Here is a 40,545-nt window from a genome sequence, read left to right on the forward strand (position 1 = left end):
TTCTCCCCATACAAAAACTCCTCTCTAAGTAAACAAGCTTTAATTATTTGCTTGTCTACCCATAGAGGAGTATAGCCATCCAATCTTTTTGTTTGGCCATATTTTGAACTAATTGTCAAAGTACACGCTGGAATAAAACGGTTAAATTGCTTAAACACGATAACAAATATGTGACGATAAAATAGTATTAAACTTTATTTTATACAATTTAAATCCAAACAAAACGCTTTCCTGGGGTGTTAATTTATATTTAAACAAATAATTTTATAAAATAAAGTGCAATTAGTTGATACCTGCTACATGGTTAGGTATATTCATTGTATAGTTTGGCAACTAGGTGACCAAACACCAAGTTGTTTTTTGCTGTGGCGGGTAGCTGAGTAATTAATCAGGACAAGGCTCCACACAAACTTACACCATCAGAATATTGGTAGAGGAGTTGGTGGTGATGCACAAGAAAACGATGGTTATGATCTTAGGTGCTGGTGCGTTATTTGCGTGGGGCTGTTGGTTGAACAGTACCGTGCAAGCGGCTAATCGGACTGATAGTCAAGCAACGGTGCGCTTTTATCGGTCCAAAACGTCCGCCACAACGACGACTCACGCCGGTGACCAACTGCATGTTAAGGCAACGTCCAAATCAACTCAGACCACTAAAAAGTCACGCGTCATTAGTAAAGTGATTGCGCCGACTAATTCGACCACCACCACGCAACCTGCAGGGATAACCGGCTGGCTGCCACAGACTAGTGAGCAATGGACGATGTGGTTAGTTGGGTTAGGCGTGATGATTTTAATACTGTTAATCAACTTTAAACTTAGGAAAAGGGGAACACAATCATGAAAAAAACACTCTTAGGACTTATGCTCTCAGTCTCATTACTTGCCGGGGCGGCAGTGACCGCTAACGCCGCAGAGGATGCCCCACAAACCTCCAATGGCGAAGTGACTTTCCAAGGGGGCTCGATCACGATTGATAATGGAGATACGTCAACTGGGACGAGCGCGGCTGACTTGAATTTTGGGACGCATGATATTTCGACGAGTGATACGGGGACTTATGATAATACCAATGCTAGTGCCAAAGTTTCCGTCGAAGATTTACGAGGGACTGCCGCTGGTTGGTCCTTAGCCGTGTCACAAGGGACGCAATTCACGAGTGCCACTAGTAAGAAAGAATTGACTGGCGCCGTGATTACCTTGAACGGGGTCTTGGATACCACTAATTCTTCAACGGGCGCGGATGCGAAAGTGAATACCGGCGTAGCTTTAACACCGGGCACAACTGCGACTGGGACGACGACCCCGATTATGACGGCCGCTAGCGGAACCGGTAACGGGACATCAGTTGACAATATTTCAGCGTCAACATTAGCGGTGCCAACCAGTACTGCTAAAGTATCGGAAGCCTACAATACGACATTGACTTGGGAATTAGCAGCAACGCCAAGCAATAGCTAGACAAAAATTTAAGGAAAATAACGCGTGCCCACAAACGGCCGATTTTCCGAATTAAGGGGAGGAATTGGCATGGCCAAACGATGGCAATGGTTAGGATTAGGTTTATTGATCGGCTTACTAGGATTAGGGACGGGCTTACACGCTTCGGCGAATACGGTCGGCTTTGAAGTTGCGCCGGTCGCCTCAAAAGCGCAAGTTGATCAATCGGTCGCGTACTTTGACTTGAAGTTGAAGCCGAAACAGACGCAGACGTTGGCGGTCAAGGTGACGAACACGAGTAAAACGGCCATTACGATTTACCCGTCGATTGCTAAAGCCACGACGAACTTGAATGCGGCGGTCGAATATAAGCATATTCCGGCCGATAAAAGTATCGATCTACCGGCGCACTTTGAGCAAGTAGTGACGACTAAGACAACGCAATTGAAGCTTAAAAAAGGCGCTAGTAAGGTCGTTCACTTCAAAGTGCAGATGCCTCAAACAGCCTATAACGGCGTGTTAGTTGGTGGCTTGACCTTCTTGAAGAAGGCCGATAAATCACAGAATAAGTCTTCGGTCGCGATTAAAAACCAATATTCGTATACCATTGCGGTCGTTTTGCATGGCAAAAAAGACCTCACGAAAAACAAGTTGACGTTGGGGGCGATTAAAGGCAGTCAGAGTAATCACTATAACCAGATTACACTGGCGCTGGAAAATCATACCGCCGCGTTCTTGAATCAATTAAAGACTAGCGTGAAGATTTATCATCAGGCTGGCAGTAAAGTCGTATACCAACAAAAGAATGAACATGGTCAGATGGCGCCAAGTTCGGTCTACGAGTTGCCATTGAAGTTAGGCAAGCAAGCGTTAAAGCCGGGTAAATATACGGCTAAAGTCAGTGTGGCTTCGAAGAAGCAACACTGGACGTTCACTAAAGACTTTACAATTACGGGTGATCAGGCGAAGAACTTGAATCAGACCGCCGTAATTGATCAGCAGACGAATTGGTGGCTATGGATTGTGATTGGGGTGTTGATTCTCTTATTACTCTTGTTGATTATTTGGTATATCTACCGAAAACAACGCAAGATTAAGGATTTGGAACAACAATTGCAGGAACAAAAAGACCAGCACAAGGATTAAGCAGTGTTGAAAATTAGAATTTTTGGAAAGTCGTTAACGATTTGGCATTTTTAGCCAATCGTTAGCGACTTTTTTGTTGTCGATTAGGTTAATGGTCAAATAGCCTGACTGGGGTTAAGTCAATCGAGAAAGCTGTTGTAAAAATCTAACTGGGTCTGAAATAATGACTGGCTTAATATTGGTCGTACTTAAGTATTGAGTTAGAGCACTGTTTTTTCGTTGAGCTAAAATACTAGTCTAAACCGGTTTATAGCAAGATTCTTAACATGATGTTCGTGATCAGTAAAAAAACATGAGCGTATCTTTTGTCAGCTGAATATCAATTTGTTAAGTTTATTACACGACATAAAGTTATCAAGTCAATTAGATTTAAGTTATTTCATTCTGATGACTAATGTGAACAGGAGGCGATAAGACACTAAATTAAATGGTGATCAAGATAAGTGCTACTGAAAAAACGACCAGAAAAATGACGACTGTAACGCTGGACAACCCCCAATGAGGAGGCAGCCCTGATGAAAAGACAGCTAATCATTGCCGCGCTAAGTGCGATTACATTGTCGGTAGCGCCCGTGACTGAGCGAGTGAAAACACCACGAGTCGAAGCAACGACTAGTGTGCAAGCACAGGCAGATGCCGAGGCACGAGTAGCGGCCGAAAAGGAAGAGCAGGAACGCAAAGAACAAGAAGAAAAGGCCAAAAAGGAAAGAGAAGAGCAAGAACGAAAAGAGCGCGAAGAAAAAGAACGACAGGAGAAAGAAGAGCAAGAACGCAAGGAACAGGAAGCGCAAGCCCAAAAGGAAAAAGAAGCGCAGGAACGAAAAGAGCGTGAAGAACAGGAACGCAAGGCTGAAGAAGAAAAGAAGCAGAAAGAAGAAGCTGAGCGACTGGCGGAAGAAAAGAAACAAGCTGAAGAACAAGCTAAGGCTGAAAGCAAGGCCAAGGCTGAGGAAGAAGCTCAAGTGGTAGCTGATAAAGCTAAAGATGAAAGCGCAATCAAGAAAAAGGAAGCCGAAGAAAACGCTAAGAACGAGAGTGAGGATAAAGCGAAAGAAGCCCAAGCAGAGAATGAAGCTAAGGCCGAAGAAGACGCTGAGACTCAGAAGACAGACGCAACCAAATCTGACGATGAAAAGACGGAAGACGAGGACGTAGATAAAACTAAAGCTGAGGACGACAAAGACAAAGCGGATAAGAAAGATTCCGATGGCAAGTTAGCTTTAGTTAGTGTACCAAGTGTCAGTTTTGGGACCGTTGCCGCTGGTCAAAGTCATAACGCCAAGGCTACTGGTAGCTTAAAGGTTGTTAACAGTCAAAAGAAAGCTGGCTGGATGGTCACGGTTAGTGCCAATGGGTTTAAGGATGCTAAAGGGCAAACCTTAGATGGTGCCATATTAAATCTAAATGCGAGCGGTCAAACTGTCAGCGGTGGTGATAATAGTAAGCTTCCGGTAGCGCAATCGGTTGGTAATCTAGTTAAAGGTGGGACGGCATTAAAAGCAGGTGTTGGGACGACCGGGACGTTTACAGTAAATTATGCGGCTGACGCATTTGGTATCAAGTTACGAGGCTTGGCACCAACAGGTGAGTATAATTCCCAGTTAACTTGGGAGTTGAAAATGAGACCTTGAATTTTTATTTGATCGATATGGACAAATGCATAATAAGCACATATTAAAGGTGGTGATGATCGGTGTTATTTTAATTAGAAATGCTAATTAAGAAGAATTGAAATCAGTCGCTTAGAAATGGGAGGATAAGACTATGAAAAAACAATTGAGTTTAATAACGCTTGGTATGTCAGCAATGTTGTTTATGCCAGTTATTAGTCAGGCTAAATTGGAAGATAGTAGTGAGGCAGTTATTAATGTTACAGGAAGTAGTAGTAATGAGTTGTCTTTAAAAGAAGTTCCCAAAATTGAATTCAATACGGTTGAATCCAGTGACGGTCTGACAACTGCTGATGGTAAAATGCCTGGACAACTACATGTTCTTAATACTAAAGAGGATCATTATTGGGAGGTTACTATGAAAGTCACAGATTTTAAAAGTGACAGAGGTATGATTTCAGCTAATACACTGAAATTTGAGCCAGGGGAGTCAAACAGCAGCAGTCAGATCAGCGATCTGTCTTCGGTATTGCGTCCATTAAATTGGGAAGCCACAGGGGGTAGAGTTTTGTTTAAAAGTATAGGAACGAGTGACAGTCCTAAGTATGCAGCGGGGGATTTTTATCAAACATATAAAAACCCTAAAATTACAATTCAACCGTGGACACCTTCAGGAAAATATACATCTACATTAACTTGGAATTTAAGTCGCTGATATTTGTTTTAGATTGGTTGAAAAATTTGAGTTGGCTCAGAAATGTGATATTACAGAATTAAAAGGAGGTAATTTATGATTAAAAAGTCAGGTTGGATTTTAGGATTACTCGTCGGGCTGAGTTGTTTAAGTCTCACAGCTTCGGCTAATGCAGAAAAAAATGAATTTTTTGTACAACCTGAGTTACCAACTAATCAGGTTAAAAATAATACTAGCTACTTTGACCTTAAAATGAAATCTGGTCAGAAACAAGTTATATATATTAAGATTAATAATGGTGATAAAGTTAGAAGAAAATATGATGTTAATGTAAATCTTGCAACTACTAGTAATGGTGGAAACATTGACTATACCAATGAAAATCCAGAAATTGATACGTCACTGGGTTTTAATATTCAGGAATCAACAAGTAATAAAAAAAAGGTTTCAGTAGCAGCTAAAACAAGTAAACGTATCCCAATCAAGGTAGAAATGCCAACCGGGTTGCTTAAAGGTACTGCTTTAGGGGGTATTGTGATTAAGCAACATGTAATCGATGACAAAGATAATACTAAGAAAGGTGTAGTTGTTAGAAACCAATTTGCTTATAGCATCCCGTTGCAATTGCGTGAACAAACCAAGCAGACAGTCAAACCAACCATGAATTTACTGTCAGTTGGACCGCAAAAAATTGACAATTATAACTACATTACTGCCCAACTTCAGAATCCGCGGGCCGTTATCATGAATGACTTAAAAGTGACCAGCTACCTTACCAAAGCTGGTAGCAATAAAAAGTTGTTAAAGACGACTCGAAAGGATATGCGGATGGCACCTAACAGTAATTTCCACTTTGCATTAGGCGATGGGACCAAAAAGTTGGCGGCCGGTAAGTATACGATGCATGTCAAAGCTGATTCGGAACAAGGCAAGTATAAGTGGAACTTTAAGAAGAACTTCACGATTACCCCCGCCAAGGCTGAGTCATTGACGAAGACGGTGCTTGAAGCAGATACTGCTGAAACAACTAACTGGTGGTTAATTGGTAGCTTAATCGCCGCAATTGCTGCTTTAGCCAGTGCGTTATTCTGGATGATTTATCGTAACCGACGTGCAGCTAAATAAGACTTAAAATGAGATAAAAGAAGGCTTGAATTGAATGAGAAGCAGTAAGAGATTCATCACCACATAATTGCGATACTGAGGATTTACTTAGTATCGCTTTTTTGCTGCAAAAAGCCTGCCAAATTCAGAGATGTGAATTCAGTGGGTTCTAATCATATTTCAGCTAATCCTTAATAACCCCAAGCACTCATCCCTTGCACCTCATACAAACTGACGGCGGCATCCACTTGTGCTTCTACCGAGCCACTACTAATATGCATATTCTGGAATAGGCCATAAGCACCGCTAGAACTATTTACAACATAAGGTTCCCAGTTAGATTCGCGGGTAATAATGGTATTCCAAGTAGCTTCCGAAACGCCAGTCCGTGAAGCCATTTGACTTAACACATAGCTTTTTAGGTTTGTGCCGGTGTAACTTGATGATGAACCGGTACTACTGTTTGAACTTGTACTAATTGTGGCCGTTGTTGATGTCGCTGTCGCATAACTAGTTGTTGGTGCTTGACGATAACCATACCGCTGAGATTGATGTGCCGTATAAGTTGGTTGGCTAGGGGCAGTCGTGGTATCGGCGTTAGCGGATAGCCCACTGACAACAACTAAGCCGGTGGCGATGGCGGACGTGGTTAAGAGATTGCGTAATAATTTTTTCAATGGTAGAACTCCTATTCTATGATTCTGTGTCTGAGTTAATTGCACTCGAGTTTTTAGTTAATCGATTGGGACTGAGTTTAGCGTGGCTAAGTTACAACTGTGTGTCAAACGCGTTAAAAAGTTCCGGTCTAGATGGCAGCTTGATGATGAGTTGAGATTTGTCGCTATTGTTGGCGGTGACCGGGGAGTTGTGGAAACGTGCTGTTGGATAATGGTGTCGATGAAAGTATTGGGTGATGGAAATATGACAAAACTAGCTAAGCTGTACATTTGAAAGTGGGGTTAAGAAAGGGTAAGGTCGTTTGTATGCCAGCCGTAAAAGCCGTAAACTTAGGCTATTAAGCAAGTCATAGGGGGGCTAAATCGTGGGCATAAAGATTGGGCTAATTCTCGTCGTACTGGTTGGACTGGTATTGGCATGGCGGTTTGCGCGATTGAAGCAACAAATTATTAGTGATCGGCAACACTATCACCGCACAATGTTGCCACAACAAATTCGGGCTAGTCGGCGCTTCTTTTATCGGACCGAAATTAAGCAGTCACCGCGGTTACGCTGGCTGATGCGGTTGGAACGAGTCGGCTTAATTGTGGTCATAATTAGTATCGGGTTGCCGTGGATCGTGACGCCTGCGCCAACGCCGGTAGTGATTGTGGGCATGGTTGGACTACTAATCGGTAGTGTCGTTTTTGTCAGTTGCAACATGTTGTTGAATCGACAGCTTTTGGCAACGACAGTGGTCCCGGATCAACCGGCAACCGCATCTTTATCCGTTACGCCAAAACATTTTGCGGATCAAGAATTGCGATACTTTAAAGTCTTGAATGGTTTGTTTTTGATTGCGGCGATTCTTGGGGCCCTCTTAATGTTGGGCCTGGTTCAGAATAATGAGGCGGTTCAACGAACGAAAGTCGTCACGAAAGTTTCTGCGGCTAATCAAAATGTACGGCAGATTCAACGCTTGGCGGTGGGGTCGCAACGGCTATCATCGCGGGCGAAGATGACGCTTTTTTCAATGTATTATAACGATATCACTAACAAGGATTTGGATACGGGTAGTCGCTACACATATCATGTGATTCACGATCAGACGGTGACGTGGTACGTGTTGATGCAGGATTCTGAGGATGATGGCGTTAGCTTTTACTACTTAGTCAAGGAAGATGGCCAACATCAGATCCAACTCTATCGGTTCAACGATCCGACTGGTGATAAGACCGCTTTGCATGGCTTGGTGCCGGCCTATACGCCGTATTACCAGACCAAAGTGAAGCTCGGTCAGTTGACGACTGCTTTTATGACGCAGAGAGGCTATCAATATATGATTAAAAAGATGCACCCGGGAAAAGCTTGGAGCTTCTGAGCTAATTAGTTGACCTTTTTAACTAAAACCCGTATGTTGAAAGTAACACTATAAATAAATTTATTAATCAGGGGGTTTGTCAGATGGCAGCAGTAACGATTTTCGGTAAAGGTAACATGGGTCAAGCAATTGGTGATGTCTTCAAGCAGGGTGGCAATCAAGTGACTTATTTAGGTCACAGCGATGCCGTCACTGATCTTGGCGACATTGTAGTACTAGCGGTTCCTTATCCCGCCGCAATTAGCATTGCCAAAGCCAACCAAGCCGCGTTAGCGCACAAAGTCGTCGTGGATATTACCAATCCATTGAACTTTGACACTTGGGATGCCTTAGTGGTGCCAGCTGATAGTTCAGCCGCCGCTGAAATTGCCGCTTTATTACCAGAGTCAAAAGTGGTTAAGGCGTTTAACACGACTTTTGCCGCAACCTTACAAAGTCGTAAGGTTGGCGATGCGCAAACGACAGTGATGGCCGCTAGTGATGCGGACGATGCTAAGGCAGTTTTAGCCGATGCTTTAACCGATAGTGGCGTGGCCTTTGTTGATGCCGGTTCATTGAAACGGGCACGTGAATTGGAAAGTTTAGGTTTCTTACAGATGACATTGGCTGCTAAAGAAAAGATTGGCTGGACTGGCGGCTTTGGTGTTATGAAGTAAATTAGTTTTTAAGCAATACCGATTGCAGTGGGCAACTCATGGCGATCGGTATTTTTTTGACGACAAATAATGTCGTTTGGGGGCTAGTAATTTTTGCACGGTAAATTTATAATAAACTCATTAGACAGGTATATTAGTTTTGGGGAAAGCTGTTTAATAAAAAATACTTTGGGGGAGAGAATTGTGTTAAAGGTAAGTTGTTTTAGAGATACTGGTGTTATGTATAATGCTGATAAGAAATGGTTGATGTTGGGTGTGCTTTCGTCAGCGTTAGTGTTTGGCGGGTGGACGTATCAAGCGCAAGCGGCAACGACAGTTGGGAAATCTGTGGCAGTAGTCGCAGAAACAGTTAAGCCCGCTGAAGCCACGTCGATGTCAATGGCTGGGACGAGTCAAGTGCTGCCATCAAACCAACTGGTTCCAGAAGTAGACACGCCGACTAGTGCGACAGCAGTCACTGTGGAGTCAGCTGAATCGGCAACATCCGCGACGAGTGCTGGCGCGTCTGCAGATTCGGAACAGTCAATGGCTACATCGGCGGACGACACGATGTCCGCAACCGCCGGGACGCAGGTATCGTCGGCGGTAACTAGTCAGGCGACATCCAGTTCAAGTGTTGCGGAATCCGCGGCAACTTCGGTAGCACCTACGAAGTCGGTAGTACCAGTTGTAAAAGCGAAAGCGGTGACGCCGGCCGAATCCATTGATGCTTGGATGCCGAATAAACAGCTACAACAAATCGTGTTAGTTAATTTAGCCGTCGCCTTTCCAGATGAAAACTGGCATCAAGTCAGTGATATCACGAAGGAAAGTTTGGCAAGATTAACAACGTTTGATACGAATAATTGGACGACGATTGATGGCAAAAAGTGGGAATTTGGTACGCATATTGATGGTCAACAGTCCTTTTCCTTGGCTGGCTTAGAGTACGCTACCAACCTAACGAATTTGCATTTAGGTAATAATCTTAACTTTAATCCGGGGTCAGTGTATGGGGACATTACCGATATTACGCCACTCCAAGGCTTGACCAAGCTAACCGATTTGGGCTTAGAGTTGAACCGGATTAGTGATATTACCCCGATTACGGGACTGACTCAAATCAAGAATCTAGACATTCGTTATAACCAGATTGTTGATTTATCGACTTTAAAGCTAGGTCAATATGCAGATCTGAAGTATGAAGGCCAAATCATAGAGAATCCAATGGCCTATATTCCGATTAATCATGAATATACCATGCATAATCCAATTAAAGCGCCTCAAGGGGTAACTTTAGGTAATGTGGAAGCCGGACAATATCATGAGTTTTTTAATATGGTCGGTTTTACAGCTAAAGGGGAACCAATCTACAAATACTATACGGCTTCTGGTGGCGGTTATACATTGAACGGCGATCAAATCACTTTCCATAAAATCGATGATCAAATCTTCCTTGATGGCGATGAAGACGAAGGTGAAACGACCTATCCGCGAAAGTTCTATATGTATTTAGTCGCGACATTTTTTGATGCCCATGGCGAAATCGACGAAGATGGTGAGGGGACGCCATTAGTCACTATCTATACACCGTACTATAACTTAGGCGCGCCGGTTACGGTGAACTATGTCGATGAAGCTGGGCATGCCATTGCGGATGCTGAGAAATTGAGTGGCGTGATTGATGATGACTATCAGGTGGCCGCTAAAGAATTCGTTGGTTATCAGCTGGTTGGACCAGATAGTGTTGTGAAAGGGACGTATGGCGAAGACGCCCAAACAATCACCTTCACGTATCGGGCGGTAATGGGCACTTTAACAGTCCGTTATCAAGATACCGAAGGACGTGAGTTACACCAACCTGATGAGTTTACCGGTCAGGTTGGTCATCAATTTAAGTTAACTGCGCCAGAAATTGCTGGCTATACGTATCAAGTAGTGCCGGGTCAATTAACGGGCACATATGCGGAACAAACGATGACTGTGATTCTCACGTATCGGCAGAATCCGACTAAAGTTACGATTAATTATGTGGATGATGATACCAATAAAACGCTGAAAACTGATACATTGAGCGGATTACCAGCCAATACTAGCGATTATCAGATTCAAACGATTGTTCAGCAACAACATAAACAAGGTTACCAATTAGTCGGGACGTATCCAACTGGCCAACTCCAATTCGGCAAGAACAATCAAGTTGTGACAATCCACTTTAAACATCAACGGGTGCAAACGTCGCAACAACATGTCTTTACCCAAACGATTCATTATCGTTATGCCACTGGCAAGCAAGCTGCGGCCGATGTAGTGACGCAACTGACTTTCCAGCGCCAGGGTCGGCAGGACTTAGTGACGAAGCAAGTGAGTTGGGGCGCCTGGACACCAGCAACTATTAACTTGCCGGCTAAAGTGTCGCCAATGATTGCAGGTTATCAAGCTGACCAACTTAAAGTGGCGGCGCAGACGGGAATCACGCCAACGACGCGTAATCGTGAATTGACCGTGACTTACCATCCGTTGGCCGTGGGACCGATTCGCGTGATTTATCGTGATATGACGGCGGATAAAATCTTACAAACCGTTAATTTAACCGGCAAGTTTGGTAGTACTAGTAATTATCAATTAGCTGCACAGCTGGACAAATATAAGCAACAGGGTTATCGCATTGTCAGCAGTACCTATCCAACTAATGATGTCACGTTCGGGACTGAGCCCCAAACGTATTTAGTGCAACTAGCCCACCGTCACAATTCAGTGACTGACACTAAAACCGTGACGCAAACGATTCATTATACCTATACCAATGGGGCCGTGGCCGCACCGCTGCGGCAGACCACGTTAAGTTTTCAACGTACCGGACGACAAGATTTGGTCACGGGGAATACAACTTGGCAAGCTTGGACCGGAACTGAAACCACGTTCCCAGCCCAAGTCTCACCAATGATTAAGGGTTACAAAGCGCAACAGCCGGTCGTGGCGGCTGAAACCGGGATTACTGCCGAGCAAGCGGATCGTGACCTAACCGTTATTTATATGCCAGTTGATAATGGGTCTGCAGTGACTGATTCAGAAGGTGATCATTTGACGACGGGGACCGATGAACGGCCAGCACATGGCACCCATCGACCAGCTGTTAAGCCGACTGCCACCGCACCCATTGAAACGGCAATGGTGGGACAAGGTGACCAGTTACAACCTAGTCAGCCAGTCCTGCGACCGTTAGTCACGCATCCAGCATCGCAGCTGCCCCAGACGGATGAGTCTAGGACAGGTCATTGGTTACCACTAATTGGTCTGTGGTTATCAGCGCTAGTCGGTGGCTTTGTGTATCGCCGGCGTCATTAATAACTAGTCAGTGTCCATCTGCGGGTGGGCACTTTTAATTTGGGTTGAATCTTATCGTTGACAAATGTAAACGATAAGACTAAACTGGTTTTTGAGGTTTACAAGTGTAATCATAAAAATAAACAGGCTAAAGAGAGAGGTTGGTTTCAAATGACAAAAATTTTAGTGTTGATTGGTGGGTTGGCGATTATCGGGTTCATTCTTTGGTGGTTCTTCGGCAAACATGCCGTAGCTAGTGTCGACGCGACTGTGACCGATCATCAACAAAGTGTCGATATCGAAGTCAGCGGGGGTTATTCACCAGAAAATGTTGTTTTAAAACAAGGGGTGCCCGCAGTTCTGAACTTTACGCGTAAAGATGCGTCCAGTTGTTTGGATCACGTGGTCTTCAGTGATTTTGGGATTAACCGAGCATTACCGCAGAATCAAGCGGAAACAGTTCAGATTGATACGAGCAAGCCCGGCGAATACGAATGGGCTTGTGGCATGGATATGTTTCACGGCAAGTTAATCATTAAGTAAAACGGAGGCTATTATTATGACAAATACACAACAAAAACAAACGATTACGGTGGCTGGTGGCTATGATCCCGCTGTCGTAACTTTAAAACAAGGTGTTCCGGCCCAGTTAACATTCGACCGTACCAGTTCGCAAGGCTGTTTGGACGTGGTACAGTCAACGGATTTGAAGTTTACTAGTGACCTACCGTTGAACCAACCCCAGACGGTGACGATTCCCACCGACACTGCTGGTGAATTCACCTATAGTTGCGGGATGGATATGTTTCAAGGAAAAGTGGTGATTAAGTGATGACGATTACGAAACGGTTTTGGATCTCGCTGATTTTCTCATTACCGATGTTAGCGAATATGATCCTTATGCCATTTGGTTGGATGTTGCCCGGTGGGGACTGGACACAGTTAGCGTTGACGACCGTTATCATGTTAGTTGCCACGGGGCCGTTTGTGCAGAGTGCTTGGTCGTCATTTAAGAAGCATCATTCGAATATGGATACCTTGGTGGCAATCGGGACGGCAACTGCGTATCTTTATAGTATTTATGCGATGGCAACGCAGCAACCAGTCTTCTTTGAAAGTGCTGCCTTTGTTACGACCTTCGTCTTATTAGGCCAAGTTTTCGAGGAACGGATGCGCAACAATGCGTCTAACGCGGTTGAAAAGTTAGTTAATTTGCAAGCAAAGGACGCCGAAGTTTTACGGGGCAACGAGTTCGTTAAAGTGCCCTTAGCCGAAGTTGAACTAAACGATGTGATTCGGGTTAAACCCGGGCAAAAAGTCCCGGTTGATGGGGTCATCGTAAAAGGCAGTTCGACTTTAGATGAATCAATGGTTACTGGTGAAAGTATGCCCGTCGAAAAAAGTGTCGATGATGCCGTGATTGGGTCCACGATGAACAGTACCGGGACATTCTTGTTTAAAGCTAACAAGATTGGTGACCAGACGATGTTGTCCCAAATCGTCGACCTCGTGAAGAAGGCCCAAAATAGTCATGCGCCGATTCAAAAGTTGACCGACAAAGTTTCGGACATTTTTGTTCCGGTTGTGTTGATTTTAGCGATTTTAACGTTCTTAACGTGGTATGTCTTCCTCGATGCCAGTATCGCTCGCGCCTTGATCTTTGCGGTTTCGGTCGTTGTGATTGCTTGTCCATGTGCGCTCGGGTTGGCCACACCAACTGCATTAATGGTCGGAACGGGCCGGGGCGCTAAGATGGGAATCTTGATTAAGAACGGTGAAGTCTTAGAAGCCGTAAACGATGTGAAGACGGTGGTCTTTGATAAGACTGGGACGATTACGGTTGGCAAGCCCCAAGTCACGGATATCGTGGGTGACCAGCAACAAGTCTTGCAAGTGGCAGCCAGCTTAGAAGAATCATCAGAGCATCCCTTAGCCGCCGCAATTTTAGCGCGTGCCAAAACGGCGACCATTGCAGCTTTACCAGTCGATGATTTCAAAGCGATTGAAGGTAAAGGGGTGTCGGCCACGATTGATGGCCAGACTGGCTTTGTCGGTAACACTAAGTTATTAACGACGGCCAAGCTCAGCGATGAACTCGAACAACAGGCGGTTAAGTTGCAAAATGAAGCGAAAACGGTCGTTGTTGTGGGTGTTGCTGATGAAATCATCGGTTTGATTGCGATTCAAGATATGCCGAAGCCAACCTCCAAGGCAGCGATTGCGGCTTTGAAGTCGCGGGGCTTAAAGACCGTCATGTTGACCGGTGACAATCAACGCGTGGCGCAAGCTGTAGCGGATCAAGTCGGGATTGACGATGTGATTGCGGATGTCTTGCCAGGTGATAAAGCCGAACAGGTGCAAGCCTTGCAAGCAACCGGTAAAGTGGCCTTTGTTGGTGACGGGATTAACGATGCGCCAGCCTTGACGACTGCTGATGTCGGGATTGCAATGGGTTCCGGTACAGATATCGCGATTGATGCCGGTGGGATTGTACTCGTTAAGAATGACTTGCGGGATGTGGATCGGGCCTTAGCGTTGAGCAAGAAGACCTTTAACCGTATCAAGTTGAACTTATTCTGGGCCTTTATCTACAATGTCTTAGGTATCCCAGTTGCCGCCGGAATTTTCTTCGCCATTGGCTTGACGCTTAGTCCTGAATTGGCTGGGTTGGCCATGGCGTTTAGTTCATTGTCCGTGGTGACAAGTTCAGTCTTGTTGAATAAAGCGAAGATTACGTCGAAAGTTCAGCCAGCATAACCAATCTAGATTTTAATCATAAAAGCTCGTTAGTCGTTGGTGATTAACGAGCTTTTTCGTGTCAAAAAATAAATATGACAACCGGTTGACATAAAAATGAAACGTGGCTATAATAGAAAACGTTTTCAAGGATATACTAACCGGTTAGCATACCGACGATTAATTTCCTGGGAGGGTTTTAAATTGAGCAAGAAATTTGATTTTAAATTATTAAAAAATGGGTCTTATATTCAAAATTCCGTGACGTTATTGCTATTCTTCGCATCTTGGGGTGTTTGGTGGTCCTTCTTCCAACTTTGGTTGACTTCAACTAAGAACGGCTTGGGTTTATCCGGTAGTGCGGTTGGGACAATCTATTCCGCGAATTCGGCAGTGACCTTAGTGTTGATGTTTGTTTACGGGGCGTTACAAGATAAGTTAGTTTTAAAGCGGACGTTGCTAGTGACCTGTGCCACATTGGCAACGTTAGTGGGACCGTTCTTTACTTGGGTCTACGCACCATTGTTAAAACACCAATTTGTAATCGGTATCATTGTAGGCTCAATCGTCCTTTCAGCTGGATTCTTAGCAGCTTCACCAGTGCTAGAAGCCTTTGCGGAAAAGGCTAGTCGTCAATTTGATTTTGAATATGGTCAAGCTCGGGCCTGGGGATCATTTGGTTATGCGTTAGTGGCCTTGTTAGCTGGGTTCCTATTCGTGATTAATCCGCAATTAAACTTCTGGTTTGGTTCAGGTTTTGGCTTGTTACTATTACTAGATTTGCTTTTCTGGCATCCAGCCGCTGAACGCCGAGTAGATCTAGCTCAGGTCGCAGCTGGGACCGAAGCTAAGTCCCCCTCACTAAAAGAAATGTTTAGTGTTTTAAAGATGCGGGAACTCTGGGAAATGATTATTTTCATCATGTTTACTTGGACTTTTTATACCGTCTTTGACCAACAAATGTTCCCAGAATTCTATACCAATTTATTCGCCACCCCAGCATTGGGACAACATATGTATGGCACCTTAAACTCTATTCAAGTCTTCTTTGAAGCCATTATGATGGGGGTTGTACCCTTGATTATGCGTAAGATTGGGGTTCGCAAGACCTTATTACTCGGAATGGTTGTGATGTGTATTCGAATTGGCGCGTGTGGATTTGCGACCGATCCTGTCACAGTCTCACTAATCAAGATGTTGCATTCATTGGAAGTGCCGTTATTCTGCTTGCCAGTCTTCCGTTACTTTACGTTGCATTTTGATACAAAATTATCCGCCACGTTATATATGGTCGGTTTTCAAGTCGCCGCTCAAGTGGGGCAAGTGATCTTATCAACGCCACTCGGAGCGTTCCGCGATCACTTTGGGTACAGTGTCACTTTCCGGGTCATTTCTGGAATCGTCTTGTTAGCTGGAATATACGCCTTCTTTATTCTGAAGAAGGATGATCAAGATGTGAACGGGGATCCATTTATTAAGCGCGAAAAGAAATCAACAACGCAACTTACAGAAGGGAATAACTAAACATGCCAACTAAAATTGAAGTTACGAATAATCGCTACCGCCTCGGCTACCATCTGATGACCCCTGGTGGTTGGATGAATGATCCGAATGGCTTTTGCTATTTTCAAGGTTACTATCATGTGTTTTATCAGTACTATCCCTATTCGGCAGCATGGGGTCCCATGCATTGGGGTCATGCCCGCAGTAAAGATTTAGTCAGTTGGGAAACGTTGCCGACCGCACTAACACCCGGTGATTCCGAAGATGAGGATGGCTGCTTTTCTGGGAGTGCCGTGGTTAAAGATGATAAATTATTTTTGATTTACACCGGTCATCATTATTATGGTGACAATGATCCTGATCACTTCTGGCAAAATCAAAATTTGGCTTACAGTACCGACGGCATTCACTTTACCAAGTATGCGCATAATCCAATTATTGCTAAGGCGCCCGTTGATAATACGCAGCATTTTCGGGACCCAAAAGTTTGGCAAGCTGATGACCATTATTACCTGGTTCTAGGCAGTCAAGATCAACAGGGCTTAGGGCGCGTGCTATTGTATCGGTCAGATGACTTAATGGATTGGACGTATTTAGGCCCAATCGCTGGTGCCAAAGATGTCCAACATGAAGGCTTTATGTGGGAATGTCCGGATTTGTTTAACTTAAATGGTCAACAAGTCCTATTGACATCGCCACAAGGGATTAAGGCTACTGACAAACAGTATTTGAACTTGTTCCAAACGGGGTACTTTATTGGGCAACTCGATTATCAACAGCCACAACTTCAACATCGGACTGACTTTCAGGAATTAGACCACGGCCATGATTTTTATGCGACCCAAACGGTGTTAACCCCGGATGGCCGGCGCGTGGTGTTAGGTTGGATGGCAATGTGGGAAAGTCAGATGCCAGAACAAGCTGATGGTTGGGCTGGCGCGTTGACGTTACCACGAGAACTGACGCTAAAAGGTCACCAGTTAGTGATGCAGCCAGTCCGTGAAGTAGCGGCATTACGCACGCAGACCTTACTGAATCAGCAAGCCACGGTCAACGGCACAGCTGACTTTGGTAACAATCTGGAACAGGCCGAATTCAAGGCCAGTTTAGATTTAACGGCGACACAACAGTTAAAGAGTACGATTAGTCTGATGAATGCGAGTCAACAGGCGGTTGTTAGTCTGACCTTTGATCAAGCAACGGGGGATTTGGTCTTGCACCGCGCTGATCGACCAGATGCCCGCTATGCGGTGACTGCAACTGACCGGGACTCATTGGAGTTGGATCTCTTTATTGATACGAGTTCGATAGAGCTCTTTATCAATGGTGGGACGGTTGTCTTTACGGAGCGCTTTTATGACGACACCGCTAAGTCACTGCAATTGCAAACGGATCAAGCCGTAACGGTGACGGCCAAGTTGTTTGCCTTAAACGGTCAAGCAAATCAGTATTAATTGGGAGGAATGACGATGTTATTAGGAAGTATTGAAGCGGGTGGCACTAAGTTTGTCTGCGCGGTGGGTGATGGGGATTATCGCATTAAAAATCAAACGGTCATTCCAACCACGACTCCAGCTGAAACGTTGACGGCGACGATTAATTATTTTAAACAATTTAAGTTAGATGCCATTGGAATTGCCTCATTTGGGCCGATCGAGATACGCCGGCATGCTGATGACTATGGCTTTATTACCAAAACACCGAAACCCGGGTGGTCACAGACTGATTTTGTGGGGCCGATTCGTCAGGCTTTAGATTGTCCGGTGGCTTGGACAACTGATGTTAATGGTTCGGCGTATGGTGAATATGTGATGGCCGGATTAACGAATGCGCAATTGGACTCACTCGTTTATTATACGATTGGGACGGGTGTCGGGGCTGGTGCCGTGATTAACGGTCAATTCTTGGGCGCAGTCGGTCATCCTGAGATGGGTCATGTCTTAGTCAAACGGCATCCGGATGATTTAGCTTTTAAAGGTATTTGCCCATTCCATGGTGACTGCTTGGAAGGCTTAGTGGCCGGGCCAACGTTTGAAGCCCGGACGGGGCGGCCCGGTTCTGAAGTCCCCTTAACTGATCCAGTTTGGGACATTATGAGTTATTATGTTGCACAAGCGGCTTTACAGACGACGTTGACGATTCGACCGGACAAGATTGTCTTTGGTGGCGGCGTGGTTAGCGAAGGCTTTCTGCAGAAAGTTCGGCGTGATTTTAAGACGTTATTGAATGGATATGTAACTGTACCAGCATTAGCAGACTATTTGACGGTGCCCTTAATGGCTAATAATGGTTCGGCAACATTAGGTGATTTTGCGTTAGCGGCACAAGAATTAAAACGAGCATAGCGGCATTAGCGGAGCGGGTAACCGTTCCGTTTTTTCGTCCGAAGCCTTTTTACGGTATAATACTAAAAGCTAGATGAAATTTACCAGAAAGGCGGTGACCACTGGATGGCACCTAAACTTGACGATGTGGCTAAGTTAGCCCAAGTGTCAAAGACGACAGTTTCGCGGGTGTTGAATAAGCGGGGCTATTTAAGTCAAGCGACGATTGATAAGGTGTATGCCGCGATTAAAGAATTGGACTACCATCCAAATGTGGTGGCACGCCAGCTTTATAAAAATAAGACCAATTTGATTGGGATTTTATTACCGACCGTCGCGAATCCCTTTTTCGGTGAACTGACAGCGGCGTTGGAGATGAAGTTATACCAACAAGGCTTCAAAGTATTGATTGGTAATTCAATGAATGATCCGGCTAAGGAAACGGCCTACTTGAATGAGTTACTCACCAAGCAAGTTGATGGCCTAGTTGTCGGGACTCATAATCAAGGCATCAAGCAATATGAACATCGAGACTTACCGATTGTCGCAATTGATCGGATTATGAACCAAGATATTCCAATTGTAGAATCCGATAATTATCGCGGTGGCGTCGTCGCGACAACGCGCTTGATTGATCAAGGCGCACAGCATATTATCCATATCAATGGGCCGCGTGAATTGGCGACGCCTGCCAGACGTCGGCGGGATGCCTATGAAGCAGTGATGCGGGAACATGGGCTAACACCGAGCACGTATGAGATTGATTTTAATTTACCAGAAGGACGAAAAAAGCAGCTTTTCCGGCAATTGTTAATTGATCATCCAGAGATAGAGGGAATCTTTTCGTCGAACGACACCGATGCGGCGTTGATTATGCAATTAGCGCATGAACTTGGTCGTAAGATTCCGGATGAGTTGTTGTTGATTGGCTATGATGGGACTAAAACCGTCCGGGAGCTATTACCGTCGTTAACGACCATCGTTCAACCAATCGATGACTTAGCCACCACTGCGATTCAAGTTTTAAATGACCGCATGCAGGGTATCACCACTAAGAAAGAATATATCTTACCAATTAAGTTATGGCAGGGTGATACGGCCTAGCATGTTGGTTTTTGCGCCCATGCTATGGCTTTAGATACGTTTGGAACTAGTTTGATTAAGTTGTCACTCTGGTTGGGTCAGCATCGGCTGGAACGTGGTGGCCACGTTTATGAGCCGAAGGGCGGTCTCATAAGCCGGGCTTTGACTAAGCCGAGCAGGTCACTCAGCTAAGTCAAACGACACCACTGAGCCAATGCTGACCCGCCCGGCGTTAATTGATCGGTAAGTTATTAACCGTTTGAGCTGCCGTTTTAGCCGAGAGGTTGGGTTCTAAAATGCTCAGCCGTGTCGTTGGCCTTAGTGCGAGTGGTTTGCTCGGACTTAGGCCAAGGTCAGTTTTGAAGACCGGGCTTTGGCTTCAAAATGGCCCATGGCGTTCCAGCATTTTAGAACCCAACCGGTAGGCGGCATGCTTAACTAGTTCCAACTGAATTTAGATAGATAAAAATGGCACTCAAACCGATCATAGTTTGAGTGCCATTTTCAATTGGTTAGTTATTGGGGGATGGTGAGGTTAAAGCGCCCAAGCAGCCATACCTTGGGCGTGATACAAGGCTACGGCAGCATCGACTTGGGCTTCAACGGAACCGCTATGGATGTGCATGTTCTGGAATAACCCATAAGCACCGCTGGAACTGTTACGGACGTATGGTTGCCAGTTGGATTCACGCGTGATAATCATATTCCAAGTGGCAGCGGAAACGCCTGTCCGGCTAGCCATCTGACTTAATACATAGGCTTGCAAGTTGCTGCCAGTGTAAGTCATTGCACTAGGCTTAGCTGATTGGGCTGGTGCTGTGGTTGGTGCTTGGCCAGTACCCGGAATCGTTAATTCTTGGCCAGGTAAGATTAAGTGGTTTTGAATATGGTTAGTGGCTTCTAATTTAGCAACCGTGGTTTGGTGGTTCTTAGCAATTGCCCAGGCTGAGTCGCCAGCTTTAACCGTGTAAGTGGTTGCCGCATTAGCGGAAACGGCACCGGCCATGATGAAGCCAGCGACAACGGCAGTAGTAGATAAGATGGTACGAATTAGTTTTTTCAAAATAGTTCTCCTTCTCGTGTCAATCGATTAGTTACGGACAAAGACTTAAACAATCGTGATGCTCAAGCTGATGACCAGAGTGTACGCCGGGAATGTTACGGGTAAATGTCAGTCGCGTTAAGAAATTGAGGCAAAAAGATAGTGAATAAGGGGTCTTTGTCATACTTGTCATCTAAAAAAATTATAGGGGCCGGCTGGAAATAGACTGATGTGGAGGCTAGCTGCTGGTTGGTTCGTTCAATGATTTATTACAATTCCGGTGCGGTTTTGATGGCTGCTTAGTTTGACGTTAGCCGCTTGCGCCCGCTATAATGCAGCTAAAGCTTAAAAACAGGAGGCCCCAACATGAACTTTACGTTCGCGGAATGGTTTAACTTGAAACAGCGGGTTAAACACGATCAAGTATTTGAAAAAGAAGTCAACGGCGAACGCCAGACGAAAAAAGTTTATGGCTCGTTTAATTGGTGGGCACTATTGTTTACCTGGTTCTACGCTGTCCTAAGTCCCCGTTGCCAGACCCGGTTCTTTGCAATTAAGTCGGCAGTCCCGTTTCTAGCGATGCTCCTCGTCAACATGGTTATGCGATTATTCTTCATCGAAAATGTCGCCTTGATTGTGAGTTTAGTCGGTGATGTGTGGTATGGCTTGATGTTTGAAACTTGGTTCCGCAATCAATTAGTTGCGAATGGCTATCAACCAGTTAAAGACGCTGATAACTAAAGATCAGCTTAATGGCGTTTTTTGATGACGTTAGTTAAGCTGATTTTTTATTTTATGAAATTTTTTTGATTTATTTATCAGTTTAAATTAATTTAATGGCTCAACTAATAGCGAAAGTTTTAACTTAACTTTTGAGAAAACGTCAGTATAAATAAAGTTAATGATGAAAATAGTTGGTTCGTTTAAAAAAGAGTGTTGGTTGGTTTCGAACGAACAATCGGCAATAAGTAATAGTTATAGTGTGATTAATGAAAATTTTGGTGGCCAGCTTACTAATAACCAACCTTTACCAGCTAAAAAACACGTGAAAAAGAATAAGAATGGCTATGTATCAGCGTTTATCAGCTTAATAGCTAGTTGAATTGTACACGTTGAGGGGGTACACTATCAGTGTTGATAAATATTTAAGTGGATAAAAATAAATAATGCATATCGAGTTAAGGTCATCAATAAAGGGGATAGTGCACATGAGTACGAAGCTGAACACTACGGCGGCAATGAGTGGCAAAGAACATTATAAGATGTATAAAAAGGGCCGGGTTTGGCTGTTTGCGGGAGTGCTTGCGCTGACGGTTTGGCAAGGGAGTGCCATGGCACAGGCCGATACAACCACGGAATCAACCGCAAGTTCTGACAGTAGTTCATTGGCCACAGGAACTAGCGGTTCAACGGATAAGACCGTTACGCTGGCTGGCGGTAGTACTGAGACTAAGTCTAATGACCAAACGAAGCCAACGGTAACGGCTACAACCACCGCTGACGACACAAAAACCACCGCTTCATCGGCCTCGGATACTGATGATCAAACTAAAGCTGTAGCGGTCGACACGCCCAGTCAGACGGTGCCTTCTAAGGATGCACCAACCAAGCAGGCCAGCCAAGGCAATGAAAGCGGTTCAAATGACGCTACTGATTCACAAGTAACTGAGGAATCAAAGCCAACCCCCAAAACGGATTCAACGGTGCCAGCACCAAAGCCGACGACTGACACGACTAATCAGACGACTGATCCAACAACGACGACTGAAACTACCCCGGCTACGACGGTGACTGAACCAGCGACCACTGACGATCCGGTTACTGTTGATAAGTTAGTTGACGATCCGGCTGTTGATGTTAAGACGCTGTCACTAACTGACTCAAAAATAGCAACTAGTACTGGTTTTAATCGGGCTAACTTAATGCGGCTGGCAGTTGCACCAGCAGTTACAAGTACAGATCTTGGTAGTGGGACATTTGGGACCAGTAACTGGCGGATTGATGCAGACGGGGTGTTACATATTGGCGCTGGGACGTTTAATAATTTTGCTGGTACCTGGTCGAAGTACGGAACATTAATTAAAACGATTACGTTCGATGGTAAAGTTACGGCCGCATCAGATTCAAGCCAAGTCTTTTGCGGGTTAAAGAACCTAACGACGATTACTAACCCCGAAATGTTTGACACGAGTTCTGCAACCCGAATGGTCAGCACGTTTGCTAATGATTCTAGTCTGACCAGCTTGAACTTGAATAGTTGGGATATGAGTAATGTCACGGATATTGGCTCAATGTTTGAATGGGATACCAGTCTAGCTGATTTACAAATTAGTGATTGGAATACTGGTAAAATTGAATCGATGAAATTCACCTTTTTTGTGGCGAATAGCTTAACCAGTCTGGATTTGAATAAATGGGATACGCACAGCTTGAAGTCACTTTATGAAGCGTTTGGTACTGAAAATGGCTACCAAAGTCATTTGCAAGACTTGGAAATCAGTAATTGGAATACGAGTAGTTTAACGACCATGTATTATGCTTTTGCTCAGGCTGAAAAGTTAACTAGTCTGGATCTAAATGGCTGGGATACGAGTCATGTTACTGATATGTCCGCAGCCTTTATGGGCGACTATGCTTTAACAACGCTCAATGCCAGCAGCTGGGACACGAGCAAGGTTACCTCGATGTACTACATGTTCATGGGTGATAAAAATTTGACTACGCTTGATCCAAGCGGCTGGAAAACTGGCAATGTTGTTCAAATGTACAATATTTTTAATGGTGTTGGGTTAACCAGTCTTGATCTGAGTGGTTGGGATGTTAGCAAGGTCCAACGGTTTGATCTGATCTTCTCCGGTGATGATCAACTGACATCGTTGAACGTTGCTGGTTGGGATGTTAGCAATGCAACCAGTACCATTGATACCTTTGCTTACTTAACGAAATTAACCTCTTTAGACTTAACTGGATGGACATTGAGTAGTGATACCAAGGCTTGGAATATGTTTATCAAGGATACCAATTTAGAAGTAATTAAAATGCCAGACATGGATTTGCCGGTTTTGCAGTCTGCAAGTGGGATGTTTGCTAGTGATTCGAAATTGAAAACGATTGAGGGTCCATCTTGGCATTTGAACAATTTAGTTGATGGCTATTGTATGTTTAGTGATAATAATGCCTTGACTACTTTAGATACCACTAACTGGAATTTAAGTAAATTAGCTAATGCTAGTTATATGTTTTGGAATGACTTTGCTTTGAATAACATTGATACGAGCAATTGGAATTTAAATCAGGTTATTAATGGGTTTGGCATGTTTGCCTATAATTATGCCTTAAGCAACTTAGCTACAGCTAGTTGGGGCTTGAGCAGCTTAACCGATGCTCAGCAGATGTTTATGGAAGATGGCAAATTAGATGGACTAGATACAAGTAATTGGGACCTGAATAAGTTAACAACAGCCTTTAATATGTTCTATAATGCCAGCAGTTTGACCAAGTTGGATACGGCTAACTGGGGGCTAAGTAGTTTAACAACTGCTACCCAGATGTTCTTTGGCATGTCAGCCTTAACCGCTTTGGATACGACCGACTGGGATGTCAGTCAGGTGACTAATGCGCAAAATATGTTTTATGGCGACACCGCTTTAGCGCAATTAGACGTTTCTAAGTGGAATACTGGCAATCTACAAAATGCCGCCTACATGTTCTACCAAGACGCGGCTTTGACGGCGATTGCGGTCGATAATTGGGATACACACAGCCTGACCGATGCACGCGGGACCTTTAACCAAATGTTGACTTTGAAGGCGATTGATCTTTCTAAATGGGATACGAGCAAGATTACATTATTAACTGGCTTGTTCAATCGTGACTATGACTTAGCCTCAATTAATTTGAGCAATTGGGATACGAGCAAAGTCACGGCCATGCGGAATATGTTCTTTGATACGACTAATTTAACGGATTTGGATTTATCAAATCTTGATATGACGGCCTTGAATCCTTTTGATACGTTGCTTAAAGGTTCCGGTGTTAAAACTTTAACCTTGGGTACCAAGACAGTGCTCGCCAAAGATGGTAAGACTGCTGAAATTCCCGACGTACCAACCACTGATGGCTACCTCGGTCACTGGATCAACACGGAAGGCCAATTATTCACTTCTGCTGAATTGATGGCGTTATACAACGGTACTGATACGGCCGTAGCTGATACTTATACGTGGCAAGTTGACAAGACCACGTTGGCGGTTCATGACACCACGGTTGACCAAACGCACCACGCAACTTGGACGGCCGCAGATAACTTTACCAGTGCGACTGATGAGCTGGGTCAAGCAATTACGGTGGCAGATGTCACTGTTGATAGCGATGTTGATTTAACTAAACCGGGTAAGTATACCGTCACTTATAAGGCGGCTAATGGGTCAACGGCGACCGCGACGGTTATAGTTGCGCCGAGTCAGATGAAGTTAGACGTGCAAGGTGTAACGGTAACTAAAGGTGCTAAGTGGACGGCGGCTGACAATTTCGTCAGTGCGACTGATGCTACTGGTCAACCAGTGCCGCTGAGTGATGTCACGGTCACTGGCGCCGACCAAGTGGATACGAGTCAAGCCGGCAAGACTTATCAAGTCACTTACAGTTACACTGATGCCAACGGGAATCCGTTAAGCAAGAAGGTAACGGTCACGATTGCAGCTAGCCAAGTGAGTGTTAAAGCACACGATGTTCAGCTAACGCAAGGCCAAGTATGGAATACTATGGCTGGTTTAGATGACGCGACGGATGCTAACGGCAATGTGGTGGCACTCGATGATGTCGCGGTGACTGGTGATGTCGATACGCAGACGCCAGGTCACTATCAAGTGACGTATACCATGACCGATGCTTATCAAAATACCGCCACAGCGACGGTCACGGTGACGGTGGCTGCTACGGCAGCGAGTGTTGACGTTAAAGACAGTACGTTAACGCAAGGTGATCAATGGACCGCCGCGGATAGTTTTGTCAGTGCCACGGATGCGGCTGGTCAAGCACTGGGCTTGGATGCGTTGACCGTGACCGATGCTGATAAAGTTAATGTTGCGGTACCAGGGACTTATGCGGTCACTTATCGCTATACAGATGAATACGGCAACGTCATTACTAAGACGATTACCGTGACCGTCCAAGCAAAAGCTGTAGTGACTAAGCCCGACGATCATAATGGTGGCACGACTGGTACGACCACGACACCCGCTACGGATACTAATGGCGGTGCAGGTACTAGTACGACGCCAATCACTCCGGATACTGATTCAAGTGCTGGAGCAACGATTAATCCCAACCTTGATCCGAATGAGGTTACCCCAACACCGGCGGTACCAGTTGTTTCAACCCCAACGGATGCTGGGCAAGCTGATAGGATTGATCCCGGGATGGCGCTGACCAATGCAGTAAAACCAGCGGCTGCTAAAACGGCTACCAAAGCCGCAACTAGTGCGACTTGGGATGGTGATCATATCAATGCGCAACCAGCTAAGTCAGCGGTTCAACCAACCAACTTAGCGGTGGCTAAAGTTCAAGCACAACCGGCTACTATGACAATTGCAACGGCTAACGCGACCTTAAAGGCTGGAACCACAGCGCAACCAGCTGCTAAATCAGCCACAAGGTTGCCGCAGACGGAAGAAGTGACGCCGACACCAACGACCTTGATGGGATTGATGTTATTAGGATTGAGCGGTGTGGTGGCCAGTCTTGGAAAAGCACGGCGCCAAGATAAGTAAAGTACTAACCCCCTAAATAAGAATGGCTTGAAACAGGTGTCACTGTTTTGAGCCATTTTTTTAAATTATAGTAAAACGTAATTGTTACTATTTACAACGAGGCTAATTATTGGTAATCTTTAAAGAGTAATGATTACGATTTAAAAAAGCGATGGAGGGTTTTCGATGTTTAAAGGGCATTATCTAAAAGTTATTGGTTTGTTAGGCTTGAGCTTGTTAGTTGGTGGGAGTTTATTGACCGGTTGTCGGAAGGTGACGACGCAATCACCTAAGTCGAACCGGTTAACCGTTGTTACCTCGACGAACTTTTATGGTGAGGTGGCGCGGGCGGTTGGGGGCAAGCGGGTACAAGTGACGTCGATTATTAATCGGCCGTCTGTCGACCCGCATGACTTTGAACCGACAAGTCAGGTAGCCGCGACCGTGGCTAAGGCGGATGTCGTCGTGGCGAATGGTTTGGGCTACGACAGTTGGTTGTCGAAGTTAGCTAAGAATGCTCCACAAGCAAAAATGATTCGGGTGGGGGAAGATGTGATGGATAAGCAAATGGGAGCGAATGCCCATCTGTGGTATGATCCGCAGACGATGCCGAAATTAGCCGCGGCTTTGGCGACCCAATTAGGCCAGCAGCAGCCACAATATCGTGCTTACTTTAAAGCCAATGCTAAAAAGTATGTAGCGTCGTTAAAACCTATCCAGACGGAGTTAACAGCTTTGAAGAAGGTCGCCCGGACTAGCCAGACGCAGCAAGTCTTTGTCAGCGAACCAGTCTTTGATTACGCGTTGCGTGCGATGGGGTTCAAGGTGGGTAACGCCAACTTTGAAAAGGCGGTTGAAAAGGGCACCGACCCCTCACCCAAAGTGATTAAAGCCATGCAAACCGGCTTGAAACAACGACGGGTGGCTTACTTTGTGCAAAACAAACAAGTTAGTGATGCGCTAGTGACGAATATGGTCAAATTAGCTAAGCAGCATCAGGTACCAGTCTTACAAGTGACGGAGACGATGCCAGCTAAACAGAATTATCGGCAGTGGATGTTATCACAATATCGTGCTTTGAATCGTATTTTAGATTAGCCAACTTTAGTTTTGATTAAAATAACCGCCGTTAGCTTAAGTTAAACAAGTTAACGGCGGTTTTAACGTTATTAAAAAGTGTAAAGATTTGTTACATTTGAGCGTTAAACCCGCGAACTAGCAGTAAATATGGTATAAATAGATTCCAAGAAAAAAAGTTGTTAAGTTAGTGTCCGTTTGAACATTGTCAATTGACAAAGGGGCAAATCACAAGTGAGGAAAATTGGTCGGTTACTATGGTCAGTTGTGCTGATCATTGGCATTATTTGGGGTTATCAGCATCGCGCTACGGTTGGGCCGCAGCTCACGTCTGCCGTAGCATTTTATCAAACAAAACTTACGGATGCGTTATCGGGCAATCTAGGCAGTAGTCTGTTGGATGCTGACAATCAAGCATCGAATCCTAAGGGCAGTAAGGCGTCATCGGTGACTAACAGTCGGTCCAGCAGTACTGCAACGCGAGCCAGTCAAAAGACGACGCAACAAACTGCCAGTACTAAGGCTGCGACGCCAGTAGAATCAATTGTGCAAGGCATTAAGTTGTCGAATAAGTATTACTATCAATTCGACGATGACTTATCTACGGCTGGTCGCCAAGTCTTTAAAGATGCGGTGGCGACGTATAATCAGACTGGTATCGTCAAGTTAGTGGCGGGCCAAGCGCCTACCGGTGGCAACCAGATTACGTTTAATGTGTACCATAAAAAAATGCAGCATTTTTCAACAAGTATTGAATTGGGGCATGGTGGCCCGAAGATTATCGAACGGATTAGCTGGTACGGGACTGAGTATCAGAATCAAGCAACTGCTAGTCTGAATGGCTCATATTCGCGGTCATACAGTGATGCGGTGGCCGTCCATGAGTTAGGCCATGCGCTGGGGATGGACCACAGTGCGAAGAAGAGTTCGGTGATGTATCCAATCAGTCAAGGTAGAACGGCGTTATCAACTGCCGATTTGGCGAGCTTGAAGTTAATTTATCAACAGTCATAGAGTTGTGGGAGCTAATATTCGATTAGCTCTTTTTCAGTATCAACTTTTTATTTTCCATGATACCAATTAGTATCGGTATGCTTGGTTCTAGTCGGATTAAAATGTCATTCTGGTTGGCCCAGTATCGGCTGGACGGCGGGTTACTGTTTTTCATGAACTAGACCACCGTAGCAATCATAGTATCCCGGCAATAATGGTACTAGAGCATGAGTTTTACCAGTGCTGAATACAAGGCGAACAGGTAAAAAGGTTAAAAGACTTATTCCCAATATCAGGTTATGGGGGGCAATGAAGTAACACGGCACATGAATGCTATCAATAGTTGTTGAACCGGTTTATAATTTAACGTATGATATGACCAAAGATAAAGATTATGCGACGTTTATACTAGGGCTATTAATCACGACTTAGGGGGTCTTTAAATGGACTTTAAAATCCGTATTCCGTATGACCAATTGCCGTCTGGTTGCTTGTTTACAATGAAGTTGGACCAGGCTGATGTTGACGTTGTCAAGTTCGGCTGGGACAATGACCGTTTAGTTACGAATAGTACCGCAGCGTATGACTATTTAGCGTTTGAGATGACTTACCATGTTCCAACGTTGATTAGGCTACCTGACGAGATGGACTATACGAACGATATGACAATGGGCGCCAACGTTTATAAGGCTATTTTGGCGGTGTTCCATAAGGCTGTGGTTGAGCAGGCCCCCACCGATGAGTTTATGGGTCAATTTGAGGGCGCAATCTATTAAAAAACTAAAGTAAATGAATGAGGTTGCCAATGCTGGCAGCCTTTTCAAGCAACGTTTAAAAAGCATGTTGAACGTTAAATGAAAAACTACAAGCAAAATTTAAACCACTTTCAAAATAAGGACTATAATAGGTATTGAACCTTAAGAAAGGAAGTTGTTTTAGTATGGCTACTGTTGAAAAGACTAAAGTATTGGACGAGAAGATGTGTGATGTGTTCGAATGGAGCGATTCCAAGATGCCTGTTCGGGATGCATTATGGGATCATTTCATGGATGGCAACAATCATGATACGGACAAAACTTCCGCAGAAGTCGCAAAATACATGGACATGAGTGATGACGACGTTAAGACTAACGCTGAAAAGCTCTTAAAGGCCTAAAGAACAGCTTAATTTCAACTAATTAAACAATTCCAGCACCTATCAGTTAACTGATAGGTGCTTTTTCTTGGCAAGATGTAAGCGGGTCCAATATAATTAAGTTGTTAACATGGGAAACTGGACCGTTATTAATGGATTTAGTAAGATTACATAGAAAGGTCGCAGAAAAATGAGTATGAAAAAGGAACCGTCGTCGAAGCAGTCGTCAGAAGAATTAGCGACCGCTGAAGTTGAAGAAGTCGTTGCGCCCATTGAAGTGATTGAGCCGATCGTGACTGAAGCTGGGGAACAATCAGCGGGAGCTAAGTTAGCGCGACAACAAGCAGTGCGGTATTTACTGTGGGGCTTGATTAGTGTCGTTGTGAACCTAGGCGCCTTTTACGTTGGGTATCGGTTATTAGGGATTGAATATCAAGTTGCCAATCTAATTGCCTGGGCACTCGGGGTGCAGTGTGCTTTTTGGGTTGACCGTATCTTGGTCTTCAAACATAAATCTGCCCGCCCATTTCACGAGATGGGAAAGTTTTATGTCACCCGGATTGCCACTTACCTAGTCGAAAGTTTGGTTCTATGGGTGGGGATTTCATTACTCGGAATCCCTGGGACGTGGACTAAAATAATTGGTCAGGGATTAGCAATTGTGGGGAACTTCTTCTTTTCGAAGCTAGTCGTTTTTCGAAAAGCAACTAAAGAATAAAGTAAAGGTGATGGTCAGCTGCTGAACTGACCATCACCTTTTGTGTTTAAGCCAACTAACACCAAATTTATTTAGAGCTTTTCAGGATCAATCGGTGGTAAATCTTGAGCTAAGACGCTGCGGAAGATAATCCTGGTCAGCTCATGTGGAGTTTCTGGCATTTCAGCTTTGACCCATTGCTGAATAATGGCTTTGACGCCACTCCAAATATAAGTGATCTGGTAAGTATTGGCGAACGGCACATCAGCCGGAATCGTTGCTTGCATGCGATCCAGTAACTTCGTCTTACCGTCCACAAAAACCAGATTACTTAAGCGTCGCTGTTGATAAAAGGCGTCTAATAGCCGCTCGACATTAACCGTTGGCCGGGCACCTTTATCAAAAGAATATGAAGCTAGAAAAGTTTGTTCAATCTGATCCAAACATTGGAAGATATCGGTATAGTGTCGATAAAAAGTGGTCCGGTTGACATCGGCTAGCTGGCAGACTTCAGTGACTGAAATACTTTCAACTGGTTTGGTTTCTAATAGCTGTAAAACGGTATCTTCAATGACCTGCTGGGTGTATTGAGCCCGGCGATTATTGGGGGTTGCGACCATAAAATCCTCCATGACTGCAACAGATTTGGGTAAACTGTGGTGTTTACAACAAACTGCTGCTAATTGACGGTTGTCAGTTTAAAACATTTAATTTATTATTTGAGACACAATGTTGCATTAATGATATAGTAACAGAAAGTCAATTGTTTGGGATAAATATCGTCATTAAAGATTGGGAAGGACTTAACTTAAATGCTTGAATTAACCCACATTAAGAAGTATTACCACGTTGGTGATTCGGTCACCAAAGCGCTCGATGATGTGTCGGTCGCGTTTCGTAAGCAAGAATTCGTCGCCATCTTAGGCCCGAGTGGTTCCGGGAAGACCACCATGTTGAACGGTATTGGTGGGCTGGATGTCTACGATTCTGGGGATTTAGTCATTAAAGGTAAATCAACGAAAGATTTCAAAGATAGCGATTGGGACGCTTACCGAAATAATTCCGTGGGCTTTATCTTCCAGAGTTACAACATTATTGGCCATTTAAGCATTCTCGATAATGTTGAGATGGGGATGACCCTAAGTGGCGTCGGTAATGCGGAAAAGAAAGCTAAAGCTAAAAAAGCGCTCGAACGGGTTGGTTTAGGGCCACATATGAATAAACGGCCAAACCAACTTTCAGGTGGACAGATGCAACGAGTTGCGATTGCTCGGGCGATTGCTAATGATCCTGAAATCTTACTCTGTGATGAACCCACGGGGGCCTTAGATACTGAGACTAGTGTTCAAATTATGGACCTAATCAAAGAACTTTCGGCGGAACGCCTGGTGATTATGGTCACCCATAATCCGGAATTAGCGCAAGAATATGCGAACCGGATTATCGAATTCGCTGATGGGAAGATTCAACACGATTCGAATCCCTTCAACGAGACCGAAGCCGACGAGACGTTTGCCTTAAAGAAGACTAAGATGACGTTCTGGACCGCCTTAAAGTTATCATTCACCAACATTAAGACGAAAAAGGGGCGGACAGCGTTAACCGCGTTTGCCTCCAGTATTGGGATTATTGGGATTGCGATTGTCTTAGCGCTATCCAATGGGTTCCAAAAGCAGATTGATAAAACGCAGAGTAACACTTTAGCGCAAATGCCGATTACAATCTCGCAAGTGGTTTCGAGTCAAACCGGAACCCCTAAAGCAACGATCAAAGCAGCCAAATCAGGGTCGGTTAGAGCTAAAACGAGTCAAGCTGATCAAGCCACCCACACGAATAAGTTAACGAAGCGTTACTTGACGTATATTAAGGATTTGAATCCAGATTTAAGTAAAAACGTCACTTATACGTATTCGACTGGGATGAACTTGATTCGCCAAGTCGATGGCAAGACTAAGTCCGTGTCATTCTCTAATCAGAATAGTAAGAATGGCTCCGCGGGCAGTGCTTCTGCCGCGATGGCCAGTGCGACTGGGGTTGGGACCTCCGTTTATCCGAGTGCGAACCAAGGTAAGAATAGTTTACTCAAGAAGCATTACAGTGTCTTAGCCGGTAAGTATCCAACGAAAGCCAGTGAAGTCGTCTTGATTACGGATCGTAAAAATACGACCAATATCAATGCCCTAAAGAACTTGGGTTATGACGTGAAGTCGAATCAAAACTTGAGCTATAGCAAGTTAGTTGGAACGACGATTAAGGTCGTTGCCAATAATGATTACTACCAAGAATTACCAACTGGCAACTATTTGCCGAATAAGTTGACCAAGTCGATGTACAACAAGTCAGCTAATCAGACGATTAAAGTTGTCGGCATCTTAAAGGCGAAGAATAAGGATTCAGAGAATGTGTTGGCAACTGGGATTGCGTACAGTGACCAACTATCAAAGAATATTATTCAAGCTAACAAGGATTCCAAGATTGTTAAAGCTCAAAAGCAGAGTGATACGAATGTTATGACCGGGGCTAAGGTCGATAGTGACACCAAGACCAGCTTAATCAGTTATCTTGGCGGATCCTCAACGCCGGCTAGTATCTTGATCTATCCGAATAGTTTCAAGAACAAGGACAAAGTCTTGAAATACTTGGATAAATATAATAAAGGTAAATCCAAAGCCAACAAAGTGGTTTATACCGACTTAGCTGGGACGGTTTCAACCTTAACGGGTGGCTTGATGGACGCGATTACGTACGTCTTGATTGCCTTTGCCGGGATTTCGTTAGTTACGAGTATGATTATGATTGCGATTATCACGTATACTTCCGTTCTGGAACGAACTAAGGAAATCGGGATTCTAAAGGCCTTAGGGGCACGGAAGAAAGATATTACCCGGGTGTTCGATGCTGAAACCGTGATTCTTGGGGTCGCCTCAGGAGTTCTCGGGGTCTTGATTGCGTGGGCGATTACGTTCCCAACCAATACCATTTTGAGTAACATTACTGGTTTGGGCAATGTCGCCCAGTTAAATCCAGTCCATGCGATTGTCTTGATCATCATTAGTACCGTCTTGACGGTCTTAGGTGGTCACATTCCTGCACGGATGGCTGCGAAGAAAGATGCAGCGACCGCGTTACGTTCAGAATAATCAGTCCTTACTAAAACGTCTAACCTTAATTGGTTGGACGTTTTTTTGTTTAGCAACCCGCTGATTCCAGTTCTACGCTGAAATAAATTTTATTAAGCTAAGGTAAAATCCAGCTGAATAAAACAAATTAATTTTGAATATTGACGATTATTAGTCATTAACTGATGTTATCAGGGGAATGCCGGCTGATAAAGGGGCTAAAAAAAACTTTTTTTAGCCGTAATTGGCCTAGACTAGCTGTGAAACCATTGATAGTCCTGAATATTTGACTGCTTATTATATTATAACTATTAAAAATATGACTACTTTATGAATTAATGGTGATAAAAATATTGATATTAAAAATTAACGTGGTAAACTATGTTAGCAGGTCAATTGAAAAGGGGATAACTAGTTATGAAAAAAGGACTTAAAACGTTATTAATGAGCAGTGCATTATTGTTGGCAGTTGCCGCACCATTGGCAGCTAACGCGGATACATCAACTGATATTGGGAATGGTAGTGGGTCAACTGACGTTAGCGCGACTTTTGAAAAGAGTACGCAAACCGTAACTCCAGTTAACCCTGATAAACCTGGTACAACTGATAATAGCGGTGATGGCGGTAACGGTGCGGCTGCCGGTGGCGATCTTTCGTTAATTTACGTCACTAACAAATTAGATTTCGGTTCACACGAAATTGATGTGGCGAACGATCAGACGTATGCCGCTAACTACACTGATGCTGATACGACGAAGAGTGCCGATGTCAGCAGTCTTTGGAACAATAAGGCCGTTGTCGAAGTTTCCGATGTGCGTGGGACGAACGCCGGCTGGAACTTAACGGTTTCAGGGACCGCTTTGACGGGTACTGATGGCACCATCTTGAAGGGGGCCACGCTAGCCTTACCAACTGGGACGTTAGCGAACACTGGTAGTGGCAACAATGGCACAAGTAGTGTTGCCGTTACCAATGCGTTGGACACCGCCGCGGCGCAAGTCTTAACCGCTGGCAAAGATGCCGGTGCCGGGATCACCACTGATCAATTGAATCCTAGTGATATCAAATTGACAGTTCCCGCTAACCAAGCCAAAGCGCAAGGTTACACGACTAAATTAACTTGGAACTTAAGCGATACACCAGCAAGCTAAACATGAAAAACGTTAAAGGTGGCACTGTGCAAACGGGGCGACCTTTTACTTACATAGAGGTACCGATATGGTTTCAGATTGCTTTCACTACGATGCAACTAGTTTGAACTAGCGGTTACCAGACGCTTGGTTGGTTTAGATGGCCACCCTGGTCCGGCCGCCGTTAATCAGCAGTGGTCCGGGAATCACCCAGCGTAAAAAATTAAAGATCACATTTTGAGAGGGGCAGACGAATTGATGCAATGGATGAAGAAGTTAGCTTGGGGAGGCGCATTGGTGGCGGCTGGCATGAGTTTTAGTCTCACCGCTCAAGCAGCGAAGACGACTCAAAGTAATGAGATTGGGTTTAGTGTTGCCGCCAAGCTACCTAAGAATCAACTACATGCCAAGAATTCATTTTTTGATTTAAAGATGACGCCGGGGAAGACGCAGACGTTGAAGACGGTCATTTATAACGTCACGAATCGGGATATTAAAGTGAAGACGGCCATCCATACGGCTTATACCAATAGTAACGGGGTGATTGAATATGTCACGCCAACTAAAGAGTTCGATGCATCACTCGATTATCAAATGAGTCAGTTGACGAAAATCAATGGTGCCAAAACGGTCACGGTACCGGCAAATGGGTCTAAAGTCGTGACGGCCACCGTTAAGATGCCGACTACCAAAGTTAATGGGGTGATTTTAGGCGGTTGGTACTTTAAGCGAGTTGATCAAAAAGTCACCGGTACGGTTAAGGGGTCGATGAATATTAGTAATCAATATTCGTATGTGATTGGCCTGAAGTATACGGAAGGGACCGTTCCGCAGCCAAACTTAAAGTTAGCTAAAGTGACAGCTGGCATGCGTAACTATCATCGCGGCATTTTTCCAGAACTACGTAATACCGCGGCCGTGATTATTCCCAATTTGACGATGAAGACGACCATTACGAGTCAAAATAGCGGCAAAGTTGTGAAATCAGCGAAAAAGGCCAATGTTCAAATGGCACCTAATTCAACTTTTGATTATCCGATGTTGTTAGGCAAGACTGAGTTACAAGCCGGTAATTATCATTTGCACATGGTCGTTAAGAATACGGACCATCGTTGGGTCTTTGATCGTGATTTTAAGATTAGTAACGCCGATGCCAAGAAGTATAATCGGCAGTCAGTTGATAATAGCGGCATTAATGTCATTTGGTTTGTAGTTCTCGGTGCCTTAGGGATGTTTGTCTTAATGCTGCTAGGGTTATGGTTATTCTTCTGGTTACGAAAACGACGTCAGTCAAAAGCACAATAAAGGAGGGTCCCGTTCATGCGCAGAATTAGTTTAATTGGTCTAATTGGATTGTTATTAGTACTGGGTTTGAGTAGTTCGGTCTGGGCGGCGCAATCCTCACAGACTGAGTTATCAGTATCCTTTTATAATGATCCAACGACGGTTAGCGGGGCGCGATTAAATCCGGGCATCCCGGATGGACGGACGGCGTATCGGGTGCCGGCGCGACCAACGACGACTGCTAAGCGGCCACAGTCGACCAGTACAGGCCATTTTGGCGCTTGGATTCAAGCGGTTCGGCGGGGCCGATTACCACAAACCAGTGCCTACCGTAATGTTTATCTAGGTTTAATTGGCGGCTTGTTACTCGTGATTGCTGGCTTAATGGTGATTATTTGGCGACAATGGCGGCAATTACGAAAGCGGGTGTAGGCGATGCAACAATTCAGACGATTATTAACGCCAATCAGCTTATTACTAGTCGGCTTCATGGCGATGACTTGGCCGTCACAAGTTAGTCACGCCGCTACCGGCATGACCAATGTGATGACTGGGACCACGTTTGTCCCCAAGCCTAGTGGGAATTCGTTAACGGATACAGGTGGCTCATTGGCGTATCCAACACTGGAAGCCGTCACCGCTAATAATCTTGAAAACGGCCGGTTGACTACTAAAACGACCCAAATTGCCATTACCTTTTCAGATACGGTTACCATGAATACGAAGTATGTGAAGATTAATGATTTTTATTATGATGTGATGACTGCCGGCGGGGTGTCACTGCGAACTAATGGCCCGGAGATTATCGGGACGAATACGACTAGTATTAATTTAGGGAGTGGCAAGACGCAGACGATTTCGGTTGATCTTTCGCATTTAAAGGATGTTTTGCCCGTGTATATCGGTTTTCGGTATACGCCATCCACGTTTCCTAATCTAAACGTTGGTTACCAATTTGGCTCATTTACGGCTGATGCCACGGTTAGTGCCACCATTAAGCCAACGATTACGGGGAGTTTGACGAGTAAAGATACGGTGATTAAGGGAACGGGTTCTTACGCTGGCGATACGATTTCTAGCGACGTGAATGGTGTGACGACCACGGTTGGTAGTGATAAGACCTATACGTTGGATTTGGGCAGTGCGTTAGGTAGCACTAGCAGCGTGAAGATTACTGAAAGTAATAGTAATGGGGATAGCGGTTCGGTGACTGGCAATGTGGCCCAGAAAAGTCTGGATCTAAAAGTTGCCAATGCCACGATTGCGGCTGGACCCAATGACGTAGCAACCGAGATGAGTGATAGTGAAGTGCTGACTTGGTTAACCAAGCAAATTGAGCCGACCGCTACTTTTTCAGATGGTAGTAGCACGGCGGATGTCACGTATCAGACGGATGAGACGGGTTTAGCGGCTAAAATCGCTGCGTTGGGCAGTGGTGATAGCATTAACGTTGAGGTGTATGCACAAGTTGGCACGACCAAGTCCAGTCCGCAGACCATCACGATTAAAAAGACCGCTGGAACCTTAAGCTTTGGCCCGATTAGTGGCAGTATTGGGTTTGGGACGTTGGCGATTCCAACTAAGGAAGCCATTTATCAACCAAGTAGTAAGTGGGAAGTTAATATCAGTGATACTCGGGCAACCGGCTCAAAATGGTATGTCTATGCGAGTGCAACACCATTGAAGTCCGATAGTCATACCTTAAAAGGGGATTTGGTCTATCAAGATGGGGCTAATCAAGCGGTATTGACGAACCAATCGATGCTGGTGGCGAGCGGTGCGCGGGGGACTGCTAACACGACTGCCGTGACAAGTGACTGGTCGAGTACCAAAGGCATCTTCTTAGATGTTCAACCAAGCGTGTACGCCGATAGTTACCAAGGTAAAGTGAATTGGAGTTTACAATCAACACCGACTGAATAGGCAACTAAAAAAGTTCTAAGTCAGGTCGACTTGGAACTTTTTTTGCGTCTAACTAGCGAGTGGCGTTTGTTTTGGTAACGCCGCTAACTGTTGGTCGGTTAATGGAATGGCTTTATCAAAGTGAAAGTCGCCGGACATTTCTGTCTGGGAGGAGGCTTGATAGACTTTGATGACGTGGTCAGCGAGGTCTAATTGATAGACGGTTCGCTGACCGTCGACGTCCACGCACAACGCAGTACTCTCAAATTCTTCCCAATGAAAGGCTTGCTGTGGTAGGACTTTGATGGTTTGTAAATAGTGCACTAACATATTTGGGCTCATTAAAGATGACTCCCTTCACTTGCTGAACCGCGTCTATTATAGTTCCTTTGTAAGCCAATTCAAAATATTTAGGACTACCTAAAACCAGAATGCTAAAAAAGGTACTGACGTTTGGTGTTAGTTAGATTATGATTGAACCAGTAGACGGTAATTTTAACCAGCACTAAATGTATCTTATATAGAAGCTTTTTAATTTAAAACTGAAGCACAGTTAGTTGAAAGTGAGTTGGAAATCAATGTTAAAAGACAAACAGATTGCTTGGGCGATTCATCAAATGGAAGCGGATATTGGGCCAGTGGGGCCATCGCTAGATTCACGCACGCCTTTTCAATATTTAGTTTCTGTCATTTTGAGCGCGCAAGCAACCGATGTATCGGTCAATAAGGTGACACCAATTTTGTTTGACCGCTATCCAGAGCCGAAAGATTTAATGATTGCGGATGTGACCGAAGTGGAGCAAATTATTAAAAGTGTGGGGTTATTCCATAACAAAGCGAAGAACATTATCAAAACGGCCCGCATTGTTCATGAAGACTTGCATGACGTCGTACCAACGGATCGCAAAGGCATTATGGCGTTGCCGGGAGCAGGTCGTAAGACGGCGAACGTGGTGTTGAGCGATGTGTTTGAGCAAAATACGTTTGCGGTTGATACGCACGTCTCGGCCATTTCCAAACGGCTACATTTCGTCTCACAATCAGCCACACCTTTGCAGGTGGAAACGAAGATTGTTGGTGCCTTGCAGCCAGAAGAGTTGCATCAAGCGCATCATACGATGATTGAGTATGGACGTAAGTACTCAATGAAATTGGCGCCGGATAAAGAGGTTTGTCAATTGATTATTGATTGCGATAAGTTGAATGAGGAAAATGAATCGGGATTATAAGTTGCTGGCGAAGACTTAAAAAAGTACCATTTTTTGACTATTGCTGTAATTATATCGAAGTAACATTCAAAAATCGGCTGTTTTTTGAATGTTACTTTTATTTTACGGGTTTAACATTCAAAAAATGGCTATTTTTTGAATGTTGTGGTTAACTTAAGCTACTAAGATTATAAAAACAGTGATTTTTAGCAAGTGGGTTCATTTATAAAGGATTAATTGGATTGGTTTAATGCTTAAAAGTTTACCTTTTGGCCGATTCTGGAAATGGAAGTGACTGATAAATGACGATAAAGAAATATCAAACTTTGAAAGGCCTATATTATCAGAATATGCAAAATGGTGACTTTGTTCACTTTGATACGGTGGTTAAACAGCGGCAAACTAATGAATTGGCTATCCATACTGGTATGGTGATGTCGCCGTTCAAACGTGATTATCGGTTGCCGATTGAGTATGAAATCTTTTATTTGCCAGTACTGCAAATAAGTCAACTCGAGGAACAAATTAATCAGTTATCCAAGGAAATTGAGCAGAAGATGGCTCAGCTTCCGGTAGTTTCACAGAATCAAATCTTCATTAGTAATTTGATTGATGAGTTACAAAGTACTAATGATATTGAGGGTGTTCGGAGTTCCCGAGAAGAAATCAGTCAGGTGATTGAACAAATTCAAAGGCGAAAAGGTGACCGAGGCAGATTCTCTGGCTTAGTTAAACAATATGCTAAATTTGAAGAAAACCAATATAGTCAAATTCGTGAAATTCAAGATTTTCGGAATATTTGGAATGAATTAGTCAGTCAAGAGGTGGCTGAACAAGATTTTCCTGATGGTAAATATTTTAGAAAAAACGGTGAGGTTATTAAAGATGGTGATCGAGTGGTTCACCGTGGTGATGCTAATGAGCAGCAGATTGACCATGATTTACAGGTGCTAGTGCAAACAATGAATAATGATGATATTCCTTCATTAGCAAAATGCTTTTTGTCACACTATTATTATGAATACATCCATCCGTTTTATGATGGTAATGGTCGTACCGGGCGCTTTATTGTCTGTTCATATTTAGCTCGAAAGTTAGATCGAATGTCAGCAATCAATTTCTCGTCGACGATTGTTGCACATAAAAGTACGTATTACAAGGCTTTTACTGCCATGGCTGATGAACACAATTATGGTGAAGGGACAGGCTTCGTTATTAGTATGATGCGTCTATTAATGATGGGACAAGTGGAAGTTGCTAAGAAATTAGATCATGGTATTCAAATGCTGGATAAAGCAGATCAACTGACTGAACAACAGCATTTTTCAGACTTAGAACAACAGGCTTTATTTATTTTATGTCAGAAAGCAATTTTTGGTCGCTATGTGGGTCCGATTACAGATCAAGACTTGACAGATATTATGCATATTAGTCGTTATCGACTTGATCAAACGTTAGCTAAGCTAGTAAATGACGATTATTTAGTGGTTACTAGGGTCCGTTTGAAAACTACTTAAGTAAAATACAAATTGAGGCAACGTATACTGCTGACAGAAAGACGTGCGCT

The 40,545-nt window shown here is 44.3% G+C and carries 34 protein-coding genes; 30 read left to right on the forward strand and 4 right to left on the reverse strand.

Features of this window, described 5'->3' with window-relative positions:
- Positions 1-448 precede the first annotated feature (448 nt).
- From FFM80_RS11395 to FFM80_RS11420, 6 genes are all read left to right on the forward strand, one after another.
- Entirely contained in the window at positions 449-844 is a 396-nt protein-coding gene (locus tag FFM80_RS11395) for an EF2685/EF0750 family sortase-dependent surface protein (protein ID WP_137640911.1), read from the forward strand.
- Positions 841-1,461, forward strand: a complete 621-nt coding sequence (locus FFM80_RS11400; protein ID WP_137640912.1) for a WxL domain-containing protein — start codon at positions 841-843, stop codon at positions 1,459-1,461. Before FFM80_RS11395 ends, FFM80_RS11400 begins: the two co-directional genes overlap by 4 nt.
- A 69-nt stretch (positions 1,462-1,530) precedes the next feature.
- A complete protein-coding gene (locus FFM80_RS11405; protein WP_137640913.1) occupies positions 1,531-2,586 on the forward strand; it encodes a WxLIP family cell surface protein in 1,056 nt (351 codons plus the stop codon).
- A 515-nt stretch (positions 2,587-3,101) separates the two neighbouring features.
- Positions 3,102-4,217, forward strand: a complete 1,116-nt coding sequence (locus tag FFM80_RS11410) for a WxL domain-containing protein (RefSeq protein WP_137640914.1) — start codon at positions 3,102-3,104, stop codon at positions 4,215-4,217.
- Between the two features lie 133 nt (positions 4,218-4,350).
- Entirely contained in the window at positions 4,351-4,911 is a 561-nt protein-coding gene (locus tag FFM80_RS11415; protein WP_137640915.1) for a hypothetical protein, read from the forward strand.
- A gap of 75 nt (positions 4,912-4,986) precedes the next feature.
- Positions 4,987-6,015 carry a WxLIP family cell surface protein gene (locus FFM80_RS11420; RefSeq protein ID WP_137640916.1) on the forward strand — a complete coding sequence of 343 codons (1,029 nt, stop codon included), beginning with the start codon at positions 4,987-4,989 and terminating at the stop codon, positions 6,013-6,015.
- A gap of 170 nt (positions 6,016-6,185) precedes the next feature.
- On the opposite strand, the gene FFM80_RS11425 is transcribed toward FFM80_RS11420, so the two are convergent.
- Positions 6,186-6,671, reverse strand: a complete 486-nt coding sequence (locus FFM80_RS11425; RefSeq protein WP_137640917.1) for a transglycosylase SLT domain-containing protein — start codon at positions 6,669-6,671, stop codon at positions 6,186-6,188.
- Positions 6,672-7,036: 365 nt separating this feature from the next.
- Here FFM80_RS11425 and FFM80_RS11430 point away from each other — a divergent pair, with 365 nt between their 5' ends.
- The 10 genes from FFM80_RS11430 (at position 7,037) to FFM80_RS11475 (ending at position 19,661) form a co-directional block, all read left to right on the forward strand.
- Entirely contained in the window at positions 7,037-8,032 is a 996-nt protein-coding gene (locus FFM80_RS11430) for a hypothetical protein (protein WP_137640918.1), read from the forward strand.
- An 83-nt stretch (positions 8,033-8,115) separates the two neighbouring features.
- Entirely contained in the window at positions 8,116-8,688 is a 573-nt protein-coding gene (locus tag FFM80_RS11435; protein ID WP_137640919.1) for an NADPH-dependent F420 reductase, read from the forward strand.
- 183 nt (positions 8,689-8,871) lie between these two features.
- Positions 8,872-12,015 carry a mucin-binding protein gene (locus tag FFM80_RS11440; protein WP_137640920.1) on the forward strand — a complete coding sequence of 1,048 codons (3,144 nt, stop codon included), beginning with the start codon at positions 8,872-8,874 and terminating at the stop codon, positions 12,013-12,015.
- Positions 12,016-12,165: 150 nt separating this feature from the next.
- The gene (locus FFM80_RS11445; protein WP_137640921.1) at positions 12,166-12,537 is read left to right on the forward strand and encodes a cupredoxin domain-containing protein; all 372 of its coding nucleotides are present in this window, start codon (positions 12,166-12,168) and stop codon (positions 12,535-12,537) included.
- Positions 12,538-12,553: 16 nt separating this feature from the next.
- Entirely contained in the window at positions 12,554-12,826 is a 273-nt protein-coding gene (locus tag FFM80_RS11450; protein WP_137640922.1) for a cupredoxin domain-containing protein, read from the forward strand.
- A complete protein-coding gene (locus FFM80_RS11455; protein WP_137640923.1) occupies positions 12,826-14,751 on the forward strand; it encodes a copper-translocating P-type ATPase in 1,926 nt (641 codons plus the stop codon). The genes FFM80_RS11450 and FFM80_RS11455 overlap by 1 nt, the downstream gene beginning before the upstream one ends.
- Before the next feature lie 183 nt (positions 14,752-14,934).
- Positions 14,935-16,254: an MFS transporter gene (locus tag FFM80_RS11460; RefSeq protein WP_223877351.1), complete on the forward strand. Its 1,320-nt coding sequence runs from the start codon at positions 14,935-14,937 to the stop codon at positions 16,252-16,254.
- 2 nt (positions 16,255-16,256) lie between these two features.
- Entirely contained in the window at positions 16,257-17,687 is a 1,431-nt protein-coding gene (locus FFM80_RS11465) for a glycoside hydrolase family 32 protein (RefSeq protein WP_137640925.1), read from the forward strand.
- Positions 17,688-17,702: 15 nt separating this feature from the next.
- A complete protein-coding gene (gene scrK / locus FFM80_RS11470) occupies positions 17,703-18,578 on the forward strand; it encodes a fructokinase ScrK (RefSeq protein ID WP_137640926.1) in 876 nt (291 codons plus the stop codon).
- A gap of 105 nt (positions 18,579-18,683) precedes the next feature.
- Positions 18,684-19,661 (forward strand): LacI family DNA-binding transcriptional regulator, encoded by a 978-nt coding sequence (locus FFM80_RS11475; protein WP_137640927.1) that lies wholly within the window; start codon positions 18,684-18,686, stop codon positions 19,659-19,661.
- A gap of 514 nt (positions 19,662-20,175) precedes the next feature.
- Here FFM80_RS11475 and FFM80_RS11480 read toward each other — a convergent pair.
- A complete protein-coding gene (locus tag FFM80_RS11480; RefSeq protein WP_137640928.1) occupies positions 20,176-20,703 on the reverse strand; it encodes a LysM peptidoglycan-binding domain-containing protein in 528 nt (175 codons plus the stop codon).
- Between the two features lie 345 nt (positions 20,704-21,048).
- Between FFM80_RS11480 and FFM80_RS11485 the strand changes: the two genes are divergently transcribed.
- The 7 genes from FFM80_RS11485 (at position 21,049) to FFM80_RS11515 (ending at position 30,355) form a co-directional block, all read left to right on the forward strand.
- Positions 21,049-21,423 (forward strand): hypothetical protein, encoded by a 375-nt coding sequence (locus tag FFM80_RS11485; protein ID WP_137640929.1) that lies wholly within the window; start codon positions 21,049-21,051, stop codon positions 21,421-21,423.
- A gap of 467 nt (positions 21,424-21,890) precedes the next feature.
- Positions 21,891-26,453, forward strand: a complete 4,563-nt coding sequence (locus tag FFM80_RS11490) for a BspA family leucine-rich repeat surface protein (protein ID WP_171001096.1) — start codon at positions 21,891-21,893, stop codon at positions 26,451-26,453.
- A 165-nt stretch (positions 26,454-26,618) separates the two neighbouring features.
- Positions 26,619-27,530, forward strand: a complete 912-nt coding sequence (locus tag FFM80_RS11495) for a metal ABC transporter solute-binding protein (protein WP_137640931.1) — start codon at positions 26,619-26,621, stop codon at positions 27,528-27,530.
- 213 nt (positions 27,531-27,743) lie between these two features.
- Positions 27,744-28,523, forward strand: coding sequence for a matrixin family metalloprotease (locus tag FFM80_RS11500; RefSeq protein WP_171001097.1), 780 nt, complete (start codon positions 27,744-27,746; stop codon positions 28,521-28,523).
- Positions 28,524-28,945: 422 nt separating this feature from the next.
- A complete protein-coding gene (locus FFM80_RS11505) occupies positions 28,946-29,278 on the forward strand; it encodes a hypothetical protein (protein WP_137640932.1) in 333 nt (110 codons plus the stop codon).
- A 164-nt stretch (positions 29,279-29,442) separates the two neighbouring features.
- A complete protein-coding gene (locus FFM80_RS11510) occupies positions 29,443-29,658 on the forward strand; it encodes a P8 family protein (RefSeq protein WP_137633897.1) in 216 nt (71 codons plus the stop codon).
- Between the two features lie 169 nt (positions 29,659-29,827).
- Positions 29,828-30,355, forward strand: coding sequence for a GtrA family protein (locus FFM80_RS11515; RefSeq protein ID WP_223877352.1), 528 nt, complete (start codon positions 29,828-29,830; stop codon positions 30,353-30,355).
- Between the two features lie 71 nt (positions 30,356-30,426).
- On the opposite strand, the gene FFM80_RS11520 is transcribed toward FFM80_RS11515, so the two are convergent.
- Positions 30,427-30,954, reverse strand: a complete 528-nt coding sequence (locus tag FFM80_RS11520) for a TetR/AcrR family transcriptional regulator (protein WP_137640933.1) — start codon at positions 30,952-30,954, stop codon at positions 30,427-30,429.
- Positions 30,955-31,146: 192 nt separating this feature from the next.
- On the opposite strand from FFM80_RS11520, the gene FFM80_RS11525 reads away from it, so the two are divergent.
- The 5 genes from FFM80_RS11525 to FFM80_RS11545 all read left to right on the forward strand — a co-directional run bounded on the left by FFM80_RS11525 (position 31,147) and on the right by FFM80_RS11545 (position 37,791).
- Positions 31,147-33,474 carry an ABC transporter ATP-binding protein/permease gene (locus FFM80_RS11525; protein WP_137640934.1) on the forward strand — a complete coding sequence of 776 codons (2,328 nt, stop codon included), beginning with the start codon at positions 31,147-31,149 and terminating at the stop codon, positions 33,472-33,474.
- A gap of 396 nt (positions 33,475-33,870) precedes the next feature.
- A complete protein-coding gene (locus tag FFM80_RS11530; RefSeq protein WP_137640935.1) occupies positions 33,871-34,605 on the forward strand; it encodes a WxL domain-containing protein in 735 nt (244 codons plus the stop codon).
- A gap of 246 nt (positions 34,606-34,851) precedes the next feature.
- Positions 34,852-35,889 (forward strand): WxLIP family cell surface protein, encoded by a 1,038-nt coding sequence (locus FFM80_RS11535; RefSeq protein WP_137640943.1) that lies wholly within the window; start codon positions 34,852-34,854, stop codon positions 35,887-35,889.
- A 15-nt stretch (positions 35,890-35,904) separates the two neighbouring features.
- A complete protein-coding gene (locus FFM80_RS11540) occupies positions 35,905-36,300 on the forward strand; it encodes an EF2685/EF0750 family sortase-dependent surface protein (protein WP_137640936.1) in 396 nt (131 codons plus the stop codon).
- Between the two features lie 3 nt (positions 36,301-36,303).
- Positions 36,304-37,791 (forward strand): cell surface protein, encoded by a 1,488-nt coding sequence (locus FFM80_RS11545; RefSeq protein WP_137640937.1) that lies wholly within the window; start codon positions 36,304-36,306, stop codon positions 37,789-37,791.
- Between the two features lie 48 nt (positions 37,792-37,839).
- Here FFM80_RS11545 and FFM80_RS11550 read toward each other — a convergent pair whose 3' ends face one another.
- Entirely contained in the window at positions 37,840-38,112 is a 273-nt protein-coding gene (locus FFM80_RS11550; protein WP_137640938.1) for a hypothetical protein, read from the reverse strand.
- Between the two features lie 236 nt (positions 38,113-38,348).
- Here FFM80_RS11550 and FFM80_RS11555 point away from each other — a divergent pair, with 236 nt between their 5' ends.
- Positions 38,349-38,999 carry an endonuclease III domain-containing protein gene (locus tag FFM80_RS11555; RefSeq protein WP_137640939.1) on the forward strand — a complete coding sequence of 217 codons (651 nt, stop codon included), beginning with the start codon at positions 38,349-38,351 and terminating at the stop codon, positions 38,997-38,999.
- 281 nt (positions 39,000-39,280) lie between these two features.
- The gene (locus tag FFM80_RS11560; RefSeq protein ID WP_137640940.1) at positions 39,281-40,495 is read left to right on the forward strand and encodes a Fic family protein; all 1,215 of its coding nucleotides are present in this window, start codon (positions 39,281-39,283) and stop codon (positions 40,493-40,495) included.
- Positions 40,496-40,545 lie beyond the last annotated feature (50 nt).

It is taken from the genome of Lactiplantibacillus dongliensis, from assembly GCF_005405105.1.
GTDB classification, from domain to species: Bacteria; Bacillota; Bacilli; order Lactobacillales; family Lactobacillaceae; genus Lactiplantibacillus; species Lactiplantibacillus dongliensis.

What these genes read in the sequence shown, in the direction of transcription:
- FFM80_RS11395 (WP_137640911.1), top strand. Translation starts at nt 449, where the DNA reads ATGCACAAGAAAACGATGGTTATGATCTTAGGTGCTGGTGCGTTATTT.
- FFM80_RS11400 (WP_137640912.1), top strand. Translation starts at nt 841, where the DNA reads ATGAAAAAAACACTCTTAGGACTTATGCTCTCAGTCTCATTACTTGCC.
- FFM80_RS11405 (WP_137640913.1), top strand. Translation starts at nt 1,531, where the DNA reads ATGGCCAAACGATGGCAATGGTTAGGATTAGGTTTATTGATCGGCTTA.
- FFM80_RS11410 (WP_137640914.1), top strand. Translation starts at nt 3,102, where the DNA reads ATGAAAAGACAGCTAATCATTGCCGCGCTAAGTGCGATTACATTGTCG.
- FFM80_RS11415 (WP_137640915.1), top strand. Translation starts at nt 4,351, where the DNA reads ATGAAAAAACAATTGAGTTTAATAACGCTTGGTATGTCAGCAATGTTG.
- FFM80_RS11420 (WP_137640916.1), top strand. Translation starts at nt 4,987, where the DNA reads ATGATTAAAAAGTCAGGTTGGATTTTAGGATTACTCGTCGGGCTGAGT.
- FFM80_RS11435 (WP_137640919.1), top strand. Translation starts at nt 8,116, where the DNA reads ATGGCAGCAGTAACGATTTTCGGTAAAGGTAACATGGGTCAAGCAATT.
- FFM80_RS11445 (WP_137640921.1), top strand. Translation starts at nt 12,166, where the DNA reads ATGACAAAAATTTTAGTGTTGATTGGTGGGTTGGCGATTATCGGGTTC.
- FFM80_RS11450 (WP_137640922.1), top strand. Translation starts at nt 12,554, where the DNA reads ATGACAAATACACAACAAAAACAAACGATTACGGTGGCTGGTGGCTAT.
- FFM80_RS11455 (WP_137640923.1), top strand. Translation starts at nt 12,826, where the DNA reads ATGACGATTACGAAACGGTTTTGGATCTCGCTGATTTTCTCATTACCG.
- FFM80_RS11465 (WP_137640925.1), top strand. Translation starts at nt 16,257, where the DNA reads ATGCCAACTAAAATTGAAGTTACGAATAATCGCTACCGCCTCGGCTAC.
- scrK (WP_137640926.1), top strand. Translation starts at nt 17,703, where the DNA reads ATGTTATTAGGAAGTATTGAAGCGGGTGGCACTAAGTTTGTCTGCGCG.
- FFM80_RS11475 (WP_137640927.1), top strand. Translation starts at nt 18,684, where the DNA reads ATGGCACCTAAACTTGACGATGTGGCTAAGTTAGCCCAAGTGTCAAAG.
- FFM80_RS11485 (WP_137640929.1), top strand. Translation starts at nt 21,049, where the DNA reads ATGAACTTTACGTTCGCGGAATGGTTTAACTTGAAACAGCGGGTTAAA.
- FFM80_RS11490 (WP_171001096.1), top strand. Translation starts at nt 21,891, where the DNA reads ATGAGTACGAAGCTGAACACTACGGCGGCAATGAGTGGCAAAGAACAT.
- FFM80_RS11495 (WP_137640931.1), top strand. Translation starts at nt 26,619, where the DNA reads ATGTTTAAAGGGCATTATCTAAAAGTTATTGGTTTGTTAGGCTTGAGC.
- FFM80_RS11505 (WP_137640932.1), top strand. Translation starts at nt 28,946, where the DNA reads ATGGACTTTAAAATCCGTATTCCGTATGACCAATTGCCGTCTGGTTGC.
- FFM80_RS11510 (WP_137633897.1), top strand. Translation starts at nt 29,443, where the DNA reads ATGGCTACTGTTGAAAAGACTAAAGTATTGGACGAGAAGATGTGTGAT.
- FFM80_RS11515 (WP_223877352.1), top strand. Translation starts at nt 29,828, where the DNA reads ATGAGTATGAAAAAGGAACCGTCGTCGAAGCAGTCGTCAGAAGAATTA.
- FFM80_RS11520 (WP_137640933.1), bottom strand. Translation starts at nt 30,954, where the DNA reads ATGGTCGCAACCCCCAATAATCGCCGGGCTCAATACACCCAGCAGGTC.
- FFM80_RS11525 (WP_137640934.1), top strand. Translation starts at nt 31,147, where the DNA reads ATGCTTGAATTAACCCACATTAAGAAGTATTACCACGTTGGTGATTCG.
- FFM80_RS11530 (WP_137640935.1), top strand. Translation starts at nt 33,871, where the DNA reads ATGAAAAAAGGACTTAAAACGTTATTAATGAGCAGTGCATTATTGTTG.
- FFM80_RS11535 (WP_137640943.1), top strand. Translation starts at nt 34,852, where the DNA reads ATGAAGAAGTTAGCTTGGGGAGGCGCATTGGTGGCGGCTGGCATGAGT.
- FFM80_RS11540 (WP_137640936.1), top strand. Translation starts at nt 35,905, where the DNA reads ATGCGCAGAATTAGTTTAATTGGTCTAATTGGATTGTTATTAGTACTG.
- FFM80_RS11545 (WP_137640937.1), top strand. Translation starts at nt 36,304, where the DNA reads ATGCAACAATTCAGACGATTATTAACGCCAATCAGCTTATTACTAGTC.
- FFM80_RS11550 (WP_137640938.1), bottom strand. Translation starts at nt 38,112, where the DNA reads ATGAGCCCAAATATGTTAGTGCACTATTTACAAACCATCAAAGTCCTA.
- FFM80_RS11555 (WP_137640939.1), top strand. Translation starts at nt 38,349, where the DNA reads ATGTTAAAAGACAAACAGATTGCTTGGGCGATTCATCAAATGGAAGCG.
- FFM80_RS11560 (WP_137640940.1), top strand. Translation starts at nt 39,281, where the DNA reads ATGACGATAAAGAAATATCAAACTTTGAAAGGCCTATATTATCAGAAT.